Raw genomic sequence first — 57,671 nt, 5'->3', positions numbered from 1 at the left:
CGAACGGCAGCCCGAGCGCCGCCGCGAGCTGCGCGGAAAAGAGGCTCGAGCCGAGCAGCCAGAGCGGCACGTCGAGCCCCGCGCCCGGCACCGCGCGCACGCGCTGGCCGGGCGCGGGGGCGGCGAAGTAGCGCTGCAGCTCGACGACGTCGTCGGGAAACGACTCCGCGCTGCTCGCGAGGTCGCGCCGCAGCGCGCGGGCGGTCGTCTGGTCGGTGCCGGGCGCGCGGCCGAGCCCCAGGTCGATGCGGCCCGGGTAGAGCGAGGCGAGCGTGCCGAACTGCTCGGCGATCACGAGCGGCGCGTGGTTCGGCAGCATGATGCCGCCCGAGCCGACGCGGATGGTCTGGGTGCCGCCGGCCACGTGGCCGATCACGACGGCGGTCGCCGCGCTCGCGATGCCGGGCATGTTGTGGTGCTCGGCGAGCCAGTAGCGCCGGTAGCCCCAGCGCTCGGCGTGCTGAGCGAGATCGAGCGTGTTCGCGAGCGCCTGCGCCGCGGTCGCGCCGGCGGCGATCGGGGAGAGGTCCAGGACGGAAAAGGGAATCATGTGGCGTGCTCCGAGGTCGGGGCTCGATTGTGCCAAAGCGCCGCCTGCGCTGCTGGCGGGCGCGTCAAGCCCCTGTGCGCCGCAGGGATGCTGGCGCGGTGCAGGCTGCGGCGGTCGAATTCGGGTCGGATTGTTTGCGCGAGAGGCGGCAATGTCCGCCGGCGAATTCATCCGTTTTGAATCCGTGAACAACCCAGTTTCGGCATCTGAAATGCCGGAAATTGTCAAGACAAAATTAAAGCGGTGTAAAAGCGCAACGACTCGCCGAATGAGGCTTTTTCACCCGCAAAAGCCTGCCGGACGCCCGTTGCGGCGCGCCTCGCGCGTTGTGGCAATTAATGCGCAAACGGTTTGGCCCCCAACGAGGAAAGACTGTTTCAGAAGTTTGCAGAGCGGCGCTCAGCGTTTTTACGGATGTCCTGCTAAAATTCCACGATTCCAAAAACCAACTTGCGGTTTCCGTTCAGTCGAAACCGGGCGTGGGGCCAGGTCCGCGCTCGTTCACGAACTCATTGCATTCGCAGCCTTGCCCCGCATCAACAGAGCAGAAAGCACCGCGCGACTGGCTGGCCCATCGGTTTCCCGTGAGGGCCGGCTCGTCCGGCGCAAGCTTTCGCGTTCTGTCGCGTCGCGCTCGCTGCGCCCGCACCGCAACGCCGGAATCCGGCTGTGTAGCGTGGCAAAGCCGCGCCGGCAAATGCCGTGGCGCCGCGGCGGCACGCAAAACGAAGGAGCAGCGAACGTGTCATTTCACAATTTGAAGAGTCTGGTTCCCGCAACGGCGGCGGCCGCGTGTGGCATGCGCGCCGCGGGAGGCGCTCAATGACGGTGGTCTCCTTGTCGGACTGGGTGCTGGTCCTGCTGTGCAGCGTGGCGGCGATCTATGTGGCGGTGGCGGCCGCGGCGCTGTCCGCCGGTCCGTCGGCGGCCGAGCGCGCGAGGCGCCGCGGCCGCGGCGCCTTGGCCGCGCTGCCGGTTTCCGTGCTCAAGCCCTTGTGCGGCGCCGAGCCGCGCCTCTACGAGAATCTCGCGACGTTCTGCGAGCAGAACCATCCGCGCTTCCAATTGCTGTTCGGCGTATCTTCGCCGGCCGATCCGGCCATCGCCGTAGTGCGGCGGCTGCAGGCGGCGTATCCGTCGCTCGATATCGAGCTGGTCGTCGATTCGCGCGTGCACGGCCAGAACCTGAAGGTGAGCAACCTCATCAACATGGCTGAGCGCGCCAAGCACGAGGTCATCATCGTGGCCGACAGCGACATCGCCGTCGAGCCGGACTACCTCGAAACCGTCACGGCGCCGCTCGCGAACCGTGAGGTCGGCATCGTGACCTGCCTCTATCACGCGGTCAGCGTGGGCGGCTTCTGGCCGCGCGTCGGCGCGCTGTTCATCAACGAGTGGTTTGCGCCGTCGGTGCGCGTCGCGCACGCGGGCGGCTCGACCGACTTCGGCTTCGGCGCGACGCTCGCGCTGCGCGCCGAGACGCTCGAGCAAATCGGCGGCTTCTGGGCGCTCAAGGACGATCTCGCCGACGACTACTGGCTCGCCGAGCACGTGCGCCGGCTCGGCCTCTCCACGGTGCTCTCGGAAGTGACTGTCGCCACCGACGTCATCGAGCCCGATCTCTCCACGCTCTGGCTGCGCGAGACGCGCTGGCTGCGCACCATCCGCTCGATCAATCCGCTCGGCTTCGCGTTCCTGTTCATCACGTTCACGACGCCTTGGCTCGTCGCCGGCGTACTGCTCGCGCACGGCTTCGAAGGCTTCACCGGCTCGCTGCGCGACTGGGTGCTGGCGGCCAGCACCGGCGCGGGCGTGCTCGCGCGCATCGCGCTTCATGCGCGCAGCGCGCGGCAGGCCCCGGAGGGCACGTTCTGGCGCGACCTGCCGCTCGTGCCGCTGCGCGATGTGCTGCTCGCGCTGCAATGGCTCGTCGCGGCGTTCGGCTCGTACGTGGTCTGGCGCGGCGCGCGCGTGACCGTGGTGACCGCGCCGCGAGCCTCGGTGGTCGAAGGATCGGAAGGTTCTTAAGACACATTAGACAAATTAGGAAGAGCGGTCGGCGGAATCGGCCGCTCGCGCGTTAAGGTGCCTTATGGCCATACGGGCCGTGGGGCTGTGATCCCCGAAGCGCCTCGTTCAAGTTTTTAATCATTCAAGTGAAAAGCCCCATGCAAGTTGCCGGAGCACCCATGAAAACGCTGTTTTTGCAGGCCCCGTCCTATGACGGCTTCGATGGCGGAGCCGGTTCGCGTTACCAGGCGAAGCGCGAGATCCGCTCGTTCTGGTACCCGACATGGCTCGCGCAGCCTGCCGCCATGGTGCCGGGCAGCCGTGTGATCGATGCGCCCGCCGACGGCATGTCGGTCGAGGAAACGCTCAAGATCGCCGAGGAGTACGACCTCGTCTTCATCCACACGAGCACGCCGTCGTTCCCGACGGACGCGTTGTTCGCCCAGGACCTGAAAAAGCACAAGCCGTCGATCCTGGTCGGCATGGTCGGCGCGAAGGTGATGGTCGATCCGCACAACTCGCTCACGGCGACCGAAGCGATCGATTTCGTCTGCCGCGAAGAATTCGACTTCACCTGCAAGGAAATCGCCGAAGGCAAGCCGTTCCCGGAGATCAAGGGCCTGAGCTGGCGCGCGAAAGACGGCTCGATCGAGCACAACGAAGCGCGCCCGATCCTGGAAAACATGGACGAGCTGCCGTTCGTCGCGCCCGTCTACAAGCGCGATCTCAAGATCGACAACTACTTCATCGGCTACCTGAACTACCCGTACGTTTCGATCTACACGGGCCGCGGCTGCAAGTCGCGCTGCACCTTCTGCCTGTGGCCGCAGACGGTGAGCGGCCACCGCTACCGCACGCGTTCGGTCGAGAACGTGATCGAGGAAGTGAAGTGGATTCGCGACAACATGCCGGAAGTGAAGGAGGTCATGTTCGACGACGACACCTTCACCGACGACGCGCCGCGCGCCGAAGCGATCGCGCGCGGGCTCGGCAAGCTCGGCGTGACGTGGTCGTGCAACGCCAAGGCCAACGTGCCGTATGCGACGCTCAAGGTCATGAAGGAAAACGGCCTGCGCCTCTTGCTCGTGGGCTTCGAATCCGGTGACGACCAGATCCTCGTGAACATCAAGAAGGGCGTGCGCACGGACTTCGCGCGCCGCTTCAGCGCGGACTGCAAGAAGCTCGGCATCAAGATTCACGGCACCTTCATCCTCGGCCTGCCGGGCGAGACGCAGGAAACGATCAAGAAGACGATCGAGTACGCGAAGGAAATCAATCCGCACACGATCCAGGTGTCGCTTGCCGCTCCGTATCCGGGCACGACGCTCTACAAGCAGGCTGTCGACAACGGCTGGCTCGAAGAGAACAAGGTCATCAACCTCGTCAGCAAGGAAGGCGTACAGCTTGCGGCGATCGGCTATCCGCACCTGTCGCGCGAAGACATCTATCACCACCTCGAGCAGTTCTATCGCGAGTTCTACTTCCGTCCCTCGAAGATCTGGGAAATCGTCCGCGAAATGCTGACGAGCTGGGACATGATGAAGCGGCGCCTGCGCGAAGGCGTCGAGTTCTTCCGCTTCCTGCGCGCGCACGAGGCGTAAAGCGGGATGTCTTCGACGGGGCCGGCGCCCGCGATTCCCGCACCGGCTGAACGCGCGCTGATTTTCACGGCCGATGACTTCGGCCTGCATGAGCGCGTCAATGCGGCGGTCGAGCGCGCGCATCGCGAGGGCGTGTTGACCGCGGCGAGCCTGATGGTGAGCGCGCCGGCCGCGCGTGACGCAGTGGAGCGCGCGCGAGCGCTGCCGAGCCTGCGCGTCGGCCTGCATCTCGTGCTCGCCGACGGCCCGGCGGCTTTGCCGCCTGCCGAGATTCCGGCGCTCGTCGGCCCCGATGGGCGCTTCGGCGACAACATGGTGCGCGACGGTTTCCGTTTCTTCTTCCTTCCTGCCGTGCGCGCGCAACTCGCCCGCGAGATCCGCGCCCAGTTCGAAGCGTTTGCCGCAACCGGGCTGCCGCTCGACCACGTCAACACGCACAAGCATTTCCACCTGCATCCGACCGTGCTCTCGCTGATCCTCTCGATCGGCCGCGACTACGGGCTCGCCGCGGTGCGGCTGCCGGCCGAGGCGAACGAGCCGTGGTGGCTCAAGCCCTGGATCGCGCTCGTGCGCTCGCGGCTCGAGCGCGCGGGGATCGCGCACAACGATTACGTCGTCGGCATCGCCAACACGGGCGGCATGGACGAAGCCGTGCTGCTCGATGCGATCGCGCGCCTGCCGCGCGGCGTCGGCGAGATCTACTGTCATCCGGCGGAGGCGGGGGATGCGCCGCTGACTGCCTCGATGCACGCATACCGGCATGCCGATGAGCTCGACGCGCTGCTTTCGCCGCGCGTCGCGGCCGCGCTTGCCGCGGCCGGCGTCGGCCCGGCGGCGCGCGGCGGTTTTGCCGACGTGTTCGGCAAGGGGCGCCGCGCGAGCGTGCCGGGGGCGCCGACGTCATGATGGTGTGGGTGAAGCGCGCCGGCTGGCCGGCCGGCATCGCGATCCTGATCGCGCTCGTGCTGAAAGAAGGCGTCGGCGACGTGATGCACGTGATCGGCGAGGCTGGCCCCGTGCTGCTCTGGCTCGTGCCGTTCCATGCGCTGCCGCTTCTGCTCGATGCGTACGCGTGGCATCTGCTGCTCGGCAAGCGTGCCTCGCTCGCCTTCCTCTGGTGGATCGCGACCGTGCGCGAAGCGGTCTCGCGGCTGCTGCCGTCTGCGGGCATCGGCGGCGAGCTCGTCGGCATTCGCCTCGCGCGCTGGCGCGTGCGCGACGCGAGCGCCGTCACCGCGTCGGTAGTCGTCGAGGTGCTCGTGACGATCGCCGTCCAATACGCGTTCTCCGCGCTCGGGCTCGTACTGATTCTTGCATCGACGCATAACGGCGGCGGCAAGACGATTGGCCTCGCGCTTCTGCTCTCGCTGCCGCTGCCGGTGCTCGCGGTCCTGCTGCTGCGGCGCGGCGGTGTGTTCCATGCGATCGAGCGCTTCGCGGCGCGCGTGCTCGGCAGCGAGCATCGCCTGCTGCAAGGCATCGACGGCCAGCGTCTCGACGCCGAGATCGACGCCTTGATGTGCCGCACCGGCCTCATGTTCCGCTCGTTCCTCTGGCAGCTTTCCGGCTATGTGATCGGCGCGCTCGAGACCTACTGGGCGCTACGGATGCTGGGCCATCCGGTGTCGCTCGGCGGCGCGGTCGCGATCGAGGCGCTGACACAGGCCGTGCGCCACGCCGCTTTCATGGTGCCGGCGGGGCTCGGCATCCAGGAGGTGGCGGTGGTCTTGCTCGCGCAGATGTTCGGCGTCAATCACGACGTGGCGCTTTCGCTCGCGCTCGTGAAGCGCATGCGCGAAGTGCTGTTCGGCTGCCTCGCGCTCGGCTCGTGGCAGCTTGCCGAGATTTACCGCGCGCGCCGCCATGCGCTCGCCCAGGCCGACGAGCATGCGCGGATGGCGCCTGCGGCCGTTCCGGCGCGCAGCGTCGAGCGTGACGCGGAGCCCGCAGCGGAATCGCCTCGCTGAGGCTTGCGCGACCGCACAGGCCGAGGCGGAAAACCTTACCCGATTGATCAGCGGATTCGGTGTAAACACTCTCTGGTTGTGTCGCGTCGATGCGTCTAGATTGAGTGCACTGGACACGATATCGCATAAAGGCCAGACGGTCGCGAGCAGCGGTAGATCCGAGGGGAGTGCGTTCAGGCGGGAGCGTTTGCATCCGGCCGCGCACGCGGAAGGCGCTGCGAAATTCTTGACGCCGATCGGCCCTGTGTTCAGCATAATTTGCCGACGTATTGTTTGCGTCGCGCTTCAAACGTTTACCGGCCGCCTACGTCATGTGACGGCCGGTTTCGTTTTCCTGCTCCGTGTTCTTCCCTCCGCGCCGGTTATCCTATGGGCCTCGACGCGCCCTGACTCTTCCCCTGATGCCCACCGACGCCACCTCGCGTAACCGGCTCTTCGCTGTCGCCGCCCTGTGTGCGTGCTTGGCGCTCACCGCGTGCAACGACCGACAAAGCGAGCTCGCCGTGCAAAAACTCAAAGACTGGTTCAACTCGATCAAGCCGGAATCGATGCTGTTGCGAGGCCTGACGCGGGGCGTCTCGACCGAAGCCCAGATCCGCGACCAGATGGGGCGTCCCGAGACCGAGCGCGATTATCCGGACGGCCGCAAGCGGCTCGAATATCCGCGCGGCCCGGCGGGCCTGCACACGTTCATGGTGGACATCGGCCCGGACGGCCGGCTGAAGGCGATCACGCAGGTGCTGACAGCCGCCAACTTCGCGAAGATCCACGCGGGCATGAGCGAAGACGAGGTGCGTGAGCTGCTCGGCAAGCCGACCGGGATCGCTGTCTACCCGCTCAAGCCCGAGACAGTCTGGAGCTGGCACTGGTTCGAGGGCGGCGTGAACCAGGATGCGTATTTCAACGTCCATTTCGCGCCTGACGGGCTCGTCTACACGACCTCGCGCTCGGACGTGATCCGGGGGCACTGAGCCTTTCGCTGAATATCGAAAAAGCGACCCAAAACTTGCAAAAACGCGGCGCGGCCTGCGCCGCAATCCTGCCCGCCGTCCTGCCCGAAAAGAGCGGTTTTGCCGCCACCACAAGCGTTTGCCGCCCACAGTCGCGGTGGTGCGCCTCATGTTGCGTCGCAGCATGCTCATGCCTTTCAGTTTGAGCAATTTAATTTCGCTTGCGAGTATCCGCGCCACACCCAACCCCAATCAGACGGAGGCGCGCGTGGTTCTCTACGGCTTTGGTCCGGTGCTCATGGCCGGCACGATACAGACGATCAAGCTGTCGGCGCTGTCGCTGGCAGTGGCGGTACTACTCGGCCTCGCCGGCGCGGTGGCGAAGCTCTCGCACAACCGCGTGCTGCGCTCGACGGCGACCGCCTATACGACGCTGATCCGCTCGGTGCCCGATCTCGTCCTGATGCTGCTGCTCTTCTACAGCATCCAGATCGCTGTGAACCAGATGACCGATGCGCTCGGCTGGGACCAGATCGACATCGACCCGTTCCTCGCGGGCGTGCTGACGCTCGGCTTCATCTACGGCGCGTACTTCACCGAGACCTTCCGCGGCGCGTTTCTCTCGGTGCCGCGCGGCCAGCTCGAGGCGGGCAGCGCCTACGGCATGAGCGGCATGCGCGTGTTCGTGCGGATCATGTTCCCGCAGATGATGCGCTTCGCGCTGCCGGGCATCGGCAACAACTGGCAGGTGCTCGTGAAGGCGACGGCGCTGGTGTCGATCATCGGGCTTGCCGACGTCGTCAAGGCCGCGCAGGACGCCGGCAAGAGCACCTTCAACATGTTCTTTTTCATCCTGGTTGCGGCGCTCATCTACCTCGCGATCACGACCGTCTCGAACGTCGTGCTCCTGTGGCTCGAGAAGCGCTACTCCATCGGCGTGAGGCACGCGGAACTATGATCGAGATCCTTTCGCAATTCGGCCAGGCGTTCCTCTATTGGGACGGCCAGCGCTTCTCGGGCCTCGCCGTGACGGCGTGGCTCCTGGCGGCCTCGATCAGCATCGGCTTCGTGATGGCGGTGCCGCTCGCCGTGGCGCGCGTCTCGAAGAAGCGCTGGCTCTCCACGCCCGTGCGCCTCTACACCTACGTGTTCCGCGGCACGCCGCTCTACGTGCAGCTTTTGCTCATCTATACGGGCGTCTACAGCCTCGAAGTCGTGCGCTCGCACGAGCTGCTCGATGCGTTTTTCCGCAGTGGCTTTCACTGCGCGATCCTTGCGTTCGCGCTGAACACCGGGGCCTACACGACCGAGATCTTCGCGGGTGCGATCAAGGCGACCAGCTACGGCGAGATCGAGGCGGCGCGCGCCTACGGGATGGGCTGGTTCACGATGTACCGGCGCATCGTCGTGCCGTCGGCCTTGCGCCGGGCGCTGCCGTTGTACAGTAACGAAGTGATCCTGATGCTGCACGCGACCACCGTCGCTTTCACGGCGACCGTGCCCGACATCCTGAAGGTCGCGCGCGACGCCAATTCGGCCACGTACATGTCGTTCCAGGCGTTCGGCATCGCCGCGCTGATCTATCTTGCGGTATCGTTCGCACTCGTCGCGGCGTTCAGGCGGGCCGAAAAGCACTGGCTCGCGTATCTGGCCGTCGGCCGCCACTAGCGCTTTGCATGGGACCGGAGTAAGCGCTAAAGCGCCAACTCCGGATCGACAGATTGACCAGGGAGAGCAAGGTGCTCCAGACCACTACATCCACCCCCGCCAAGCTCGCGGCGCTCGACATCCACAAGCGCTACGGCGACAACGAAGTGCTGAAGGGCGTGACGCTCGAGGCGAAAGCCGGCGACGTCATCAGCATCATCGGCGCGTCAGGCTCGGGCAAGAGCACGTTCCTGCGTTGCATCAACTTCCTGGAGCGGCCGAACGCGGGGCAGATCATCGTCGACGGCGAGACGGTGAAGACCAAGGCCGATCGCTCCGGCAATCTCGAAGTCGCGGACCACAAGCAGCTGCAGCGCATGCGCACCAAGCTCTCGATGGTGTTCCAGCACTTCAACCTGTGGGCGCACATGAACGTGCTCGAGAACGTGATCGAGGCGCCGATCCACGTGCTCGGCGTGCCGCGCCGCGAGGCCGAGGAGCGCGCCCGGCAGTATCTGGAGAAGGTGGGGCTCGCGCCGCGCGTCGAGAAGCAGTATCCGTCGCATCTGTCGGGCGGGCAGCAGCAGCGCGTGGCGATCGCCCGCGCGCTCGCGATGAACCCCGACGTGATGCTGTTCGACGAGCCGACCTCGGCGCTCGACCCGGAACTGGTCGGCGAAGTGCTGAAAGTGATGCAGAAGCTCGCCGAGGAAGGCCGCACGATGATCGTCGTGACGCACGAGATGGGGTTCGCGCGCAACGTGTCGAACCACGTGATGTTCCTGCATCAAGGGCGCACCGAGGAACAAGGCGATCCGAAGATCGTGCTGACGCAGCCAAACAGCGAGCGCCTGAAGCAGTTCCTCTCGGGCAGCCTCAAGTAAGCCGCGTGCGCCTTCGCATGCACTCAGCCGTTTTGTTGCGGTCTCGCCGATGGTCCGGCAAGTAAATCCCGCACGCGCGACCCAGGTGGCGATCGTCGCGTTGCCGCCCGTGTCGATGTCGGGCGTCGGGCCGATCGTCGACGCGCTCTCGCTCGCCAACGAGATCGACGGACGCCTCTTGTACCGCTGGCAAGTCTGCTCGTGGGACGGGCGTCCCGTGCCGCTTTCGGGCGGCGCGCAATGGCCCGCCGACACCGCGTTCAACGACGCCATTTCGTGCGACTGGCTGATCCTCGTCTCCGAGCGCTTCCAGCAGTTCGCCGACTACCGCCTTTTTCTCGCGAGCCTCGCGCGCGTCGGACAGCGCACGCCGCTCGTCACCGGCATTCATCACGGGGTCTGGTGGCTCGCGATGGCGGGGCAGCTCTCCGGTTATCGCGTGAGCGTGAACTGGGAGACCTACCAGCAGTTCGCCGAGCAGTTCGAGCGCTCGATCGTCACCCAGCAGATCTTCGAAATCGACCGCGACCGCGCGACCTGCGCGGGCGGCCAGGCCACTGTCGACTTCATGCTCGCGATGATCGGCCGCGATCACGGCCCCGAACTTGCAGAGCGGATCGCCGACGCGATGGGCGTCGGCCAGTTGCGCGCGGGCGAAGAGCGTCAGCGCATTCCGTTCGTCACCGCGCCGGGCGAGCGGCATCCGCGCCTGAACGACGCGCTGCTCCTGATGGAAGCGAACATCGAAGACCCGCTGACCACCGATGAAATCGCGGGCCTGGTCGGCGTGTCGCGCCGCCAGCTCGAGCGCCTGTTTCGCCAATATCTCGGCTCGATGCCGTCGAAGTACTACCTCGGCCTGCGTCTTCTGAAAGCGCGCACGCAATTGCAGCGCACGAGCAAATCGGTCGTGCAGGTGAGCCTCGCGTGCGGATTCTCGTCGGCGGCGCACTTTTCGAACGCGTATCGCGAGCGCTTCGGCGTGACGCCGCGCGAGGATCGCCGCAACTGGATCGAGAAGCAGCACGGCGGCTCAGTGGAAGGCGGCGCCAAGGCGCATGCCGGCGAGCCGCGCGCGGGCGCCCTGATCGAGCGGCCGGACGAGCGGTGAGTCACGATTTGCCCGGCTCGAAGCCCGATAATTCGCGTCGCGTATGCGCAAGACGCTGCGCGTTTCGTTTCCTAAACTATTGCCATTAGCCCAACGAGGATTTGCCATGAACGACCTGACTGTGAACCGCCAGACCTTCGACGAAGTCATGGTGCCGGTGTTCTCGCCCGCCCCCTTCGTGCCGGATCGCGGCGAGGGCTCGCGCGTGTGGGATACGCAGGGCCGCGACTATATCGACTTCACCGGCGGCATCGCGGTGACGGCGCTTGGGCACTCGCATCCGGAGTTGCTGCGCGTGCTGCGCGAGCAGGGCGAAAAAATCTGGCATGTCAGTAATGCGTACACCAACGAGCCGGTGCTGCGCCTCGCCAAGCGCCTCGAAGCGCTGACCTTCGCGGATCGCGCATTCTTCGCCAACTCCGGCGCTGAAGCGAACGAAGCGGCGCTCAAGCTCGCGCGCCGCGTCGCGGTCGAGCGCCACGGCGAGGACAAGTACGAGATCGTGTCGTTCACGCAATCGTTCCATGGGCGCACCTTCTTCACCGTGAGCGTCGGCGGCCAGCCGAAATACGCCGAAGGCTTCGGCCCGCAGCCGGCAGGCATCATCCACCTGCCGTACAACGATATCGAAGCGGCCAAAGCAGCGATCGGGCCGAAGACGTGCGCGGTGATCGTCGAGCCGGTGCAGGGCGAGGGGGGCGTGATTCCGGCCGATCCGGCGTTCCTGCGCGCGCTGCGCGAGGCGTGCGATGCGCACGGCGCGCTCCTGATTTTCGATGAAGTGCAAACGGGTGTCGGCCGCACCGGACACTTCTACGCCTACATGGATACGGGCGTCACGCCGGACATCCTGACCACGGCCAAGTCGCTCGGCAACGGTTTCCCGATCGGCGCGATGCTGACGACGAAAGAGATCGCCGCGCACTTCAAGGTCGGCGTGCACGGCACGACCTACGGCGGCAATCCGCTTGGCGCGGCGATCGCGGACAAGGTCGTCGAGCTCGTCGGCGAACCGGCGCTGCTCGAAGGCGTGAAGGCGCGCGGCGAGGCGATCAAGGCGAAGCTCGCCGAGCTCAACGCGCGCTTCAACCTCTTCACGGACGTGCGCGGCAAGGGTCTCCTGATCGGCGCGGAGCTGACGAGCGCGTACGAAGGCCGCGCGAAGGATTTCGTGAACGCCGCGGCCAAGCACGGCGCGATGCTCTTGATCGCGGGCCCGAACGTGCTGCGTTTTGCGCCGTCGCTGATCATCCCGCAGGCCGATATCGACGAAGGCTTCGCGCGTCTTTCGAAGGCGATCGAGGAAGTGGTCGGCGCGACGAGCGAAGCGCACGCGAAGTAATACGCACGTGACGCCCTCGATGCCGCGACTCACTCAAACACTGGAACGATGATGCTCTACGTACGCCCGGGAAGATTGTCCGATCTCGATGCGCTCGAACACATGGCGCGCACCGCGCAGCCCGTGCTGCACTCGCTGCCGCACGATCGCAAGGCGCTGGAGGCGCGTGTCGCGCTTTCCGAGGATTCGTTTCGCGCGGAAGTCGATTTTCCGGGCGAGGAGTTCTATCTGTTCGTGCTCGAAGATGCGGCGAGCGGCAAGCTGCTCGGCACGGCGAGCATCGTCGCCGCGGCGGGCTACTCGGAGCCGTTCTACGCGTTTCGCAACGACGCGCTGATCCACGCGTCGCGCGAGCTGCACGTGAACCGCAAGATCCACGCGCTGACGATGTCGCACGAGCTCACCGGCAAGAGCCGTCTGGCCGGCTTCTATATCGATCCGTCGCTGCGCGGCGATGCGGCCGCGCATCTGATGTCGCGTGCGCGGATGATGTATATCGCCGCGAACCGCAAGCGCTTTACGCCGGAAGTTTTTTCGCTGCTGCTCGGCGTGAGCGACGAGAACGGCGTGTCGCCGTTCTGGGAGGCGGTCGGGCGCAAGTTCTTCGGCCGCGACTTCGCGGATGTCGATGTCGCCTCGGGCGGCCGCAGCCGGACCTTCATCGCCGAAGTGATGCCGAGCTATCCGCTCTACGTGCCGCTGTTGCCGGAGGCGGCGCAGCGCGTGCTCGGCGAGCCCGACGAGCATGCCTTGCTCGCCTACGACATTCAGCTCGAAGAAGGCTTCGAGCCCGATCGCTACGTCGATATCTTCGATGCGGGGCCGGTGCTGACGGCGCAGGTCGATCGCAGCGCGTGCGTCGCGCGCAACGAATCGCGCGTCGTGCGCGAGAGCGCGGCGAGCACCGATGCAACCGCCGCGTACCTCGTCGCCAGCAACCGCGCGGGCGACTTCCGCTGCGTGCTGGCCGAGCTGCCGCACGAGCGCGCGGCGGGCGCGGCGCTTTCGGGCGCTGCGCGCACGGCGCTCGACGTGCAGGACGGCGACACGGTGCGCTGCGTGCCGCTGCATCAGCGCGGATCCGGTGGCGATATCGATGACAGCGCGGACAACCCCCAAGGAGTCGGACAATGATCGTCGTTCGCGTCGTCAAGCCGAGCGATGTGGACGCGCTCGTCTCGCTCGCCCAGGAGACGGGCCCCGGCCTCACCACCTTCAAGCCCGATCGCGACGCGCTCGCCGCGCGCATCGCCCGCTCGCAGAAAACGATGGACGGGCGCGCCGCACCGCACGAGGCGGGCTATTTCTTCGTGATGGAAGACACGGCGACGGGCGACGTCGCGGGCGTCTGCGGGATCGAGACGCAAGTCGGTCTCGAGCAGCCGTTCTACAACTATCGCGTGAGCACGGTCGTGCATGCGAGCCAGGATCTCGGCGTGTGGACGAAGATGTCGGCGCTCAATATTTCGCACGACCTCACGGGCTACGCCGAAGTGTGCTCGCTGTTCCTGAGCCCGCGCTATCGGACGGGCGGCGTCGGCGGCCTCTTGTCGCGCTCGCGCTTCATGTTCATCGCGCAGTTCCGCGACCGCTTTCCGGAGCGCATCTGCGCCGAGCTGCGCGGCCATTTCGACGACGACGGCACGTCGCCGTTCTGGCGCTCGGTCGGCTCGCATTTCTACCAGATCGATTTCAACGCCGCCGACTACCTGAGCGCGCATGGCCGCAAGTCGTTTCTCGCCGAGCTGATGCCGCGCTATCCGGTGTATGTCGACCTGCTGCCGCAAGAGGCGCAGGACTGCGTCGGCGTCACGCATCGCGATACGGCGCCGGCGCGCAAGATGCTCGAGGCCGAGGGCCTGCGCTATCAGAACCACGTCGACATCTTCGATGCCGGCCCCGTGCTCGAATGCCATATCGCGGACTTGCGCACGGTGCGCGAGAGCGTCGTGGTGCCGGTGGAGATCGGCGCGGCCGGCGTAGGTGCTGCGCCGGTTGGTAACGACGTGCCGCGCTCGCTCGTGTCCAACACGTCGCTGAGCGATTTTCGTGTCGGCGTCGCGGCCGGGTTGGTCGACGGCGGTGTGTTCCGCCTGAGCGCCGAAGAGGCCGCCGCACTGAACGTCAAAGCAGGCGACCCCGTGCGCGTGTTGCCGCTCAAACCAAAACAGCAGGGATGAATATGACCCAAGAACTCTTTATCGACGGCGAATGGGCTGCCGCAAGCGGCCCCGTCTTTGCGTCGCGCAATCCGGGCACGGGCGCGACCGTGTGGGAAGGCAAGAGCGCCTCGGCGGACGACGTCGAGCGCGCCGTGAAGAGCGCGCGCCGGGCGTTCGCGACGTGGTCGGCGGTGAGCTTCGAGGAACGCTGCGCGATCGCGCGCCGCTTCGCGGCCTTGCTGACCGAGCGCAAGGAAGCGATCGCGCATGCGATCGGCCGTGAAACGGGCAAGCCGCTCTGGGAAGCGCGCACCGAGGTCGCGTCGATGGCCGCGAAAGTCGAGATCTCGATCACGTCGTACCAGGAGCGCACCGGCGAGAAGCGCGCGCCGATGGCCGACGGCGTCGCCGTGCTGCGGCACCGTCCGCATGGCGTCGTCGCCGTGTTCGGGCCGTACAACTTCCCGGGCCACTTGCCGAACGGGCACATCGTCCCCGCGCTGATCGCGGGCAATGCGGTCGTGTTCAAACCATCCGAGCTCGCGCCGGACGTTGCGCGCGCAACCGTCGAGGTGTGGCGCGACGCCGGGCTGCCCGCGGGCGTGCTCAATCTCGTGCAGGGCGAGAAGGACACGGGCATCGCGCTCGCCAATCATCGGCAGATCGACGGCCTGTTCTTCACGGGCAGCTCCGATACCGGCACGCTGCTGCACAAGCAGTTCGGCGGACGCCCCGAGATCGTCCTTGCGCTCGAGATGGGCGGCAACAATCCGCTCGTCGTCGCGGAGGTCGAGGATATCGATGCAGCCGTGCATCACACGATCCAGTCGGCGTTTCTGTCGGCGGGGCAGCGCTGCACTTGCGCACGCCGCGTCTTCGTGCCGCGCAATGCGTTTGGCGAGAAGTTCCTCGCACGCTTCGCCGAAGTGAGCTCGCGCATCACGTATGGCCTTTACGACGCTGATCCGCAGCCGTTCATGGGCGCGGTCGTGTCGGCACGCGCGGCATCGAAGCTCGTGCAGGCGCAAGGCCGTTTGCTGGAGAGTGGGGCACAAGCGCTTCTGACGATGGAGCAGCGCGATCCCGAACTCGGCTTCGTGAGCCCCGCGATTCTCGACGTGACCGCCGTTCGCGATCTGCCCGACGAGGAGCATTTCGGCCCGCTCGCGCAGATCGTTCGCTATGCGACTCTCGATGAAGCGATCGAGCGCGCGAACGACACCGTCTACGGCCTGTCGGCGGGTCTGCTCGCCGACGACGAAGCCACCTGGACGCATTTCCAGCGCACGATCCGCGCCGGCATCGTCAACTGGAACCGGCCGACCAACGGGGCGTCGTCGGCGGCGCCGTTCGGCGGCACCGGGCGCTCGGGCAATCACCGCCCGAGTGCGTACTACGCAGCCGATTACTGCGCCTACCCGATGGCATCGGTCGAAAGCGCGCAACTGCAAATGCCCGCGAGCGTCTCGCCGGGCCTTCACTTCTAAGGACTGGCGATGGAAGCACGGGAAGCCAATTTCGACGGACTCGTAGGTCCGACGCACAACTACGCAGGGCTCTCGTTCGGCAACGTGGCCTCGCAGAACAATGAGAAGTCGGTCGCCAATCCGAAGGCGGCGGCCAAGCAGGGCGTGCGCAAGATGAAGCAGCTCGCCGACCTCGGTTTCCTGCAAGGCGTGCTGCCGCCGCAGGAGCGGCCGTCGCTGCGCCTGTTGCGCGAGCTCGGCTTCTCCGGCAACGAAACGCGCGTGATCGAGCGTGCGGCGAAGGAAGCGCCGGAGCTGCTGGCCGCGGCGAGCTCGGCCTCGGCGATGTGGACCGCCAACGCGGCGACGGTGAGCCCGTCGGCCGATACGCATGACGGCCGCGTGCACTTCACGCCCGCGAACCTGACGAGCAAGCTGCATCGCGCGATCGAGCACGAGGCGACGCGCCGCACGCTGCGTGCGATCTTCGCGGATGAAGCGCATTTTGCGGTGCATGAAGCGCTGCCGGGCACGCCGGCGCTTGGCGACGAGGGCGCGGCGAACCACACGCGCTTTTGCTCCGAGTATGTCAAGCGCGGCGTCGAGTTCTTCGTCTACGGACGCAGCGAGTACCGGCGCGGGCCGGAACCGAAACGTTATCCGGCGCGCCAGACGTTCGAGGCGAGCCGCGCGGTCGCGCAGCGTCACGGGCTCGATGAAGACGCAACCGTCTATGCGCAGCAGAGCCCCGACATGATCGACGCGGGCGTCTTTCACAATGACGTGATCGCGGTCGGCAATCGCGAGACGCTGTTCTGTCACGAGCGCGCGTTCGTCGACCAAGGCACTGTCTACGATCAGTTGCGCACGCAACTGTCGAGGCAGGGCGCGGGGTTCAATGTGATCGAGGTGCCGGACGCGCAGGTGAGCGTCGCCGACGCGGTCTCGTCCTATCTGTTCAACAGCCAGCTGCTGACGCGCCCGGACGGCAGGCAAACGCTCGTCGTGCCGCAGGAGTGCCGCGAGAATCCGCGCGTGGCCGAGTACCTTGACCGCCTCGTGAGCGGCGCGGGCCCGATCGACGACGTGCTCGTCTTCGACCTGCGCGAGAGCATGAAGAACGGCGGCGGCCCGGCATGTCTGCGCCTGCGCGTGGTGCTCGACGATGAGGAGCGCGTAGCGGTGAAGCCGGGCGTGTGGATCGGCGACACGCTGTTCGGCCGGCTCGACGCCTGGATCGAGAAGCACTATCGCGACCGGCTGGCGCCGACCGATCTGGCCGATCCGAGCCTGCTCGTCGAATCGCGCACGGCGCTCGACGAGCTGACGCAAATCCTCGGCCTGGGCTCGCTCTATGACTTCCAGCGCTGAGCACGGCGCGATGGCGTTCGCGAGCGACTTCCTGGCTTTCACGCTGGCGGGCGGGCGGCCCTTGGCGGGGCGCGAGACGCAGGTGTGCGCGAACGGCGTGCGCGCGACGTGGCTCGACGACGGCATCGTGCAGCTGGAGCCTGCGGCCATCGGCGGCAAGACGCGCAGCGTGCTCGTATCGGCGGGCATTCACGGCGACGAGACGGCGCCGATCGAGCTGCTGTCGTTCATCGTGGGCGATATCGCGAGCGGGGCGCTGCCGCTCGCGTGCCGCTTGCTCGTCGTGCTGGGCAATATCGAGGCGATGCGAACCTCGTGCCGCTATGTCGATGACGACTTGAACCGCTTGTTCAGCGGCAAGCATGCGCAGTTGCCGGAGAGCCGGGAGGCGCCGCGTGCGGCGCGGCTCGAGAGAGCGGCTGCGGATTTCTTTGCGCATGCGCCTGCGCAAGCCGATGCGCGCTGGCATATCGACATGCACACGGCCATTCGCGCGTCGGTGTTCGAGCAGTTTGCGCTGCTGCCGCATACGGGTGCGCCGCTGTCGCGGGCGATGTTCGAGTGGTTGCGGGATGCGCGGATTGCGGCGGTGTTGCTGCACACGGCCAAGGGCAACACGTATTCGCATTTCACGGCACAGACCTGTGGCGCGAGGGCTTGCACGCTGGAATTGGGCAAGGTGCGGCCGTTCGGCCAGAACGATTTGACGCGGTTTGCCGGCGCGGACCGGGCCGTGCGGCAGATGGTGGCTGGGGGCGCAGGCGATGTGGCCGCGCCGATGCCGCGTGTGTTTACCGTGATCGATCAGATCACCAAGGTCAGCGACCAGCTCGAGTTGTATCTGGCGGCCGATGTGCCGAATTTCACGCCGTTTCGCAAAGGGATGCTGCTTGCGCGCGATGGCGACTATCAGTACATCGTGAAGCACGATGAGGAGCGGATCGTGTTTCCCAATCCGGCTGTCAAGGTTGGATTGCGGGCGGGGCTCTTAGTCGTTGAGACTACGCAGGCTACGCTTGCTGCTCTGGTTGAGTGAGTTTTTTGCCTGCGGCGGTTGGTTTCTTTCGCTAAGGTTTTCTTTTAAAAGTTCATGTCGCGACGGTGAGCATGCGTTGCCCCTCCCCGGGGCGTGGGTCACTTTTGTCTTGCCAAAAGTAACCAAAAGCGCGTCCTGGGCGGACGGCCTTGGCCCGTTAGCACTCAGTCCTGTTTGCGATAGCGGTCTGAGGGCTACCGTTATCGCTCGCCGTACGGCCCGTTAGCACGCGGCACGGGGTTGCGCAGATTCGAATCAAATCAATCTTGATGGTCATGCAAGGCCTGAAGAGGCTTGTTTTGCGATGCATGCGCCACGCGCGGGAGCTCGCTCCCAATCGTAGCAACATGGGGCGTGGCCAAACCACCGCCTTCAATTTGTATCGTCGCAGGGCAATTCCGTGCCGCGTGCTAACGGGACGTACGGCGAGCGATAACGGTAGCCCTCAGACCGCTATCGCAAACAGGACTGAGTGCTAACGGGCAAGGCCGTCCGCCCAGGACGCGCTTTTGGTTACTTTTGGCAAGACAAAAGTGACCCACGCCCCGGGGAGGGGCAACGCATGCTCACCGCCGCGACATGAACTTTTAAAAGAAAACCTTAGCGAAAAAAACCAAACACGGTAGGCAAAAAAAAGCAAATTGCCCAATAGCGACATCAACTTGAGCATTAGCTGAAGCCAAAATCCCGCGCCGACCAGGCGCCTAAGCTTGTAGTATTACCGCCCGGCACCTGTTGCGCCGCATCACAAAATCCAGATGGATTTGAATCGCAATTGAGTTATTGCGACGATGCACGCCAGTGCCCAAGCCGAAACCTAAAACAAATCGATTCCAGGATCACAAGAGAATGAAATTGAATTTCCGCAAGACTGCCGCATTCGCGGCACTGACAACAACGGCCGCGCTGATCGCAGGAAGCGCCCTGGCCGCAGACATCAAGGAAGTCCGCTTCGGCCTGGAGGCTTCCTACGCCCCCTTCGAATCCAAATCTGCCACGGGTGAACTGCAAGGCTTCGACGTCGACGTCGGCAACGCCGTCTGCGCCAAGCTGAAAGCCAAATGCGTCTGGGTCGAAAACTCCTTCGACGGTTTGATCCCCGCACTGCAAGCGCGCAAGTTCAACACCATCAACTCGGACATGACGATCACCGAGCAGCGCAAGCAAGCCATCGATTTCACCGACCCGATCTACTCGATCCCGAACCAGCTCATCGCGAAGAAAGGCAGCGGTCTGCAGCCGACGGTCGCGTCGCTCAAGGGCAAGCGCGTCGGCGTCCTGCAAGGCACGATCCAGGAAACCTACGCCAAGGCGCGCTGGGCGACGGCGGGCGTCGGCGTCGAGTCATACCAGACGCAGGACCAGGTCTACGCGGACCTCGCCTCGGGCCGCCTCGACGCGTCGTTCCAGGATTCGGAAGCGGCATCGAAGGGCTTCCTCTCGCGAGCGCAAGGCGCGGGCTTCGCGTTCGCGGGTCCGGCCGTCGTCGACGACAAGCTGCTCGGCTCGGGCGTCGGCTACGGCGTGCGCAAGGGCGACCATGCGTTGAAGGATGCCCTCAACCAGGCCCTCAAGGAGCTCAAGGCCGATGGCACGATCGACAAAATCGCCGCCAAGTACTTCGACGTCAAAGTCGTGCTGAAGTAATCCACGCGCGCCAGCAGAGTCAAACAGGCAGGTCCGGTTTTTCGCCGGCCTGCTTTTTTTTGCATCCGGGCATTTCTGCAAGTAAATGTCTGCCCCACGACCGCCAGCGTATAATCCCGCACAAATTCGAGACGGAATCCGTTCAGGATTCTGATAAAAAACGCCGTAATACAAGGCATCAAGCGCATGTGTGAGGGGAATTGGAGATGGAAACCAGGGACGGGCCCACGCTAGGCTCCGACAGCGGTCTGGCTGGGGTGGACGCTCCATCCGGCGTTCCCGAACGCCTTGCGCACCTGGGCCGGCAGCCGTTGCTCGACCGCGACGGGATGCTCCGCGGCTTCGAGCTGTTGTTTCGCGGCGACGTGGAAAACGAGGCGGACATCGAGGACGCCGACGCCGCCACCGCCCAGGTCATCATCCGCACGATCGGCGAGTTCGGCGTGCGCGCCGCGCTCGGCGGCCACAAGGGCTATCTGAATGCGAGCCGCGCCATGCTGCTCGCCGACGCCATCACGCTGATCCGTCCCGATCGCTTCGTTTTCGAGCTGCCTCCCGATATCGAGGTGGACGCGGCGCTGCTCGGGCGGATCGTCCAGTTGCACGCGAAGCGCTATCGCTTCGTGCTCGACGAGGTGGTGCTGCCCGATGCGACCTTCGCCAAGCTCTTGCCCTACGTCGAATCCGTCAAGGTCGATTTCAGCCGCTGCTCGCCCGAGCTGCTGCCGAAGCTCGCGAAGGTGCTCAAGTCGGCGGGCAAGCTCCTGATCGCGATGAAGATCGAGTCGAAGGAAGCATTCGAAGAGGCCAAGGAGCTCGGCTTCGATCTGTTCCAGGGGTATTTCTTCGCGCGGCCGCAGATGCTGACCGCGCGCCGGGCGAGCGCGCCGCGTCAGGCGCTGCTCAACCTGCTGCAGCTGCTCTCGTCGGACCCGAGCGTCGCGCAGCTCGAAGCGGAGCTGAAGCTGAGCCCGGTGCTCGTCATGCATCTGATGCGGCTCGCGAATTCGGGCGAGAACAGCATCGGCCGCAAGGCGGTGACGCTGCGCGACGCGATCGTCGCGACCGGCACGAACCGCATCACGCGCTGGACGCAGATGCTGCTCTACGCGGACGGCCGCAAGGTGCCGCTCGAGGACGATCCGCTGCTGCAGCTCGCGGCCACGCGCGCCCGTTTCATGGAGCTTGCCGTCCGGCGCTTGCCGAATGCGAACCGGCAGGTGACGGACGCGGCGTTCCTGACAGGCGTGTTCTCGCTCGTCGATGCGGTGTTCGGCGATTCGCTCGAGCGCACGCTCGAGGACCTGACGCTGTCGCGCCACATTCGCTCGGCGATCCTGCATCGCGAGGGCTCGCTCGGTATGCTGCTTTCCGCCGTCGAGGCGCTGGAGCACGGCGATTGGGCTGCGCTCGACCGCGCCTGCGAGACGCTCGCGCCGCTTACCGCGGCCGAGCTTGCCGAGCTCGCGCTCAAGGCGGCGGCCTGGGCGAGCTCGTCCGATCACACCGAGGACAGCGCCGGGCTGGAGCGCCTGGAAGACCACGAGTAGCCCGTGAAGGCGGGGCAGGGCGGCGGCATGCCGTCCTGTGGATTGGGATGGCGCCGGTCATCTGCGCAGCCGCCCGCGAACCCTGGCGCGCCTATCAGCGCATCAAAGCGTTTCCACCTCGCGCGTCGGCGCGTGCGTGAAGAAGCGGCCCAGCTCGCGCGCCAGCTCGTTGAGCGCGCTCATCTCGCGCTGCGAGATCTTGCGCGGCTCCTGCTCGCGCGACCAGTCGCCGTATATCAGCGCCACCGTCGAATGATTGGCGACCACCGGCAAGAGGACGAAGGAGCGCGCGTCGTCGAAGGCTTGCTTGAACCAGTCCGGCAGGCGCGCGACCATTTTCGGGTCGTGCGCGTTCTCGATGAAGATGCCGACCGAATTGGCGATCGCGAGATGGAACACGTCGGGCTCGAAGGCCTCCGGAAACTGCAGCGATGGCAACAGCGTGTCGATGTCTCGCCCGAAGCCGAGCCGCGCCTTGAAGACACCGGGCGCTTGCCGCACGAACACGGCCGTGCGGCGGAAATTGAGCCCCGCCAGCACCGTCTCCGACGCGAGCGCGAGCACCGGCCCGAGCGCGTTCTCGGACGGCAGCGCGCGCAGGTCCTCGAGGCCTTCGCCGATGCGCGCCTCGGGCGTGACCGCGGCGCGGGCGATGGCGTCCGCGTTCGCGCGCAGCTCGACGATCTCGCGCATCACGCCGTCGTCGGTCTCTTCGCGCGCGAGCGTAACGCTCATCTGCACGAGCGTGTCGGCGTCGGTGGACAGCGCGCGGCTGTAGCGGTGCGCCACATCCGCGATGCGCGCGTCGCGCACGTGCTCGGGGCCGTCGACCGCGGTCAGCGCGTCGGCGACCTCGGTCGAAAAGTTGGTGATCGCGCGCAGCCACTGCACCTGGCGCGACTCGTTGACGTCGGCCTCGTACGTGCCCATGCCCGCGCGGATCGTGTCGGGCAGCCGCCAGCGCGTCGCCGCCTCGTGCCCGATCTCCTCGAAGTTCACGCCGAGCACGGCGGCGCAGGCGTCGGCTTCGGGGATGCCTTCGGCTTCGGCCTTGCGGCGGATCTGATCCCACTCGGCTTCGAGGTAGAACACGACGAGCAGCTTGCCGATCTGGCGCATCAGCGTGCAGACCACGGCTTCTTCGCTCGCGCGCAGGTCGCCCCACTCGGTGAGCTTGCGCGCGACGCAGCCCGACAGCAGCGTACGATTGAGCTCGAGCTTGGCGTCGATGCGCCGCGGCGCGCTGTGGTGGAAGTGATCGACGAGCTTGAGCCCGACCACGAGGTGCCCGACGGCGTCCATGCCGAGCACCATCAGCGCCCGCGTGACGGTCGTGATGTTGCCGCCGAAGGCCATATACATCGCCGAATTCGCGAGGCGCAGCACCTTCTGCGTCAGCGCGAAATCCGACAGCACGACTTGCACGAGCGCCGTGAAGTCGAGGTCGTCGTTATTCATCGCCGCCATCGTGGTGCGCAGCGATTGCGAAAGCATCGGAAAGTCGCCGCGCTCGCTCATGCGCGCCCACAGCTTGTCGAGCAGCGCCGCCTTTACCATGTGAATTCCGTAAAAACCATACCTGTTTCAGTATTTGCCATGCCGCCGGCCGCCCCGGTGAGCGCCTCAGGCATCGCTTTCCTCGTGCAGCACCAGCGCCTTCGTTTCGAAGCGGCGCGCCAGCTCCTCGGACGGCAGCGCCTTGCAGACGAGCCACCCCTGGATGTGGTCGCAGCCCATTTCGGTGAGCAGCGCGCGCTGCGCCTCGGTTTCGACGCCTTCGGCCACGAGCTCGAGATCGAGCGTCTGTGCGAGCCCGACCACCGCGGAAACGATTGCCTGATCGTTGCGCGAGGTTAGCAGGTTCTCGACGAAGCTGCGGTCGATTTTCAATTTCGCTAGCGGGAAGCGCTGCAAGTACGCGAGGCTCGAATAGCCGGTGCCGAAGTCGTCAACGGCGAAGCGGATGCCGATGCCCGTCAGCTCTTCGAGCAGCACCTTTGCGTGCGCGGGGTCGTGCATCAGCAGGCTTTCGGTGATCTCGAAGACGACCCGGCGCGGGTCGAGCCCGGTCAGCTCGATGGCGTCGCGCACGCTTTGCGTGAAACGCGGATCCCGGAACTGCTGGGCCGAGACGTTGACCGCCACGTATTGTAGCGGGATGCCCTGGGCGTCCCATTGGACGAGCTGCATGCAGGCGATCTTCAGTACCCAGTTGCCGAGGTAGTTGATGAGCCCGATCGATTCCGCAAGCGGAATGAAAGTCGACGGCGGCACGAGCCCGTGAACGGGGTGGTGCCAGCGGATCAGCGCCTCCACGCCGACGACGCCGCGCGTCGTGCTGCTCGTGATCGGCTGGAAATGCAGCGAGAACTCGCCGTTGCGCACGCCGTCGTAGAGGTCGGCTTCGAGCTTCAGGCGCTCGGCGTCGGCCGGGTCGGACTCCGGTGCGTGGAAGGTCAGCATGTTGCCGCCCGCGGCCTTCGCCTGCGCGAGCGCGTGGTCGGCGCAGCGGAGCATCTGGCCGTAGTGCGCGTGCTCGGTGCCGTGGCCGTGATGGGGCTCGTCCGGATAGAGCGCGATGCCGATGCTCGCCGACAGGTGCACCGGCTGGCCGTGGAACGTGTAGGGCTGCTGGACCGCGGTCATCAGGCGGCGGCCGAGCGCCTCGGCCGTGGCGATGGCGTCGGCCCTGGACGGCGCGGCGAGCAGGATCGCGAACTCGTCGCTGGCGATGCGCGCGAGCGTCTCGCCTTGCGTCGCCATCGCCTGCAGGCGCCGGGCGGTTTCGCGCAGCATGTCGTCGCCGGCGTCGTAGCCGAGCGCGCGGTTCACGCGCTGATAGTCGTCGAGGTCGAGCAGCAGCAGGGCGGCGCAGGTGCCTTGCCGGTCCGCGGTTTCCTGCGTGCGCCGCAGCGCCGTGACGAGCCCGGCGATGTTGGCGAGGCCCGTCATGCGGTCGTGGTGCAGCTCGTAGGTGAGCCGCTCCTCGGTCGCGCGCCAGGCGGACACGTCGAAGCCCGCGATCGCGTAGCCCGTCACGCCGGCGTGACTGCTCTTCACGACGCGCAGCTCGACGGCGATCGGGTAGGTCAGCGACTTCACCAGGTGCAGCGTCGCCTTCTCGACGCCGCCGGAGAGCTCGGCGCGGGCAAGCAGCGCGTCGAGCACGGCGGTCTCGCTGGCCGGCACGAGATCGTGCAGCGCGATGGTCTGCAGGTACTCGCGGCGGTAGCCGATGAAGCGCAGGCTGGCGTCGGAAACGTAGAGAAAGCGCTGGCTCAGGTCGATGTGGGCCAGGAAATCGACGGCGCCTACAGTCTCCTCCAGCCGCGCCTGCGCGGCTGCGCCCGCCGGGTCCGGAGCGGGGCCTTCGGCCTCGCCCGGACGGCTGCGCAACTTGTCGATTGCGGCGCGCCAGGAAGGCCGGCGGGGCGCATTGATCCTATTCGCTTCCATGTTTCTTGTTGGCGACTGTCGTGTCTTTGCGGCCGGCCTCTCTCGGGGGGAGGCCGGCGGGTTAGCGGGAGGCGCGGCGGGCTGGCCCTGTCGGCGGTCCGTTATGCCTCTCGTCAGATCAAGTTATCGGCGTTGCCCCGGATTTCTTTAGCGCGGCCCAACCATGCGGTATGGACTGGTCTGCAGAACCGGGAAATTTTGAGACAATACCAGGAAGCGCATCAGCGCCGAAGGCGGGATCTGTATTTTGCTTACCGATCCTTACTCGTGGCTTTATTCGAATTCATCCAGGTTTGATTCATGGTCGAAAACCCGTCCATACGCACGACGCCGGAATCCGAATGCGTGTACCTGGGGCGCCAGCCGATTATCGAGCGCAATGGGGCGCTCAATGCATACGAGCTGCTGTTTCGTTCGAGCAGCCAGAATTTCGCCCTCGTCAATGACGACGCGCAGGCGACCGCGCAGGTCGTCGCGCGCACGATCGGCGGCATCGGCATCTCGGCCGCGCTCGGCTCGCATCGCGGCTATGTGAACATCAACCGCGAGCTGCTGCTCGACGACATCATCCACCTGATGTCGCCCGAGCGCTTCGTGCTCGAGGTGCTCGAGACCGTGTCGTTCGACGCGACGCTGATCGCGCGGATCGGCAAGCTGCGCCGCGCGGGCTACGCGGTGGCGCTCGACGACGTCTGCGAGCTCACGGACGGCTTGCTCTCGATCATCACCCATGTCGACATCATCAAGATCGACTTCCTGCAGACGCCGCGCGCGCGGCTTGCCGAACTCGCCGAAGCGGTGCGCGCGCGCGGCAAGACGATGATCGCCGAGAAGGTCGAGACGCGCGAGGACTTCGCGCTCGCGCGGCAGCTCGGCTTCGACATGTTCCAGGGCTACTACTTCGCGCGCCCGCAGGTGCTTACCGCGCGCCGCACCGACCCCTCGCGGCGCTCGCTCTTGCGCATGCTCGCGCTGCTCGCCGGCGACGCGCAGCTCACCGAGCTCGAGGCGGAGCTGAAGCTCAATCCGGAAGTCGTCGTGCAACTGCTGCGGCTCGTCAATTCGAGCGCCTATGGGCTCGGACGCCGCATCGCGTCGCTGCGCGAGGCGATCATCGCGGCCGGCACGCGCCAGATCGCGCGCTGGGCGCAGCTATTGCTCTATGCCGGCAGCGGCGACCTGCCGTGGCGCGTCGACCCGCTCGTGCAGCTCGCGGGGGCGCGCTCGCGCTTCATGGAGCTCGCGGCGAGCCGCGTGCGTCCCGACGACGAGCGTTTCGTCGACGCCGCGTTCATGACCGGCATCTTCTCGCTCGTGCACGTGGTGCTCGGCGTGGCGACGCCGGCGGAGGCGCTCGACAAGCTCGGGCTTGTCTCGGAGATCCGCGATGCGATCGTCTACGGGGTCGGTCCGCTCGGCGCGCTGCTTGCGATTGCCCAGGCGGCCGAGGAGGGCGGCATCGAGTTGCCCGCGCAGCAGCCGTTCGAGGCGCTCACGCCTGAGGTGCTTGCCGAGCTGAATCTGGCGGCGGCCACGTGGTTCGGCGAGCACGCGGCGGATTGATGGCGCAGCGCCGCCGGACGCGATTTTCCGCAGCGTGGTCCAATGGGAGCTTGTGCGGCGCGCTCGCCGTGCAAGCCGTTCAACGTTACGAGGAAACTCAATGAATCTGAAGCGAAAAGCAGGGTTGATGGCGGGAGCGGTGGCGTTGAGCTTGGGCTTGTCGTTCTCGCTGCCGGCGCTGGCGGTGCTCAAGCCCGGCGACAAGGCGCCGGATTTCAGCACGCAGGCCTCGCTCGGCGGCAAGACCTTCGACTACACGCTTGCCGATGCGCTCAAGCGCGGGCCGGTGGTGCTGTATTTCTACCCGGCGGCGTTCACCACGGGCTGCACGATCGAGGCGCATCTCTTTGCCGAGGCCGTCGACGAGTACAAGCAATATGGCGCGACGGTGATCGGCGTGTCGCACGACGATGTCGACACGCTCACCAAGTTTTCGGTGAGCGAGTGCCGCAGCAAGTTTCCGGTCGCCGCCGACACGGACGGCCACATCATCGATGTCTACGACGCGGCCCTGCCGATCGTGAAGAGGGCGAACCGCGTCTCGTACGTGATCGCGCCGGACGGCAAGATCATTTACGAATACACGAGCATGTCGCCCGACAAGCACGTCGAGAACACGATGCAGGCCGTGAAGGCGTGGGCGGCCGCGCACAAGGCGCAGCAGTAGCGCGCAGTGAAGCCGCGGCGGCGGTCTGGCCGCATCGAATCGGCGCCGAAAACGATTCAATTGGCTTATTCAGTGAAGCGCTCGAGATATTGGATCTCGGTAAAGCATGCTTGCTGTGAGAATTAATACTGACCGCTCCATATATCGGAGTCGGCAGTCATATTCATTGATCGGCATGAGGCGTTTGAAGATACAGCTAATTAATTTATTTGCCTAATTCGTGCGATTAACTAAGCTGCTTTGGCTGTGCAGGAGTTTTGTTGGGCATGGCGAATTCGCATCGAGATGGATTTCTCACTTTTCTTTCGATAAGGAGCTCCAATGAGAATTTTCGAAAGCGGCCGCTCGGCGTTCAAGACGCTGCTTGTCTCGTCATTTCTGCTGCTGGGTCTGGCGGGATTCGCCACGCAAGCCAGTGCCCAGGCGGTGGTTTGCTCGGGAACGGAAACGGGGACATTCAACCCGCCATTGACCAATACGCAGCAGAATTTGCAAATCACGGTCAGCGCCAGCTATAGTCCGTGCCTCGTGACGGGGGTCTCCGGCATTACCTCCGCATCGGTGAACAATCAATTCGTGCGCGACTACGCGTGCCAGACGCTGCTTGGAGGCGGGCCGGGCACGCGGGTCTTCATCTGGTCGAACGGGCAATCGAGCACGTTCAGCTATACCGCGACGACCAACTCGGTCGGCGGCAACGTCGTCTCTACGCTCACCGGAAACATTTCCGCGGGACTGTTTCAGGGCCAGTCCGCAGTGGTCGTCGTCACGCTCACCAGCATCAGCCAAGCCGACTTTCTCACGGCCTGCGCCGGCAGCGGCATCACGAGCGTAAGCGGCCCGACCGAGCTGACGATATTGCCTCCGCTCTGAGCGCCTTCACGCTGCACCGTTTGACAAGCACCTCGGCACCCGATGCCGCGATCGCGGTCCCGCTCCCGCGGTTGGCGCTCCGAACCGAGAACGGCAGAGATAAAAAAAGCGCCGCGTTTTGCGCGGCGCTCGATGATCGCCAACTGGCCGGTCAATACCCCGGGGGCGGCGGCGGGACGTAATACGCACCCGGAGGCGGGGGCGGCGGCATGTAGTAGTACCTGGCCGGAGGCGGCACGCTCGTCACCGTCCGGTTGTAGACCGGCACCTTGTCGCCCGATGCGTACATGCACTGCACGTACGCCTGGTCGTAGCGGCGCTGCGAGCCATAGCCGGAGGCCTGCGCATTGCCCGCGCCGACCAGGCTGCCGGCGAGCAGGCCCACGCCCGCGCCGACCGCAGCGCCCTGGCCGCCGTTGAACGCGGCGCCGGCCGCCGCGCCGAGCGCCGTGCCGACGACCGCGCTGCCCACGGCAGCATTCGTCGCCGCCTCGTTGGCCGTGACGCCGCCCACTTGCTGAAGCGCGAAGTTGCGGCACGAGGCGTCATCGGCGCGGAACTGATCCATGGTCTTGCCCGTGCCGGGCAGCGCCATCACGCTGGGTCCGGTGGGCATCACGGTGCAGGCGCCGAGGCCGGCAACGGCGGCGAGCGCGAGCCATTTTGCGTTTGTCATGACAGCACCCTTCATGTCATTGATTCGGCGCGGGCGGAGTCGCCGGCACCGTGCGCCAGCCGCCGGCGCATTGCTTGACGTACGGGTAGTAGGCCTTTGCCGCGTCGCAGTAGTACCACGTGCCGGCAGCCTGCTGCGGGGCACCATCGGCGGCTGCTTGCCCTTGCTCGACGTAGGTCGGCGGATCGTCGGCCGGAACCGCGACCACCGGCGCAGGGTAGTAATACGGGTACGGATACGGGTAATAGGGATAGGCCGGCACCCCGATGCCGACGCCGACGAATACGCGTGCCTCGGCTGTGCCGCTGACGGCGATCGCCGCCAGTGCGCAGACAGCGACGGAAGCTTTCATCCACTTCACGATCGACTCCTGATTCGAATAGTTTGTGTAAATGCGTTTGCAGTACGCGATTGAAGGCTAGGGCATACACTGGCCCAATACAATCACAGCAAGTCTCACACTTGTTTCATTCGCTTACAGGTGGAAAGATCCACTCGAAAATGCCATGACGTGCACGCCTTTCTGCTGAAGGATAGGCGTAAAAAAGGCGGCAAGATTGGTAGTCCGATTCAAATTACCGGCGGGCGCGTTTTGATTACGGGAGGTTACGCTGCGGGCGGTTCGCGGGTCGTTCGGCTTCAGGGGGAATAAGGGGCGGACGATTTTTGGTCGCGCACTTTATACGAACCGTAACAACGCAAAAATCGCGGCAAGGCGGCCTGCGCAAACGGATCGGCATATGCTGCGCCGCCTCGGATGATGTGACGACGTAACGACTTGAAACAAGCCTGTAGCGAAACGGTCTTCTCAGCCGGTTAGGATGTTTGGGGTGATCGGATAGCGACTCACGTCTGATGGAGAAGCGAATGCTCAGTCCCCACGAAATATCCACCTTGCTGCTGGTGCAGCGCGCCCCGTACCAAGTCGACGTCCAGCGCCACGATCTGTTGACGCTGCAGCGCCGCTTGCTGGTCGAGATCGAGCGGCGCGCGAGCGGGGCGAAGGTGGCCAGATTGACGGCGCGCGGCTCGGAGCTGCTGCGCAAGCTTGGCGGTCTCGACGAGGATCGCGAAGCTTGAGATTCGACGAGACCGGCGCGACGGGCCAACCCGCGTGCCGGCAGTATCAGGGCATCAATCACTCAGGCCCTCAAGCCTGTCCCCCCGGCGCCAGCCGCCGCCCCTTGCGGTTCTCCCACCGCACGCGAATGCGGTCCATGTAGAGGTACACGACCGGCGTCGTATAGAGCGTGAGCAGCTGGCTCACGATCAGCCCGCCGACGATCGAAATCCCCAGCGGCGCGCGCAGCTCCGCGCCCTCGCCGTTGCCGAACGCGAGCGGCACTGCGCCGAGGAGGGCGGCGGCGGTCGTCATCATGATCGGACGGAAGCGCAGCAGGCACGCCTGGCGAATCGCGTCGAACGACGACATCCCTTGCCGCGACGCCTCGATCGCGAAGTCGATCATCATGATCGCGTTCTTCTTCACGATCCCGATCAGGAGGATTACGCCGATCAGCGAAATGATGCTGAACTCGGTCTTGAAGAGCAGCAGCGCGAGCAGCGCGCCGACGCCTGCCGACGGCAGCGTCGAGAGGATCGTGATCGGGTGGATGTAGCTCTCGTAGAGAATCCCGAGCACGATGTAGACGGCCGCGAGCGCCGCGAGAATCAGGAGCGGCTGGTTCGACATCGATTGCTGGAATGCCTGCGCGGTGCCCGAGAAGCTGCCGTGAATCGTCTCAGGCATGCCGATTTTCACCATCGTCTCGTAGATCGCCTGCGTCGCGTCCGACAGCGACACGCCCGGCGGCAGGTTGAACGAGATCGTCGAGGCGACGAACTGGCCTTGGTGGTTCACCGACAGCGGCGTATTGCCGGGGCCGAACGACGCGATCGCCGAGAGCGGAATCATCGGCTCCTTCGAGGTGGACACCGAGGCGCCTGTCGACGCGCTCGACTTGCCGCTTGCCGCGATCGAGTTGTTCGCGAGGTTGCGCGCGCTGTCGGCCGCGACGCTCGCGGCGCTCGACGACGAACTCGAGCTGCTGCTCTTCGACGAGCTGGTGACGGTGCCCGCCACCGCGTTCGTGGTCTGCGAGCCGCTCGCCGAGCCGCCCGTCGTGCTGACGTAGATCTGCTTGAGCATGTCGGGGCTCTGCCAGTAGCGCGGCGCGACCTCCATCACGACGTGGTACTGGTTCAGCGGGTTGTAGATCGTCGACACCTGCCGCTGGCCGAACGCGTCGTAGAGCGTGTTGTCGATCTGCGAGGGCGTGATGCCGAGGCGCGAAGCCGTCGCGCGGTCGAACGTCACCATCGATTCGAGCCCGCCCTGCTGCTGGTCCGAGTTCACGTCGGCAAGCTCGGGACGCAGCTTGAGCGCATCGGTGAGCTTCGGTCCCCACTTGTAGAGGTCGGACGTCGAATCGGCGAGCAGCGTGAACTGGTATTGCGCGTTCGACTGCCGGCCGCCGACGCGGATGTCCTGCACGGCCTGCAGGAAGGTCTGCGCGCCTGCGACATGCGAGAGCGGCTCGCGCAACTGCGCGATCACCTGGTCGGCGGAGAGCTTGCGCTCGCTCTTCGGCTTGAGCGACACGAACATGAAGCCCGAGTTGGTCTGCCGGCCGCCGGTGAAGCCCGCGACGCTGTCGACGGCCGGGTTGCTCCGGACGATGCGCATCATCTCCGCGAACTTGACCTTCATTGCCTGGAACGAGGTGCTCTGGTCGGCCATGATGCCGCCCACGAGCCGCCCGGTGTCCTGCTGCGGGAAGAAGCCCTTCGGGATGACGACGTAGAGGTACACGTTCAGCCCGACGGTTGAGATCAGGATCAGGAGGATCAGGAGCGGGCGGGCGAGCGCCCAGCGCAGTGTGCGCTCGTAGCCGCGCTGCATCGCCACGAAGCCGCGTTCGAGCCAAAGCGCAAAGCGGCCCTCTTGCTCCTGGTCGTGCGTCTCGCGCAACAGGCGCGAGCACATCATCGGCGTGACCGTCAGCGAGACCAGCAGCGACACGCCGATCGCGAGCGAGAGCGTCAGCGCGAACTCGCGGAACAGCCGCCCGACGATGCCGCCCATCAGCAGGATCGGCAGGAACACGGCGACGAGCGAGATGCTGATCGACATCACCGTGAAGCCGACTTCGCGCGCGCCGAGGTAGGCCGCGCGCATGCGCGGCACGCCGGCCTCGATATGCCGCGAGATGTTCTCGAGCACGACGATCGCATCGTCGACGACGAAGCCCGTCGCGACGATGAGCGCCATCAGCGAGAGGTTGTCGATCGAGAAGCCCAGCAGGTACATCGCCGCGAACGTGCCGATGATCGAGATCGGCACCGCGACGCTCGGGATCAGCGTCGCGCGCCAGTTGCGCAGGAACAGGAACACCACCATCACGACGAGCGCGACCGCGATCAGCAGGGTGTGCTCGGTGTCCTTCAGCGACGCGCGGATCGTGGTCGAGCGGTCGACGGTCGGGACCACCTCGACGTCGGCGGGCAGCGACGCCTTCAGCTGCGGAATCATCGCCTTCACGCGGTCGACGGTCTCGATGATGTTCGCGCCCGGCTGCCGGTAGAGGATCACGAGCACCGAGCGCTTGCCGTTCATGAGGCCGAGGTTGCGCAGGTCCTCGACCGAGTCGACCACCTGGGCGACGTCCGAGAGCTTCACCGCCGCGCCGTTGCGGTAGGCGATCACGAGGTCCTTGTACTGCACGGCCTTGCTCGCCTGGTCGTTGGTGTAGAGCTGGATGTGGTTCGGCCCGAACTCGATCGCGCCCTTCGGGCTGTTCGCGTTCGCGGAGGCGAGCGCGGCGCGCACGTCCTCGAGGCCGATGCCGTAGTGAAAGAGCGCCTGTGGCTCGAGCTCGACGCGCACGGCCGGGTTGGCCGAGCCGCTCACGTCGACTTCGCCGACGCCGTCGACCTGCGAGAGCGACTGCTGCAGCACGGTCGCCGCGGAATCGTAGAGCTGGCCGGGCGGCAGTGTCGGCGAGGTGAGGCCGAGGATCAGGATCGGCGCGTCGGCGGGGTTGACCTTGTGGTAGGCCGGGTTGCTTCTCAGGCTCGCGGGCAGGTCGGCGCGGGCCGCGTTGATGGCGGCCTGCACGTCGCGCGCGGCGCCGTCGATGTCGCGGCCGAGGCCGAACTGCAGTGTGATGCGCGTCGTGCCGACCGAGCTTTGCGAGGTCATCTCGGTGACGTCGGCGATCGTGCCGAGATGGCGTTCGAGCGGGCTCGCGACGCTGGTCGCAACGGTCTCCGGGCTCGCGCCGGGCAGCTGCGCCTGCACCGAGATGGTCGGGAAATCGACCTGCGGCAAGGGAGCTACCGGCAGCCTCACGAACGCGAAGCAGCCGGCGAGCGCGACGCCGATCGCGAGCAGCGTCGTCGCGACGGGACGGGCGATGAAGGGGCGCGACAAATTCATCGCATCATGCTCCCGCGTCCGTGGCTGGTTGAGACCCGCCCTGGAAGCGCTCGCGAATGCGCCGCGCCAGCGAATCGAAGCCGAGATAGATCACGGGCGTCGTGAACAGCGTGAGCAGCTGGCTCACGATAAGGCCGCCCGCGATCGCAATACCGAGCGGCTGGCGCAGCTCCGAGCCCGAGCCGGTGCCGAGCATCAGCGGCAAGGCGCCCAGGAGCGCCGCCATCGTCGTCATCAGGATCGGCCTGAAGCGCAGCAGGCACGCCTGGTAGATCGCCTCGCGCGGCGGCTTGCCTTCCACGCGCTCGGCATCGAGCGCGAAGTCGATCATCATGATCGCGTTCTTCTTCACGATGCCGATCAAGAGCACGATGCCGATGATCCCGATGATGTCGAGATCGTGGCCGGAGATCATCAGCGCGAGCAGCGCGCCGACGCCCGCCGAAGGCAGCGTCGAAAGGATCGTGATCGGATGGATGAAGCTCTCGTAGAGCACGCCGAGCACGATGTACATCGTGACGATCGCCGCCAGGATCAGGAACAGCTCGTTGGCGAGCGAGGCCTGGAACGCGAGCGCCGCGCCCTGGAAGCGCGTCTGGAACGAGGCGGGCAGGCCGATGTCCTTCTCGGCCTGGTCGATCGCCTTGACGGCCGCGCCGAGGGAGGCGCCGGGCGCGAGGTTGAACGAGACCGTGGTGGCCGGGAACTGGCTCAGGTGCGTGACGAGCAGCGGGGCGGGGCGCTCGATGAACTTCGCGATCGACGAGAGCGGCACCTGTCCGCCCGACGCAGTCGACGACGGCAGGTAGATCGATTTCAGCGACTCGACGTAGTGCTGCTGCGTCGGCTCGGCTTCGAGGATCACGCGGTACTGGTTCGACTGCGTGAAGATCGTCGAGACGATGCGCTGGCCGAACGCGTCGTAGAGCGCGTTGTCGACCGTGGCCGGCGTGATGCCGAAGCGCGCCGCGGTCGCGCGGTCGATCTCCACGTAGACCGACTGGCCGTTTTCTTGCAGATCGGTGGCGACGTCGGCGAGCTCGGGGGCCTCTTTCAAGCGCTCGACGAGCTTCGGCACCCAGGTCGCGAACTCGGCGGCGTTCGGGTCGGTCAGCATGAACTGGTACTGCGTCGGGCTCACCGTGGAATCGATCGTCAGGTCCTGCACCGGCTGCATGTAGAGCGACGCGCCCGGAACGTGCGCGACATCGGCCTGGATGTCGCGGATGATCGCGCTCGCGGTCTTCTTGCGGTCGTCGCGCGGCTTCAGGTTGATCAGCATGCGGCCGCTGTTCAACGTGATGTTGCTGCCGTCGACGCCGATGAACGAGGTGAGGCTCTCGACGTCCGGGTTCTTCATGATCACTGAAGCGAGCGCCTGCTGGCGCTCGGCCATCGACCCGTACGAGACCGATTGCGGCGCCTGCGTGATCGCCTGGATCACGCCCGTGTCCTGCACGGGGAAGAAGCCCTTCGGAATCACCGCGTAGAGCACGCCGGTCAGCACGAGCGTGAGGACCGCGACGACGAGCGTCGAGCGATGGTGGTCCAGCACCCAGCGCAGCGCCACCGCGTAGCGACCGATCACGTAGTCGATGAACGCATGCACTTTCGCCTCGAAGCTGCCGCTTCCCTTCGGCGGCGTATGGCGCAGCAGCTTCGCGCACATCATCGGCACGAGCGTGAGGGAGACCACGGCCGAGATCACGATCGTCACCGCGAGCGTGATCGCGAACTCGTGGAACAGGCGCCCGACCACGTCGCCCATGAAGAGCAGCGGAATCAGCACCGCGATCAGCGACACCGTCAGCGAGATGATCGTGAAGCCGATCTGCTTGGAGCCCTTCAGCGCCGCTTCGAGCGCCGTGTCGCCTTCCTCGACGTAGCGCGCGATGTTCTCGATCATCACGATCGCGTCGTCGACCACGAAGCCGGTCGCGATCGTGAGCGCCATCAGCGAGAGGTTATCCAGCGAGAAGCCGTACAGGTACATCACCGCGAGCGTACCGATCAGCGAGAGCGGCACCGACAGGCTCGGGATGATCGTCGCGTAGATGTTGGCGAGGAACAGGTACATCACGAGCACGACGAGCACGACCGACATCGCCAGCTCGAACTGCACGTCGCGCACCGAGGCGCGGATCGTGGTGGTGCGGTCGGTGACCACCTTCACGTCGAGCGACGCCGGCAGCGACGCCTGCAATTGCGGCAGGAGCGCCTTGATGCTGTCGACGACCTGGATCACGTTCGCGCCCGGCTGGCGCTGCACGTTCAGGATGATCGCGGGCTCGACCGACGGTTTGGCCGACGCTTCGCCGGCCGCCGGACCGCCGGCGTTCCGCATGCCGACCCAGGCGCCGAGCTTGGTGTTCTCCGCGCCGTCGACGATCTTCGCGACGTCGGTCAGCATCACCGGCCGGCCGTTCTTGTAGGCGATCACGGCGCTCTGATAGGCGCTTGCGTCGGTCAGCTGGTCGTTGGCGTTGATCGTGTAGGCGCGCGTCGGGCCGTCGAAGTTGCCCTTCGGCGTATTGACGTTGAGGTTCGAGATCGTCGTGCGCAGGTCGTCGAGGTTCAGGCCGTACGAGGCGAGCGCGAGCGGGTTGGCCTGAATGCGCACGGCGGGCCGCTGCCCGCCGCTGATGGAGACGAGGCCCACGCCCGCCACCTGCGAGATCTTCTGCGCGAGACGGGTATCTGCGAGATCCTGGATCTCGGTGAGCGGCGTCGTGTTCGAGGTGATCGCGAGCGTGAGGATCGGCGCGTCGGCCGGATTCACCTTCGCATAGATCGGCGGCGCGGGCAGGTCCGACGGCAGCAGGTTGCCGGCCGCGTTGATGGCGGCCTGCACTTCCTGCTCGGCGATGTCGAGCGGCAGGTCGAGGCTGAACTGCAGCGTGATGACCGACGAGCCCGCCGAGCTTTGCGACGACATCTGGTTGAGCGACGGCATCTGCCCGAACTGCCGCTCGAGCGGCGCGGTGACCGACGAGGTCATCACGTCGGGGCTCGCGCCCGGGTAGAAGGTCTGGACCTGGATCGTGGGGTAGTCGACCTCGGGCAGCGCGGAGATCGGCAGGAAGCGCAGGGCGACGAGCCCGACCAGCATGATGGCCGCCATCAGAAGGGCGGTGCCGACCGGGCGCAGGATGAAGGCGCGGGATGGATTCATGCGGTATCAGCGTGTTCGGCGTTGCGTTATTGGCTGGCGCCGCTTGCTTGCGCGGGCTTGCGGCGGCCGTGAAGCGCGCCCGAGGCCGCCGCCGCACCCGAGGCGCCGCGCGCGTGCGCACCGGACGCACCGGACGCAACCTGAGGACGCTGGCCGTCCCCGCTTGCGCGTGGGATCGTGACCTTCGCGCCTTCCTTCAGGCGGTCCGAGCCGTCAGTGACCACGCGCTCGCCCGGCGCGAGACCCGAGGCGACGCTCGTGCGCTCGCCGTCGACGGGGCCGGTCTTGATCTGCCGCACGGTGACGGTGTTGTCGGGCTTCACCACATAGACGAACGGCCCGCTCGAGCCGTTGAGCACCGCCGAGGTCGGCACGATCACCGCGTCGTGGATCGTGTCGACGAGCAGGCGCGCATTGACGAACTGATTCGGGAACAGCATCAGGTCGTCGTTCTCGAACAGCGCGCGCAGCTTGACGGTGCCCGTGGCCGTGTCGATCTGGTTGTCGAAGGTGTCGAGATGGCCGGTTTCGAGCGGCTTGGCGTTGTTGCGGTCGTAGGCGGTGGTCGAGAGCTTCGCGCCGCCCCTCGTCTGCTTCATGATCGCGGGCAGGTTGTCTTCCGAGGTCGTGAAGATCACGCTGATCGGCTGCAGCTGGGTGATGACGACGATGCCGCTGGTGTCGCCCGGCGTCACGTAGTTGCCCGGATCGACCTGGCGCAGGCCGACGCGCCCCGACACCGGCGCCGTGATGCGCGCATAGGTCAGGTCGAGCTTGTAGGTGTCGATGTTCGCCTGGTCGGACTTCACCTGGCCTTCGTACTGCTTGACGAGCGAGGCCTGCGTGTCGACCTGCTGGCTCGCGATCGAGTCCTGCGCGAGCAGCGTCTGGTAGCGCTTCAGGTCGATGCGCGCCGTCTGCAGGAGCGCTTGGTCCTTGGTGAGCGTCCCTTCGGCGTTGGCGAGCGAGATCTGATAGGGGCGCGGGTCGATCTGCGCGAGCACGTCGCCCTTCCTGACCATCTGGCCTTCCTGGAACTCGACTGTCTGGAGCGTGCCCGAGAGCTGCGTCTTGACCGTCACCGTGGCGAGCGGCGTAACGGTGCCGAGCGCGTTGAGCACGATCGGCATGTCGCCTTGCGTGACGGCCGCCGCTTGCACCGGCTGCGGCTGGTTCGGGAAGCCGCCGGGCCCGCCGCGGCCGGCATGCGGCGCGCCCGGGGGGCCACCCGCGCCGTCGGGACTCGTGCTGCTCCACGGATGCCACCAGGCGATCACGCCCGCCGCGATCAGCACGGCGACGACGAGCGAGGCGAGCCTGCGGCGCGGCGAGCGGCCCCGGGCCACGGCCGGTTCGACGCCGGGCGGGGTCTTCACGGGCGTCAGGGAGCGTTGCGTTTCGGTGACGTTTTCTTGTTCGTCCATCGGTTCGATGAGTAGCGTGTGTGGAGGCGTCGAAACCCGCGCGATGCGGAACGCGCCTGTCGAGGGCGCATCGCGGGCGGCCTGTGCGCAGGACACACAGGCTGGCTGAATTCGCGATGCCAGGCGAGGAACATGAACAGACGCTAAAAGTGCGATGTTCGCCTGAGGTGCGACGGCGCTGGCGGTGCGCCTCGTGCGCGAGGCGTGCGGGGCGGTGTTTCGGCGGAGCAAAGAGCGGCGGTGCGCGGTGCCATGTCGTGGCTGCCGCGCGGAAAGCATGATCGTACGATGGGGCCTCGGGTCCAGTCCAGAGCGGTATTTTTCAAGCAGTTACGAGCGTTACAGAGTGCGTCGGCGCCGGTGCGCCCCGGGCTCAGTTGTCGAGCCGGTAGCCCGGCGAGCCGCCGATCTCGCGCATGATCTTCCCGACGCATTCGAGGAGCGCGGGCACCGCGTGCTCGATCAGCCATTCGCGCGGGCACATGTGCGCGGCGCCGCCGCAGTTCACCGAGTAGCGCGTGCCGGTCGGCCCGACGAAGCCGGCAGCGACCGCGTTGAGACCTTCGTACCACTCGCTCGTCGCGATCGCGAAGCCGTTCGCGCGCGTTTCCTGGAGTGTTTTCGTGATGCGGGCATGGATGTGGGGCCAGTCGTCGCCCGACGCCGTCTGCAGACCCGTCAGCAGCGCGTCGAGGTCGGCGGGCGGGAGTGCCGCCATGTAGGCACGGCCGACGGCGGTGCGCGTCAAGTCCATCCGCGAGCCGACTTCGAGGCGCGAGACCAGGATCGCCGAGCGCGGCCGGATCGAGTCGATGACGACCATGTCGAGCCGGTCGCGCACCGCCAGGTGCACGGACAGCGAGGTCTTCTCCGCCAGCTCGATCAGGAACGGCCGCGAGCGCGAGCGGATGTCGAAATTGCGCAGGAATCCGTTGGAGAGCTCGAGCACCGACGCCGTCAGCACGAAGCGCTCGCTATCCGGGAGCTGGAACAGGAAGCCCGCGTTGACGAGCGTCGCCGTGATGCGCGAGACCGTGGGCTTGGGGATGCCAGTGAGCTCGGTCAGCTCGCGGTTGCTGACCGGCGCGTCGGCTGCGGCGATTCGGCGCAAAACGGTGAGGCCGCGGGCCAGTGCGGTGACTTCGTCGCCGGAGCCTTCTTTGTCGCGGGGTTCGTTGGCGGCGCCCGGTTTGCGAGAGGGGGTGGACATGGTGAGCATGCGGTCATCTTTTCTGAAACTTTATTTCATTTTTGGACTCGCATGCGCGTTACGGTCGCATTTATTGCATTTCGTGCTCAAGCGTACAAGCTAAGCCAAATTTCAGTTTCTCATTATGAAATTTCGAGGCAAAGTGACGCGCGGGCTGAACAAATTGCCTGAGAATTTGCTTGACTTGGTCAGCGTAACCGGAAAAAATGGAACCCGATTTCGGATTGAGGTCTCAGAAGGGGCGCGCGGCGTGTTTGCAGTCTGCTTCGCAGGGCCTTCGCTGCGCGAGTTCGCGGCGACATTCGAATCACGTCTCTCAGGTTCTAGCACGGCCCTCGGAATGGCTAGAACTTTTTGATGGCGCCACTTAACCGTGGCGCCATTTTTTTTGCCCCGGGCGAGTTTCCCTTAGTCGCGTGTCAGATAACGCCTTTCAGCGCGTCCTCGGCACGCCATCCGTGCAGCCAGTGCAGCGCGTCGTAGAACTGCTCCTGCGTGCGGCCTGTCCACAGAGAATTGCGCACGAGACGCTCGACACCCTTCGCATGATAGATCCGGCCCATCTCCCGAGCCGAATACAGCACGCGCGCCGTACGCGGAATGCGGGCTCGTTCGTACAGCGCGAACGCGGCGGCGAAGTCGCCGCCGGCGGCTTCGATGGCCGCCCCGAGCGTGACTGCATCCTCGAGCGCCTGACAGGCGCCTTGCGCGAGGTACTGCGTCATGGGATGCGCCGCGTCGCCGAGCAACGTGACACGGCCGATGCTCCAGCGCTCGACGGGCTCGCGGTCGGCCGTCGCCCAGCGCTTCCACGAAGTCGGGCGGTCCAGCATCTGATGCGGCAGCGGGTGGATCCCGTCGAAATACGAAAGCACTTCTTCCTTGCTGCCGTCGGTGACGCCCCATTGCTCTTGTTGCCGGCTGTGGAACGTCACGACGAGGTTGTACTGCTGGCCGCCGCGCAACGGGTAGTGCACCAGGTGGCAATGCGGTCCGGCCCATACCACCGGCGCATTGATGCGGAGATCGGCCGGCATGTTCGCCACGTCGACCACGGCGCGATAGACGACGTGCCCGGTCACATGATGCTCGTCGCCGATCATCGCGGCGCGCACGACGGATTTGACGCCATCGCAGCCGATGACCGCATCGGCCCGGTACCGGGTGCCGCGTTGATCGATGACGGTCGCGCCGCTTTCGTCCTGCTCGATCGCTTGCACTTGCGTGTTGGTGCGAAACCGGATCAGCGGACTCGATCGAACCGCTTCGAGGATCGACAGATGGATATCCGCGCGATGGATCACGGCATAGGGGTTGCCGAAGCGCTGACGGTACGGCGCGCCTACGTCGATTCGCACGACCTCGCTGGCGTCGACAGCGTCCATCAGCTTCAGATAGTCGGTAAACACCGCGCGACGGCGCGTCGCCTCGCCCACGCCGAGCGCGTCGAGCGCGTTGAAGGCGTTCGCCGCGAGCTGGATGCCAGCGCCGATCTCGCCGATCTCGGGCGCCTGTTCCAGCAGTTCGACGCCGATGTTCTGCCGGGCCAGCGCAAGCGCCGCGGCGAGGCCGCCGATGCCGCCGCCGACCACGATCACGCGGCGCGTGCTTTTGGTTGTCTCGCTCATGCTTGTCTCCTCAACTTAGGCATCAAGCCTTGTAATCCGGCTGGCGCGCCGGCCGTGCAAGCTCGAACGCGGGGTGTTCGATCGCGTGCCGGTAAACCGCCAAACTGCGCGGGTAGGCGGAGAGATCGCAGCCCATCCGCTGCGCGTTCCCGATTTGCGGCACGAGGCAGCAATCGGCCAGCGTCGGTTGTGCGCCGAAGCACCACGGTCCGAAGCCATATCGCGCGAGCAAGCGTTCCACTCCCGCCATGCCTTGCTCGATCCAGTGCCGGTACCACGCATCCTTCTGATCCGGCGTCATGCCGAGCACGTCCTGCAGGTAGCGCAGCACGCGCAGGTTGTTGACCGGATGGATGTCGCACGCGATCAGATACGAGAGTTCGAGCACCCGCACCCGTGCGTCGAGCTCCGGCGGAATCAGCCGGGGCTCGGGATAGCGCGCGTCCAGCCATTCGATGATGGCGAGCGACTGTCCAAGGTGAAAGCCGTCTTCGACGAGCGCGGGCACCGCTGCCGACGGATTGACATGGTCGACATAGTCCGGCGCGCGATGCGCGCCCGCACGGATGTCGACCGGCAGATAGTCGTATGAGAGCCCCTTGAGCGCGAGCGCGATCCGCACGCGCCAGGAGGTCGAGCTGTTGAAAAAGCTATGAAGCTGCACGATAGCGTCCGCTTGGTTGGGTTTAGACGACTCGCACCGTCAGTTCGCCGAGGCGCTCGACGCCGACGGCCATCACATCCCCGCGCTTCACTGCGCCGACGCCTTCAGGCGTGCCGGTGAAGATCACGTCGCCCGCCTCGAGCCGGAAGAACCTGGACAGATCGGCGACCGTCTCGGCCACCGACCAGATCAGATGCGATACGTCGCTTTTCTGCTTCGTCTCGCCGTTGACCGTCAGCCACAAGCCGCCCTGCTCGAAATGGCCGGCCGCGCTGGCCGGGTGAATGGGGCCGATCGGCGCGGAACGGTCGAACGCCTTGCCGATTTCCCACGGACGGCCCATTTCGCGCATCTTCATCTGCAGGTCGCGCCGCGTCATGTCGAGACCGACTGCATAACCCCAGACGTGCTCGAGCGCCTGATTCAGCGGAATGTCCGATCCGCCCTTGCCGATGACCGCGACCAGCTCCGCTTCGTAGTGGTAGTTCTGCGTCTCGCCCGGATAGGCGAGCTCGAGCGTCTCGCCGTACGCGACCGGCACCACGGCATCGGCGGGCTTGCAGAAGAAGAACGGGGGCTCGCGGTCCGGATCGAAACCCATCTCGCGCGCATGAGCCGCATAGTTGCGGCCGACGCAGTAGACCCGGCGCACCGCGAACAGGTCGTCGCTGCCGGCGACGGGAATACCGACGGGAGCGGCGGGGGGGAAGACGAATGCCATGATGATCGACTCGCTAATAAGAGGAAGCCAAGGGGGAGGGGACGCGCCGTTCAGAGGCGCTCCTCGCGCAGCAGGTTCAGCGCGGCGAGCACGGGCCGGTCGGAGTAGCTGAACAGCACGCTTTCGCCAACCGCGGAGAAGCGCACCGGCTGCCACGCCGGTACGACGAACACGTCGTGCGCCGCGAATGAAAACGCGTCGCCGCCGATGTAAGCCGTGCCGTGTCCTTCGACGACGCAATAGACGGTGGCGTCGGTGCTGCGCCGGGCCCGGCCTTCGAAGCCTGCCGGCAGGTACTGCATGAACGTCGCCATCGTCGGCATCGGCCAGCCGCCCGTCGTGGGATTCACGTAGCGCAGCTTCACGCCGTCCCAGGCGTCGAGCTCGCCGTGGCGATAGAGCGTGTCGAGCGCCTCGCGGCTGCGTTCGTACGGATAGCTGAAGATGGGCGAGGTGGGGTGCGGCGCGAGCTCTCGCACTGGCGCCATGTTGTGGCCGAAGCGCGCAAAGCTGTAGCCCTCGGGGCGCGTGACCGGCTGCGTCGCTTCCGGGTAGCTCTCGGCAAAGCCGGCGTCGAGACTGGCGACGAGCGGAATGTCGAGCCCGTCGAGCCAGATCACCGGTTCGCCGCCTTCATCGACGGACGGGTTGCCGTGGTCGTGCCACGTCCATGACGGCGTGATGATGAAGTCGCCGGGACGCATGGTCGTGCGTTCGCCGTCGACCGCGGTCCATGCCCCGCGGCCTTCGACGATGAATCGCAGCGCCGATTGCGTATGGCGATGACTCGGCGCGATCTCGCCCGGCAGGATCAATTGAAGTCCGGCGTAAAGGCTCGGCGTGATGCTCGACTTGCCCGGCAGCCCCGGATTCTCCAGCACCAGCACCCGGCGCACCGCTTCCTGAGCGCTGATGAGCGCGCCCGCCTGCATCACCAGGTCGCGGATCTGCGCGTACCGCCATATCGCGGCCTTCGCGCGCGGCTTCGGTTGAGGGGGCACGAGGTTGTGGAGCGATTCCCAGAGCGGCGACAGCTGGCGCTGGGCAATCAGTTCGTAGTAGGCCGCGCGTTGTTCCCGCGCTGGGGTGGCGGTTGGCATCGATGTCTCCTCAAAGCTCGATCGTCTGCGTGATTTATACGTCTGCGAGATATGCCTCGTAAAATGAAGAATTGCTCTAATCCATGTGGTTTTGGATATACCTAAGAAGGGGTGGCTCGATGGACTGGACTTATCGATTGCGTCTGAGGCATCTGCAGGTACTGGTGAGCCTCGCCGAGACCGGCAACCTCAGCCAGTCCGCGGCAGCCCTCAATACGACGCAGCCCGCGCTCTCCAAGTGGCTCAAGGAGCTTGAGGCGGATGTCGGACTGCCGCTGTTCGAGCGGCACGCGCGGGGTCTGCGGCCGACGGCCTACGGCGAATCGCTGATCGAGCACGCCCGGCGCATCGAGGCGCATCTCGACGGCGCGCGCGACGACATGCAGGCTTTGCTCGACGGCGGCAGCGGGCTCGTGACGATCGGCACGTCGGGCGTCGCGTCCGGCGATACGGTGCCGCTCGCCGTGGCGGGGCTGTTGCAGCGTCTGCCGCGCGCGCAGGTGCGGCTCGTCGAAAGCACGATGAACCTGCTGATTCCGCAGCTCGTGCGCGGCGAGCTGGACATCGTCGTCGGCCGTTCGGCCCCGGACAATGCGGACCCGCAGATCGAAGCCGAAATCCTGTACATGGAGCCGATTCATTTCGTGTGCCGGCCGCAGCATCCCTTGGGGGAGAAGGGCACCGTCGATTGGGAAGATTTGCTCGCGTACCCGTGGATCGTCTGGCCTCGCGGCACGCCCGTGCGCACCGCTTTCGAGACCGCTCTCGCAGCCGCCGGACAGACGATGCCGAGCCGTTGCGTGGAATCGAATTCGTCGCTGCTCAACATCACGCTTCTCAATCACACCGATCTCCTGGGCATCGCGTCGCATCGGGGCGCGCTGCGTTTCGAGCGGATGAACGCGGTGAGGATCCTGCCCGTGCAGCTTGCCGGCTTCGGCTCGGTGTCGATGTACTGGCGCCCCGACAGCCTTAGCCGCACCGCGGTTTCTGCCGCGCTCGACTGCTTGAGAGCCTGTGCGGCCGCCGATGCGGAGCCGTGATTTCCCAATGACCCTTGACAATGCATTATACACAATAGGATCATGCTATATAGAATGAAACGACGGCGATCGACCCGGTCTCGTGGCTCGAATGGCCATGCCGTCGCTCACGCTTCGCTTGGTTCAACCTAGAGAGGAGATGCAATGGGAAATCACAAGCTCCAGCTTTCGATCGCCGTCGGCAACTATGACCGCATACGGCCGTTGGTCGATGGCGATGTCCAGATCGACGGCGTGGATCCCGTTTTCATGCTGCAGGATCCCGAGGAGATTTTCTTTCGGGCCTTCCGGCACGCGGACTACGATATCTGCGAGCTATCGCTCAGCAGCTATTCGGTGAAGACCGCCGCGGGGACGTCGCCGTATATCGCCATCCCCGTTTTTCCGTCGCGTGCGTTCCGGCATACGTCGATCTACGTGCGCGCGGATCGCGGGATCGACAAGCCCGAAGACCTGAAGGGCAAGCGCATCGGCGTGCCCGAGTATCAGCTCACCGCCAATGTCTGGGTTCGTCTGTTCCTCGAGGAGGAGTACGGCGTGACGGCGTCGGATGTGACCTGGGTGCGCGGCGGCTATGAAGACCCAGCCAGGGTCGAGAAAATCGCGCTGAAGCTGCCCGGCGATATCAAGCTCGAGGACGCGCCTGAAGGCGAGACGATCTCCAGCCTGTTGGCCGCCGGGAAGATCGACGCCGTCATCGGGCCGCGCGCGCCTTCATGCTTCGATCAAGGGCATCCCCAGGTCCGGTACCTCTTCGACGATCCGCACAAGAGCGCAGCCGATTGGTATGCGCGAACGAAGCTGTTTCCGATCATGCACACGCTTGGGATCAGGAAGACGCTCGCGGACCGCCATCCGTGGCTGCCGGGCGCGCTCATGAAGGCGTTCGAGAAATCGAAGGCCCTCGCGCTCGCGCGCCTGAGCGATACGGCGGCGACCAAGGTGACTTTGCCGTTCGTCGAGGATCATTTGCGGGCGGCGCGGAAGTTGATGGGGTTCGACTTCTGGCCGTACGGCTTTGCACAGAACGAGCACGTCGTCGATCGTTTTCTTGCGCGGCATCATGCGGAGGGGCTTTCCAGCCGCCGGCTGGAAGCGCGCGAGCTGTTCCATCCGGCGAGCCTTGAAAGCTTCAAGATCTGATCGGGGGTTGCGTGTCCTCCGGCGCACTGAACCGTAGGGCTCCTTTTTTGGGGCATTCTGGTGGCGAGGTCCCCGTGACTGGGTGCTCACCTCTTCAACGCAAGAGGCTTCACGCGAGAAAATTTGCGTCGCTAGTGAAAAGCGCTCGCCCATCGCTGTTTGCCTCAAACGCGTGAAAGACGTCTGTGTACGCCAGTGTCGTACCAGCGACGCGTTGCGTTGGATGCTACCGTGCATCGTATTCCGCTCGTGCTGTGCGGACCTGCTTCCAGTTCTGAGCCACCCAGTCCACCAATCCTTGCATGGCCTCCGCTAGGCTTCGGCTAAGCGCTGTCAGCTCGTATTCGACGCGCGGAGGAACTTCCGCGAACACCTCTCGTGCAATCAACCCGTCTCGCTCCAAATGCGTCAATGTCAATGTCAGCATCCGTTGCGATATTCCTGGTATTGCGCGATCAAGTTGAGAAAATCGAGCGCGACCGCCAAGCTTCGCTAAGGACAATATAAGAAATATGCTCCATTTGTCGCCGACTCGAGTGAGTAATTCGCGAACCGCGATTGGATCCTCGTGGCCGCAGACCAGTGCCGAATCCAGCGGCTGTTTAGCTTTTCCCATGCTCACATCCATGTAAGTTACTAACCTCGATGTGCCGTATTGGTGGCAATTGATCTCGCTGTTAGAGTTTATCGATCGAGACGCGATCGTTCTCTTCTACCAGTGAGAAACCATGATGCAGATACTCATCGTTGAATCCAGTCCTCGGGGAGCTGATTCCGCTAGCCGTCGATTGACCGATAGCTTGCGCCAGAGACTGGAGGGGCAATACCCTTTGGCCAATGTGATTGTGCGCGATCTCGCGAAGGCGCCACCGCTCTACCTGGACGCCACCACGCTCAGAGCCATCTCCAGCAAAGATCCAATGGAGGTCATGACGCTCAAGGGTGCCGCGGATCTGTCCGATCGGCTTGTGGACGAAGTCATGACGTCGGACATCCTGATCATCTCCTCTCCAATGTGGAACTTCGGGATCCCGGCGTCCTTGAAGGCCTGGATCGATCATGTTGTGCGAGCCGGCAAGACCTTCGACTACGCGGGTGCTGGCGTGGAGGGGCTGGCGACGGGCAAGCGGGCGTTCCTGCTGCTTGCGTCAGGCGGCGTCTTCAGCGAGGGCCCCTGGAAGCCGTGGGATTTTGCAGAGCCGTACCTTCGCCAAATTCTTGGCTTCATTGGGATCTCGGATGTCCAGACTGTTCGTGCGGAAGGCATGAATATTCCGATGCTCGCTCCAGATGCTGTCGCGAACGGCGAGCGAGCCATCGAAGCACTTGCACTGTGAGGGGGAAGGTATGCTTGATCACATGATCCTGACCGTCAGCGATATCGAGCGCTCGCTGGCTTTCTACGAAGCTGCCTTGAAGCCTATCGGGATTAGGTTTTTCCTGCCGTACAAAGGGGAGAATGGGCATCCTGACCTGTGGGGTTTCGGCGATGGCGAGAAGGCCTTCTTCTGGCTGAAGCAGGGGAATCCGAATCCCGAAGCTGTTCACTGGGGCTTTGTGGCGTATAGCAACGCCAAGGTCGACGAATTCCACGACGCCGCAATCACCGCTGGTGCACGGGAGAACATCCCGCCTCGCGCACGGCTTGAATACTATCCCGGGTACTACGCGGCCGATGTATTCGATCCGGACGGGTATTCGTTTGAAGTCGTACACAAGAGCTAGCGTATTGGTGCTTGGCGAATTTCGAGTCGCCAAGCCAGCCCGATCTTGTTCCAAGGCTGAGGACCTCCAGCGAGCGCGTGTGCAGTGTGCCGGCCGTCGACCCGACAACGCGTGAGATCGCGACCGGCATCATTCAGATCGACTGCGGTATCGCCGACATGGACCAGGCCATGCAGCAAAGTACGGCGCTGATCCAGTAGTGGATTGGAATCTTCGTCGACGCTCGACGAAGAGAGTGCTACTTGGTCACGAGAGAATCTCCAACTACGATCGAACTCTCCACAGACTGCCGAACAACGTCCGCGACGATATCCGCTGTAACTGCCGACAGCGTCCAACCCAAGTGTCCGTGCCCGGTGTTATAGAACACGTTGGTCGCATGACCGCGTCCGACGCGTGGCATCATGTTCGGCATCATAGGACGCAAACCTGCCCACGGGACTACGCTGCGCGTGCTGACACCCGGGAAGCACTGGTGAACCCAGTCGACCAGCGGCTGAATGCGATCGGCACGGATGTCCCGATCGATGCCATTGAACTCCGCGGTGCCGGCCACGCGGAAGCGGTCGATGCCCAGGCGACTCGTAACCAGCTTGGTTTCATCGTCGAGCAGGCTAACCGTCGGCGCCGATGCCTGGCTTTCTTTATCAAGCAGATTGACGGTGATTGAATAGCCCTTCACGGGATAAATATTCACACGGTCACCAAGCTGGCTTGCCAAGTGTCGGCTTGCCACTCCGGCACATACGACGACGCTGTCGAACTCATGCGTCGAGCACTGGCCATCAGCATCGGCTGTGACCGTCACGGAGCGGCCGTCTGTCGATACAGATTTCACGTCCTGGTTGTACAGCGTATGTACGCCAAGTCGCTGCACGGCAGACGCCAGTCCCAACGTGAATTTATGGATGTCGCCCGTCGCATCGCTCTCCGTGTAGTACCCACCGTAATAGTTTCCGGCCAGCGTTGGTTCGATTGCGCGCATTTCTTCCGGCGTCACGGCGTGACGCGCTAGTCCTCCTTTGGAAAGCAACTGCGACACGCGACCGGCATGATCAAAGCCTGCCCTATCTCGATAGATATGAAGGATGCCCTGCTTCTCGAGGTCGAAATCGATACCTTCCGCCTCGGCCCATGCAAACAGGTGTTGGCGTGCCGCAATTGCCAGCCGAGCCGTCTCTATCGTATTGCGGTGGTACTGCGGAATCGATGCGATAAATTCGACGAACCAACTTAGCTTGTGCCATGTCGGACGAGGGTTCACGAGCAAGGGCGCATCGTTGCGCAACATCCACTTGATGCCTTTTGCAAGCGTGGACCAATGCGTCCACACCTCGGCGTTCGACGCAGAAAGTTGTCCGCCATTTGCGAACGATGTCTCCATGGCCGGGTAGCGATGCCGTTCGAACAGCGTCACCGAGAAACCGCGTTTAGCCAGGGCGTACGCTGTCGTGACGCCGGTGATCCCGCCGCCAATTACTGCAATGGATGTCATGAGAAGGTCTTCCAGGACGTCATAGGGGAGGGCAGCCCGATGCACACCATGTGCTAGTCGGACGCCCCCTCTGTCCTTGACCTGAGAGATTCACCACGCGTGGCATTCGCGCAGCTTGCTCCTTCGGTACCGTCGGCGGACGTATGCGCCGAGGTTCTTCAGAGTGTAAAAGCGATACCGGTCCTTTAGCCTGAGAGTTTCCGGGGCGGTTGCTCCTTCGGCGCTTTGCCTGCCGCGGCAGGTCGAGACTCTCCCGATATCAATCGCATACAGCGGTGGCAACTATGCCACACAATTTCATGGCTGTGCTACAGGTTTAACACGACGGCGCCCTGCGGCCTCTGCCGCTTGGCGAGAAGATGTTATTGGTCTTTAGACACACAGGCCTGCACGACCTCGACGAAACGTTGCAATGCTGGCGAACTATTGTCCGAGCGCCAAACCAAATCCAGTGGCAACTTGATATCAAGGTCTTTGACCTCCAGGAAGACCACGCTCTCAGGCGCATTTATGCTGGCCGTAGCGGGCAGGATCGTGCAGCCCAGTCCCGCGGCCACCAGACTCAGGAGCGCGCTGTTGTCCTCTCCCTCCTGTGTGACGCGAGGGGTGAAGCCTGCCTTCCGAAAGCAGTGAATCAACTGATCGTGATAATCGGGGGACGCCTTTCGTGGGAACCAAAGGAAATCCGCTTCGCACAGCTCCCGTAGCCGCTCAGGAGGTTTCGCAGCCCAGTCCGAGTCGCGGGGTACCGCGAGCGCAAGTGGCTCCCGGTGGATCGTGAAACCGGTAAGCGCCTCGTCGCCTGCGGGCCGGAAGAATAGAAAACCAGCATCAAGCCTCCCCGAGCGGATTTCCTCGAGTTGCGGGCCGGACAGCAGTTGCCGCAGGGAAATCGACACGCCAGGCACACTCTTGCGAAACGCCCGCATGATCTGCGAAAAAATGGGAAGGAGAGCATGGAGTACGGTAATCGCAATTGACAGCGAGCCAATCTGACCGTTGCTTACGCGCCGTGCACGCTCTTTAGCCAAAGCCACCTCATTCAGAATCCGCGTAGCGTCGGTCAAGAATTGCTGCCCCGCTGGGGTCAGTTGAATCCCACGCGAGCGTCTTTCAAATAACGTCAGCCCCAGCTCCTCCTCCAAGTCGCGGATCTGCTTCGTGAGGGCAGGTTGCGCGATATGTACGCCACGCGCTGCCTGACTGATGCTCCCGTGCTCAGTGACCGCTACAAAATATCTCAGGTGGCGTAGTTCCATGGCCATACATAGAAGTGATGGATGGCATCGGAAAGTAGTATTTATTCCCCTGTTCGTCAATGCGCAAGAATGCGATCAGACGCATGGTCGGCCCTGCCGGACCTGCGACTCTTCGTGCGGCGCGCTTATCGCTCGTCGCCAGGAGAGTCTCTCTACAGACAATGACGAACTATGTCCCCGACAAAACAGATCTTGGAAGAGATGGAGGCGTTGCGTGCGATTCGACGCGACCTACACGCACATCCCGAACTCGGCTTTGAGGAACACCGCACGGCAAGCCTCATTGCGGAGGAACTCTCGAGGTTGGAGATTCCCCATCACGTCGGCATAGGTCGTACTGGTGTAGTCGGTGTGATCGAGGGCCGCAGCAATTCCCTCGGGCGCTCCGTAGGGCTGCGTGCGGACATGGACGCGCTGCCGCTGCAGGAACTTACCGGACTTGCGCACCAATCACGTTGTAGCGGCCGCATGCATGCTTGCGGGCACGACGGCCATGTCACCATGCTGCTTGCCGCAGCACGCTATCTGCAACAGACACGCGAATTCGATGGCACGGTTTATCTGATCTTTCAACCTGGCGAAGAGGGCTGTGGCGGTGGGCGCGCAATGGTTGAGGACGGGCTGTTCGAGCGCTTTCCAGCAGATCGTGTCTATGCGCTCCATAACTGGCCAGGTTTGCCGTTGGGCGCCGTGTCCATTCCGAGTGGACCGGCAATGGCCGCAACGGACCGGATCCGCATACGGATTCGTGGGCACGGCGGGCACGGTGGAGTAGCTCCACATCGCACAGTAGACCCGGTGTTGGTGGCTGGGCATCTGATTGTGGCCGCTCACAGCATCGTCAGCCGCAATATCGATCCGCTGGAAGCCGCTGCGATCAGCCTTTGTGCGATTCAAGGCGGTGATCTGGAGCGCGGCTTCGCGGTGATTCCCGAGGAGGTTGTGATTGTCGGCACTGCCCGTTCACTTCGCCCCGAAGTTCGGGACCTCATAGAGCGGCGTCTGCACGCGGTCGTGCAGAGCATCGCGGAAAGCTTTGGCGCTACCGCCACGCTTGAGTACGAACGCGTGTTTCCGGCAACGATCAATTCGACAGAGGAAGCGCGATTCGCCAATTCGGTCGCGGCAGAACTCTTCGGCGCAGACAAGATCATCGCCCACCCTCGCCCCAGCCTCGGTGGCGAAGATTTCGCCTACATGCTGCAACAGCGTCCGGGGGCGTACATCCATCTGGGAAGCGGTAGCGATGTTGGCTTGCACAACCCGCACTTCGATTTCAACGACGAACTCATCCCGATCGGAGGTGCTCTATTGGCGCGGCTAGCCGAGCGGGCACTTCCGTCGAGCTAGGCCTACTGCAGTCACTCGACGTTCCCAGCCTACGGCCCCGATAGCACAAGAGGGCCGAATCCTATTCTAGGAGACTACGATGCAAAACTCACAGCGCTCGCAAGCTGGCGCACCCCGTGCGCGCCAGGTAATCGCAGCGATCATCGGCAACGCTTTGGAGTGGTACGACTTCATCGTCTACGGATTTCTGACCGTTGTCATCTCGAAGCTATTCTTTCCGACAGACAGCGAATATGGTTCCTTGCTACTTACCACCGCGACGTTCGGTGTTGGCTTCTTCATGCGCCCCGTAGGGGGAATACTGATAGGCATGTACGCGGATAGGAAGGGACGCAAGGCCGCGCTGCAATTGATCATCGGTCTGATGACTGTGTCGATTGCGATGATTGCGTTTGCGCCGACCTATGCGGCAATTGGAATCGGTGGCCCACTGATCATCGTGCTGGCCAGAATGCTGCAGGGCTTCGCTACAGGCGGAGAGTTCGCCAGCTCAACTGCGTTTCTGGTCGAGTCAGCTCCCTCCGACCGCCGCGGGCTGTATGGTTCCTGGCAGATGTTTGGTCAGGGCTTGGCGGTTCTTGGCGGTGCGTTGGTGGGAGCCTTGGTCACGAAGGGGCTGTCTCCCGAGGCGGTCGAGGCTTGGGGCTGGCGCATCCCATTTTTGGGTGGACTCCTGATTGGCCCTGTAGGTTTGTGGATTCGCCGACATTTGGAGGAAACCGAAGCCTTCATCGAGACGCAGAAAGATGCAAAGAGCCAACAAACGCTGCGCTCCGTGTTTAGCGAGCATCGACGTGGTGTCCTGGTAAGCATGTGCCTGACCGTCTGCGCGACAGTGTCCTTCTATGTCGTGCTGGTGTACATGCCGACCTTTGCGAACAGGCAATTGCATTTGCCGCTTGATGCCGCATTCCTGGCGCAAGTGATCGGCGTCTCATGTCTCACCCTGATGGTGCCGCTGTTCGGTGCCGCATCCGACCGTATCGGCCGCAAGCCGATCCTGGCAGGTTCGATGGCGCTCTACCTGGTGCTGCTGTATCCGCTGTTCCACTGGGTCAACGCCAATCCTGGCCTTTCCAACCTGATCGTAATGCAGGTCATGCTTTGCAGCCTGCTTGGTGCGTTCTTTGGCCCTTTTTCGTCGGCCCTGGCGGAACAATTTCCCCCCGGAGTTCGCTCGACCGGAATGGCGGTCGCGTACAACATCGCGGTGATGGTGTTCGGAGGCTTCGCGCAACTCATTGTCACCTGGCTTATTCACACGACTGGATCGCCCATCGCGCCGGTGTTCTATGTAATCTTCGGTGCGGTGCTTGGCTTGCTAGGGAACGTGTTCCTGATCGACCCAGTCTTGGCCCCGCACAGCGCCGCGAGCACCGGGGCCAACATGAAGCAGCCGTCCATTTGACGTCGTACGGAGCCGGCGGGTCGGACTAGCCTCGCCTAGCAAGCTGCGCGTATTTGCACGCGACGCATCCGGGCGGTCCTTCGGAGGCGCAGGGCCGAAAGCCGCAGCCAACGTCGCCGGCGCCTGCTGGATTTGGGGCGCCGGCCAACGAGGTGTCAGCGCATGCCGCCGGCGGCGAGCAGATGCTCGCCGGTCAGCCAGCGCGCGTCGTCAGACGCGAGGAATACGGCGATGTCGGCGATGTCGTTCGGCTGGCCGGCGCGGCCGAGCGGCGTTTTAGCGACGAAGCTCGCCTCCATGTCCGAGCCCGATATGCCGGCGCTATGTGTGCCCTCGGTCTCCACATAGCCCGGATTAATGGCGTTGACACGGATCTTGCGCGGAGCCAGCTCAAGCGCGAGTACGCCAGTAATCGCATCGACGGCGCCTTTCGTGCCCGTGTAGATCGCACTAGCAGGCGGCGTAATTCGCGTTACACCAGAACTGATGTTGATGATGCTGGCCCCTTCGCCGAGGTGCTTGACTGCCGCTTGTGTCACCAGCAGTACGCCAAGAACGTTGGTGTTGAACTGATGATGGAACTGCTGTTCCGTGATCTCTTCGAGCGTCGAGAATGCGTAGACGCCTGAATTATTCACCAAGATATCGAGGCGGCCGAATTGATCGATTGCGGCTTGCACGAGTCTTGCGGCATCTGCCGCGTTCGACACATCCCCGCCCGCCGTCGCGGCCCTGCCGCCTGCTTCCTTGATCGCCTCGACCACCGCTTCCGCGCCAGATTTGCTGCTTGCGTACGTGACGACCACCGCGGCTCCCTGCGCGGCGAGCGCTTTGGCGATTGCGGCGCCAATACCTTTGGATGCGCCCGTGACGAGCGCGACTTTTCCCTCAAGCTTAGCCATGAGTTCCTCGCAAGTTGTTTCGTCGACGCGGGTATCCGATCCAGGTGAACACCCGGGACGAACTTCAAGGTAGTCGCGGCGAGCTCGATGAAAAAGTGTCGCCAGCCGAATGGACTTGCCGCATTAGACGAACAATGGTTGCCGGATAGCGCCGTTTTCCCGCTCAAGCAAGCCGCACTTTCTGCGTAGAAGAAGGCGAGGGCGCCGGTTGTCGGCCGAGGACCTGCGCTCGCCCTTTTTCCGCAAGGGCCATCGCGGCCAGATATCCGAACGTCAGTGCGGGGCCGAGCGTGATTCCCGCGCCGATATAGTGTCCGCCCACGGGCGAGTTCATGTCGTTGCCGCACGCGTACAGCCGTGGAATCGGGCGGTCTTCCTGGTCCAGGACTTCGCCGAGCGCGCTCGTCACGAGCCCCCGGCTGGTTCCGAAGTCGCCGGGCATCAGCTTGACGGCGTAGAACGGTCCGCGCTCGATGGGTCCGATGCAGGCATTCGGCGAATGCGCAGGGTCGCCCTTGTAGACGTTGTATGCGGAGGATCCCTTGCCGAAATCCTCGTCGACGCCACTCACCGCAAACTGGTTGTTGCGCTCGACGCTGCGTTCCAGCCCGCTCGTGTCGACGCCGATCTTTTGGGCGAGCTCGGCCAGCGTCCGGCCGCTGAAGAGATAGCCCGCCTTCTCATAGCGAGCGAGCGGCCAGCTGCCGGGCAGGATGACGCCGATTCCATACTTCTTCACAGCCGCTGCGTCCGCGATCAGAAAGGCCGGAATCGCGCCCGCCTCGAACATGCCGAGGGTGAACGCATGGTACGAAGCCGCCTCGTTGGTGAACCGCTTCCCGTCCTTGCCGACCGCGATGAAGCCGGGCTTGGGGCGATCGAGCATGAAGTGCCCCCACTGCGTCGTGCGGCCTGCTTCGTCCGTGTAGACCGACATCGGCACGTAGTACCCCGTGTCGCTTCCGTTGTGGTCGAGCCGTCCGCCCGCCGACAAGCCGAGGCGGATGCCTTCGCCCACGTTGCTCGTCAACCCGAGCGTGAGGTCGACCGTCGGCTGGCGGGAGTGCTCGCGGCGCATGTCCGGGTTGCCGGGGTAGCCGCCGGTCGCGATCACCACGCCGCGGCGGGCGCGCACGCGGACGGTGTGGCCGTCTCGAACCACTTCCGCGCCCACGACTTCGCCGCGCTCGATGACCAGCTTGGTCGCGGATGCACGCAGCCAGACTTCGACGTTCCGGTCGAGCAAGGTCTTGTACAGGCGCGCGATGAGCGCGTTCCCGCCGACGAGCCGGGTGCCGCGGTGATGGCTCAGCCGATCGATGCCGTAGCGGGCAAAGCGTTTCAGCACGTGAAAGAACGACCGCATGGACCGCGTGACGGACAGAAAGTGGAGCAGGTCGGGAAGGTCGAGCATCATGCCGCCGAACGGCGCAAACGCCGGAAGCGGGGCGCGCAGGTCTTTGAAATGCGGGCCGAGCTTGCGGCCGTCGAATTCGAGCGGAGCATGGGCGCGGCCGAACATGCCGCCGGGCAGCTCGGGGCTGTAGTCCGGATAGTCGACTGCCATTACCTCGAGTTCCGAATGCCGCAGCAGATAGTCGAGCGCGGCGCGGCCCTGGACGATGTAAGCCTCCTGCAACGAGCGCTCGACACTTGAGCCGACCGTCGCGGCAAAATACTGCCGCGCCGTCTCGAACGAATCCTTGAAGCCGGCGGCTTGCATGGGCGTGCTGTCGACGAACCACATCATGCCCACGGACCACGCGCTGGTGCCGCCGACCTGATCGGTCTTCTCGAGGACGAGCGGCTCGAGTCCTTCGTTCTTCGACACGATCGCGGCCGTCATGCCGGCCGCGCCCGCGCCCATGATGACGACATCGACTTCGCGGTCCCAGTTTTCCGTCGCAGCGGTACTCATGGCATGTGTCCTGTTGTCGGGTTGGCGCTTAAGAGCGATGCGCCGGTTTCGCTGTCGAGCTAGTCAAGGTCAAACCAGCAACGTGCCGAGATTGACGCTTCCGGTGCGCTCTCTCGATGCGATGACTTTCTCGGCCCCATCCTTTCGCACCCGCAACTCGATTCTCGAGGACGGCGCGGTGAGGCCGGAGAATCGGAAGTCGCCGAAATGGTCGGTCTTGGTCGTGCGTTCGCCTTCGGCAGCGGAGTCGTACAGGACGACTTCAACCCCCTCCAGGTTGCACAGCCGGCCATCGCCCAGGTCTTCGCAGACGTTGCCTGCCACCAGGTGGCTCAGCGCGTCGTCCAGATTTCTGTAGAACACGCGCGGCCTGGTGCCGAACTCAGGGTGGATGACCGATAGGTGCTCCTTTTCGACCATGTCCCGCAGCGCTTCCGGCTCCGCTTTCAGCGCGCGTATCGCTTTGGTCGGGCAGGCCTGCGCGCAGCGCGGTTCTTTCCAGCCGGCGTCGAGCAGGTGGGCATCGAAGTTCCAGTTCTGCGGCACCTGCTCCTGTTCGTTCCATTCGATCATTCCGTATGGGCACGACTTGACCAGATCGCGCCGGCCGCGCGACTTGACCGGGTCGATCATGACGACCCCGTCCGGGCGCTTGTAGATGGCCCCGTCCGGCGCTGCCTTGACGCAAGGCGCGTTGTCGCAGTGATTGCACGCTTGCGGGATATAGGTGACGTCGACGAGCGAACCTTCGCCGCGAATGTGGCGTTCGACCCGGATCGTCTCGAGGCCCTCCGGAGGATGAGGCGCCGAATAGCCCGGGAATGCGTTGCCGGTGTACTCGTCCTTGGTCGCGATGACGCAGTTTCTGCAATTGATGCAGAGCGAGACGTCGATGATCAATGCCCAGCCGCTCATGCTGCTTTCTCCATTGGCGCGTCCCATTTCTCCACCTCCACCCAGCAACTGTTCGGCATGATTCCGTCTGCGGTCGGGCTCATCTTTCGCCCGGGAGTGAGGAGGTTGAGGCAGCCTCCTCGATCGACCACGCCAACCGAAGTCTGGATCAGGTCGAGTTCCGCACACGACTCGTTGCCGCGCGCGACGCCTGCCTTGACGAGCTGAGAGACGTCCACGGCGCAGATCACCGACGCCTGCGCGTTGTAGACCCGCACGAGATCGCCGCGCCGCACGCCTCGCGCCTCAGCATCCTTGGAACTCATGCGCAGAACCCAGTACCGATATCCGCCGACGTTCATCCGGTGCTCGTCGATCGTGTTGACGTGGCTGTTCTTTCCGTCGGCCTGGGTATGGAAGCTGTAGACCGGATGATTGGTCACGAGCTGCAGCGGAAACGGCTGCTTCACGGCGCTGTCGCCGTTGATGTACCGATTGACCGCCGGCCGCGCGGGATCGATTGTCTCGATGCGGCGCAGACTCGACGGCACGAACTCGAACTTGCCGGACTGCGTGGGAAGCCCCTCTCCGAACGCGGTCGAGTACACGCCCGGTAGTGGGTTCGCCTCGGGCAGATCCTTGGGGCGGCCTTCGGCGAACCAGCGCATGTCGACTGGCGGCTTGTCGTCGTCGGCGGGCGGCGGCACGACGTGATAGCCCTTTTTCAGAAACTTCTTCCAGGTGGTCTGCTTCGGCAGATCCGTGGAGTTGAACATCCGTTCGCACCAGGTCAGTTCCGAGCCGCCGCCTTCCGAGTACATGCCGCCGTATCCGAGCCGCAAAAGGATCTCCAGGAAGATCTGATAGTCCGATTTCGATTCGCCGAGCGGCTCGATGCATTTGTGCTGCATGATCATCATCCGATGGTTGATCTGGCTCTGCGCGTGCTGGATGTAGCCGCCGCAGTTGGCCCATTCGGAGATGTCGTCGCGTTCGAGCGCCGTGCAGGCCGGCAGGATGATGTCGGCGAACTGCGCTTCGTTCTCCATCCAGATCGACTGGTTGACGACGAATTCGAGCGATGCATGGCGATACGCATCGACGAGCCGGTTCGATCCCGGGACCGTGCCGAACGACGAGGAGCCGTAGCGGTACAGCATGTGGACCTTGGAATAGCCCGGCCGGGGGTACGCGTAGTGGGCGAATTGTCCTTCTATCGAGAAGCCCTCCCACAGATAGCCTTCCGCGGCGCCCTGCGTGATGGCCTCGGCAAACCGCTGGCGGGGAATGGACTGCTTCACGGGATTGATCGTGATGATGTGAGGCATGCGGCAGTAGTTGTGCGCTGCGCTCGCCGTGTAGTTCAGGTCGCCGGAGATGCCGCCCTCGGCGTAGCCGGGGAAGTAGAAGTTCAGGTCCTGCGGCGCGCCGATCTGCAGGTTGCCGAAATTGACGCCTGGCTTCCCCCAGCCCTGCATCGCCATCATCATCACGACATTGCGCGCCCACTGCGCGCCGGTTTCCGTGCGGCACGCGCCGCCGAAGCCCGCGCCCAGGCCGCCCGCCGCGAGGTAGGTCTTCTTCGAGGCCCACAGCCGGGCAAGGCTGCGGACGTCCTTCGCCGGAATGCCCGTTTCGGCTTCCTGCC

47 protein-coding genes and 1 riboswitch (2 of these 48 cut by a window edge) are annotated in these 57,671 nt (G+C 64.7%); of the genes, 27 read left to right on the top strand and 20 right to left on the bottom strand.

The window, feature by feature from the left end; translation table 11 throughout:
* Nucleotides 1-550 carry the 5' portion of an LLM class flavin-dependent oxidoreductase gene (locus FAZ69_RS19240; protein ID WP_136896681.1) on the bottom strand. The gene continues 473 nt to the left of window position 1, outside the view, so only the first 550 of its 1,023 coding nucleotides appear in the window; its start codon is at nt 548-550; the stop codon falls past the left edge of the window.
* An 822-nt stretch (nt 551-1,372) separates the two neighbouring features.
* On the opposite strand from FAZ69_RS19240, the gene hpnI reads away from it, so the two are divergent.
* The 17 genes from hpnI (at nt 1,373) to FAZ69_RS19155 (ending at nt 21,294) form a co-directional block, all read left to right on the top strand.
* A complete protein-coding gene (gene hpnI, locus FAZ69_RS19235) occupies nt 1,373-2,578 on the top strand; it encodes a bacteriohopanetetrol glucosamine biosynthesis glycosyltransferase HpnI (protein WP_136896680.1) in 1,206 nt (401 codons plus the stop codon).
* A gap of 161 nt (nt 2,579-2,739) precedes the next feature.
* On the top strand, nt 2,740-4,161 hold the full coding sequence (hpnJ, locus tag FAZ69_RS19230) for a hopanoid biosynthesis associated radical SAM protein HpnJ (RefSeq protein WP_136896679.1): 1,422 nt from the start codon (nt 2,740-2,742) through the stop codon (nt 4,159-4,161).
* Nucleotides 4,162-4,167: 6 nt separating this feature from the next.
* Nucleotides 4,168-5,067: a hopanoid biosynthesis-associated protein HpnK gene (gene hpnK / locus FAZ69_RS19225; protein WP_136896678.1), complete on the top strand. Its 900-nt coding sequence runs from the start codon at nt 4,168-4,170 to the stop codon at nt 5,065-5,067.
* Nucleotides 5,064-6,128, top strand: coding sequence for a lysylphosphatidylglycerol synthase domain-containing protein (locus tag FAZ69_RS19220; protein WP_136896677.1), 1,065 nt, complete (start codon nt 5,064-5,066; stop codon nt 6,126-6,128). The genes hpnK and FAZ69_RS19220 overlap by 4 nt, the downstream gene beginning before the upstream one ends.
* A 401-nt stretch (nt 6,129-6,529) precedes the next feature.
* The gene (locus FAZ69_RS19215) at nt 6,530-7,099 is read left to right on the top strand and encodes an outer membrane protein assembly factor BamE (protein WP_136896676.1); all 570 of its coding nucleotides are present in this window, start codon (nt 6,530-6,532) and stop codon (nt 7,097-7,099) included.
* Between the two features lie 247 nt (nt 7,100-7,346).
* Nucleotides 7,347-8,036 (top strand): ABC transporter permease, encoded by a 690-nt coding sequence (locus FAZ69_RS19210; protein ID WP_136896675.1) that lies wholly within the window; start codon nt 7,347-7,349, stop codon nt 8,034-8,036.
* Nucleotides 8,033-8,746, top strand: coding sequence for an ABC transporter permease (locus FAZ69_RS19205; RefSeq protein WP_136896674.1), 714 nt, complete (start codon nt 8,033-8,035; stop codon nt 8,744-8,746). Before FAZ69_RS19210 ends, FAZ69_RS19205 begins: the two co-directional genes overlap by 4 nt.
* 71 nt (nt 8,747-8,817) lie before the next feature.
* Nucleotides 8,818-9,609, top strand: coding sequence for an ABC transporter ATP-binding protein (locus tag FAZ69_RS19200; protein ID WP_136896673.1), 792 nt, complete (start codon nt 8,818-8,820; stop codon nt 9,607-9,609).
* Between the two features lie 49 nt (nt 9,610-9,658).
* Nucleotides 9,659-10,720 carry a GlxA family transcriptional regulator gene (locus FAZ69_RS19195; protein WP_136896672.1) on the top strand — a complete coding sequence of 354 codons (1,062 nt, stop codon included), beginning with the start codon at nt 9,659-9,661 and terminating at the stop codon, nt 10,718-10,720.
* A gap of 106 nt (nt 10,721-10,826) precedes the next feature.
* Complete coding sequence (locus FAZ69_RS19190; RefSeq protein WP_136896671.1) at nt 10,827-12,062, top strand: aspartate aminotransferase family protein; 1,236 nt, start codon at nt 10,827-10,829, stop codon at nt 12,060-12,062.
* A gap of 51 nt (nt 12,063-12,113) precedes the next feature.
* Complete coding sequence (aruF, locus tag FAZ69_RS19185) at nt 12,114-13,196, top strand: arginine/ornithine succinyltransferase subunit alpha (RefSeq protein ID WP_136896670.1); 1,083 nt, start codon at nt 12,114-12,116, stop codon at nt 13,194-13,196.
* Nucleotides 13,193-14,242: an arginine N-succinyltransferase gene (gene astA, locus FAZ69_RS19180; RefSeq protein WP_136896669.1), complete on the top strand. Its 1,050-nt coding sequence runs from the start codon at nt 13,193-13,195 to the stop codon at nt 14,240-14,242. The genes aruF and astA overlap by 4 nt, the downstream gene beginning before the upstream one ends.
* 2 nt (nt 14,243-14,244) lie before the next feature.
* On the top strand, nt 14,245-15,711 hold the full coding sequence (gene astD, locus FAZ69_RS19175; RefSeq protein WP_136896668.1) for a succinylglutamate-semialdehyde dehydrogenase: 1,467 nt from the start codon (nt 14,245-14,247) through the stop codon (nt 15,709-15,711).
* Nucleotides 15,712-15,720: 9 nt separating this feature from the next.
* Nucleotides 15,721-17,061 (top strand): N-succinylarginine dihydrolase, encoded by a 1,341-nt coding sequence (gene astB / locus FAZ69_RS19170; RefSeq protein ID WP_136896667.1) that lies wholly within the window; start codon nt 15,721-15,723, stop codon nt 17,059-17,061.
* Nucleotides 17,045-18,097, top strand: coding sequence for a succinylglutamate desuccinylase (astE, locus tag FAZ69_RS19165; protein ID WP_136896666.1), 1,053 nt, complete (start codon nt 17,045-17,047; stop codon nt 18,095-18,097). The genes astB and astE overlap by 17 nt, the downstream gene beginning before the upstream one ends.
* An 849-nt stretch (nt 18,098-18,946) precedes the next feature.
* A complete protein-coding gene (locus FAZ69_RS19160) occupies nt 18,947-19,744 on the top strand; it encodes an ABC transporter substrate-binding protein (protein ID WP_136896665.1) in 798 nt (265 codons plus the stop codon).
* A gap of 329 nt (nt 19,745-20,073) precedes the next feature.
* Nucleotides 20,074-21,294: an EAL and HDOD domain-containing protein gene (locus FAZ69_RS19155; RefSeq protein WP_240702362.1), complete on the top strand. Its 1,221-nt coding sequence runs from the start codon at nt 20,074-20,076 to the stop codon at nt 21,292-21,294.
* A 102-nt stretch (nt 21,295-21,396) separates the two neighbouring features.
* Here FAZ69_RS19155 and FAZ69_RS19150 read toward each other — a convergent pair whose 3' ends face one another.
* Nucleotides 21,397-22,851, bottom strand: a complete 1,455-nt coding sequence (locus tag FAZ69_RS19150) for an HDOD domain-containing protein (RefSeq protein WP_136896663.1) — start codon at nt 22,849-22,851, stop codon at nt 21,397-21,399.
* Between the two features lie 66 nt (nt 22,852-22,917).
* Nucleotides 22,918-24,750 (bottom strand): putative bifunctional diguanylate cyclase/phosphodiesterase, encoded by a 1,833-nt coding sequence (locus FAZ69_RS19145; protein ID WP_136896662.1) that lies wholly within the window; start codon nt 24,748-24,750, stop codon nt 22,918-22,920.
* A 300-nt stretch (nt 24,751-25,050) separates the two neighbouring features.
* On the opposite strand from FAZ69_RS19145, the gene FAZ69_RS19140 reads away from it, so the two are divergent.
* The 3 genes from FAZ69_RS19140 to FAZ69_RS19130 all read left to right on the top strand — a co-directional run bounded on the left by FAZ69_RS19140 (nt 25,051) and on the right by FAZ69_RS19130 (nt 27,853).
* Nucleotides 25,051-26,313 carry an EAL and HDOD domain-containing protein gene (locus FAZ69_RS19140; RefSeq protein WP_136896661.1) on the top strand — a complete coding sequence of 421 codons (1,263 nt, stop codon included), beginning with the start codon at nt 25,051-25,053 and terminating at the stop codon, nt 26,311-26,313.
* Between the two features lie 100 nt (nt 26,314-26,413).
* Complete coding sequence (locus FAZ69_RS19135) at nt 26,414-26,980, top strand: peroxiredoxin (protein WP_439654780.1); 567 nt, start codon at nt 26,414-26,416, stop codon at nt 26,978-26,980.
* A 321-nt stretch (nt 26,981-27,301) separates the two neighbouring features.
* Entirely contained in the window at nt 27,302-27,853 is a 552-nt protein-coding gene (locus FAZ69_RS19130; protein ID WP_136896660.1) for a hypothetical protein, read from the top strand.
* A gap of 151 nt (nt 27,854-28,004) precedes the next feature.
* Here the strand turns inward: FAZ69_RS19130 and FAZ69_RS19125 are convergent, their stop codons facing one another.
* Both FAZ69_RS19125 and FAZ69_RS19120 read right to left on the bottom strand, forming a co-directional pair.
* Nucleotides 28,005-28,529 carry a YMGG-like glycine zipper-containing protein gene (locus tag FAZ69_RS19125; protein ID WP_240702332.1) on the bottom strand — a complete coding sequence of 175 codons (525 nt, stop codon included), beginning with the start codon at nt 28,527-28,529 and terminating at the stop codon, nt 28,005-28,007.
* Between the two features lie 16 nt (nt 28,530-28,545).
* Complete coding sequence (locus FAZ69_RS19120; protein WP_439654782.1) at nt 28,546-28,881, bottom strand: hypothetical protein; 336 nt, start codon at nt 28,879-28,881, stop codon at nt 28,546-28,548.
* 515 nt (nt 28,882-29,396) lie between these two features.
* Between FAZ69_RS19120 and FAZ69_RS19115 the strand changes: the two genes are divergently transcribed.
* On the top strand, nt 29,397-29,609 hold the full coding sequence (locus FAZ69_RS19115) for a hypothetical protein (protein WP_136896657.1): 213 nt from the start codon (nt 29,397-29,399) through the stop codon (nt 29,607-29,609).
* 70 nt (nt 29,610-29,679) lie between these two features.
* Here FAZ69_RS19115 and FAZ69_RS19110 read toward each other — a convergent pair whose 3' ends face one another.
* From FAZ69_RS19110 to gtdA, 8 genes are all read right to left on the bottom strand, one after another.
* Nucleotides 29,680-32,967: an efflux RND transporter permease subunit gene (locus tag FAZ69_RS19110; protein ID WP_136896656.1), complete on the bottom strand. Its 3,288-nt coding sequence runs from the start codon at nt 32,965-32,967 to the stop codon at nt 29,680-29,682.
* A 4-nt stretch (nt 32,968-32,971) separates the two neighbouring features.
* Nucleotides 32,972-36,139 carry an MdtB/MuxB family multidrug efflux RND transporter permease subunit gene (locus FAZ69_RS19105; RefSeq protein WP_136896655.1) on the bottom strand — a complete coding sequence of 1,056 codons (3,168 nt, stop codon included), beginning with the start codon at nt 36,137-36,139 and terminating at the stop codon, nt 32,972-32,974.
* Between the two features lie 26 nt (nt 36,140-36,165).
* Entirely contained in the window at nt 36,166-37,563 is a 1,398-nt protein-coding gene (locus tag FAZ69_RS19100; RefSeq protein ID WP_136896654.1) for an MdtA/MuxA family multidrug efflux RND transporter periplasmic adaptor subunit, read from the bottom strand.
* A 373-nt stretch (nt 37,564-37,936) separates the two neighbouring features.
* Nucleotides 37,937-38,773: an IclR family transcriptional regulator gene (locus tag FAZ69_RS19095; RefSeq protein ID WP_136896653.1), complete on the bottom strand. Its 837-nt coding sequence runs from the start codon at nt 38,771-38,773 to the stop codon at nt 37,937-37,939.
* Between the two features lie 419 nt (nt 38,774-39,192).
* Nucleotides 39,193-40,401 (bottom strand): 3-hydroxybenzoate 6-monooxygenase, encoded by a 1,209-nt coding sequence (locus FAZ69_RS19090; RefSeq protein WP_136896652.1) that lies wholly within the window; start codon nt 40,399-40,401, stop codon nt 39,193-39,195.
* Nucleotides 40,402-40,423: 22 nt separating this feature from the next.
* Nucleotides 40,424-41,065, bottom strand: coding sequence for a maleylacetoacetate isomerase (gene maiA, locus FAZ69_RS19085; protein WP_136896651.1), 642 nt, complete (start codon nt 41,063-41,065; stop codon nt 40,424-40,426).
* Nucleotides 41,066-41,087: 22 nt separating this feature from the next.
* Nucleotides 41,088-41,786: a fumarylacetoacetate hydrolase family protein gene (locus FAZ69_RS19080; protein WP_136896650.1), complete on the bottom strand. Its 699-nt coding sequence runs from the start codon at nt 41,784-41,786 to the stop codon at nt 41,088-41,090.
* 50 nt (nt 41,787-41,836) lie between these two features.
* Nucleotides 41,837-42,886 (bottom strand): gentisate 1,2-dioxygenase, encoded by a 1,050-nt coding sequence (gene gtdA / locus FAZ69_RS19075; protein ID WP_136896649.1) that lies wholly within the window; start codon nt 42,884-42,886, stop codon nt 41,837-41,839.
* Nucleotides 42,887-43,005: 119 nt separating this feature from the next.
* On the opposite strand from gtdA, the gene FAZ69_RS19070 reads away from it, so the two are divergent.
* Both FAZ69_RS19070 and FAZ69_RS19065 read left to right on the top strand, forming a co-directional pair.
* Nucleotides 43,006-43,929, top strand: coding sequence for a LysR substrate-binding domain-containing protein (locus tag FAZ69_RS19070; RefSeq protein ID WP_136896648.1), 924 nt, complete (start codon nt 43,006-43,008; stop codon nt 43,927-43,929).
* A 144-nt stretch (nt 43,930-44,073) separates the two neighbouring features.
* The gene (locus FAZ69_RS19065; protein WP_136896647.1) at nt 44,074-45,072 is read left to right on the top strand and encodes an ABC transporter substrate-binding protein; all 999 of its coding nucleotides are present in this window, start codon (nt 44,074-44,076) and stop codon (nt 45,070-45,072) included.
* Between the two features lie 226 nt (nt 45,073-45,298).
* Here the strand turns inward: FAZ69_RS19065 and FAZ69_RS19060 are convergent, their stop codons facing one another.
* The gene (locus tag FAZ69_RS19060; protein WP_136896646.1) at nt 45,299-45,688 is read right to left on the bottom strand and encodes a winged helix-turn-helix transcriptional regulator; all 390 of its coding nucleotides are present in this window, start codon (nt 45,686-45,688) and stop codon (nt 45,299-45,301) included.
* Nucleotides 45,689-45,800: 112 nt separating this feature from the next.
* Between FAZ69_RS19060 and FAZ69_RS19055 the strand changes: the two genes are divergently transcribed.
* Nucleotides 45,801-46,409: an FMN-dependent NADH-azoreductase gene (locus FAZ69_RS19055; RefSeq protein WP_136896645.1), complete on the top strand. Its 609-nt coding sequence runs from the start codon at nt 45,801-45,803 to the stop codon at nt 46,407-46,409.
* Between the two features lie 22 nt (nt 46,410-46,431).
* Nucleotides 46,432-46,797: a VOC family protein gene (locus FAZ69_RS19050; protein WP_240702331.1), complete on the top strand. Its 366-nt coding sequence runs from the start codon at nt 46,432-46,434 to the stop codon at nt 46,795-46,797.
* A gap of 238 nt (nt 46,798-47,035) precedes the next feature.
* Here the strand turns inward: FAZ69_RS19050 and FAZ69_RS19045 are convergent, their stop codons facing one another.
* Both FAZ69_RS19045 and FAZ69_RS19040 read right to left on the bottom strand, forming a co-directional pair.
* Nucleotides 47,036-48,292 (bottom strand): D-amino acid dehydrogenase, encoded by a 1,257-nt coding sequence (locus FAZ69_RS19045; RefSeq protein WP_136896643.1) that lies wholly within the window; start codon nt 48,290-48,292, stop codon nt 47,036-47,038.
* A 168-nt stretch (nt 48,293-48,460) separates the two neighbouring features.
* Nucleotides 48,461-48,558: riboswitch (glycine riboswitch) on the bottom strand.
* A gap of 96 nt (nt 48,559-48,654) precedes the next feature.
* Nucleotides 48,655-49,551, bottom strand: coding sequence for a LysR family transcriptional regulator (locus FAZ69_RS19040; protein ID WP_169708695.1), 897 nt, complete (start codon nt 49,549-49,551; stop codon nt 48,655-48,657).
* A 171-nt stretch (nt 49,552-49,722) separates the two neighbouring features.
* Between FAZ69_RS19040 and FAZ69_RS19035 the strand changes: the two genes are divergently transcribed.
* Both FAZ69_RS19035 and FAZ69_RS19030 read left to right on the top strand, forming a co-directional pair.
* A complete protein-coding gene (locus FAZ69_RS19035) occupies nt 49,723-50,901 on the top strand; it encodes a M20 aminoacylase family protein (RefSeq protein WP_136896641.1) in 1,179 nt (392 codons plus the stop codon).
* A 79-nt stretch (nt 50,902-50,980) separates the two neighbouring features.
* A complete protein-coding gene (locus FAZ69_RS19030; protein ID WP_136896640.1) occupies nt 50,981-52,309 on the top strand; it encodes a citrate-proton symporter in 1,329 nt (442 codons plus the stop codon).
* A gap of 155 nt (nt 52,310-52,464) precedes the next feature.
* Here the strand turns inward: FAZ69_RS19030 and FAZ69_RS19025 are convergent, their stop codons facing one another.
* The 4 genes from FAZ69_RS19025 to FAZ69_RS19010 all read right to left on the bottom strand — a co-directional run.
* Complete coding sequence (locus tag FAZ69_RS19025; protein WP_136896639.1) at nt 52,465-53,211, bottom strand: glucose 1-dehydrogenase; 747 nt, start codon at nt 53,209-53,211, stop codon at nt 52,465-52,467.
* A gap of 163 nt (nt 53,212-53,374) precedes the next feature.
* Nucleotides 53,375-55,129 carry an FAD-binding protein gene (locus FAZ69_RS19020; protein WP_136896638.1) on the bottom strand — a complete coding sequence of 585 codons (1,755 nt, stop codon included), beginning with the start codon at nt 55,127-55,129 and terminating at the stop codon, nt 53,375-53,377.
* 69 nt (nt 55,130-55,198) lie between these two features.
* Nucleotides 55,199-56,044: a 4Fe-4S dicluster domain-containing protein gene (locus tag FAZ69_RS19015; protein ID WP_240702330.1), complete on the bottom strand. Its 846-nt coding sequence runs from the start codon at nt 56,042-56,044 to the stop codon at nt 55,199-55,201.
* A protein-coding gene (locus FAZ69_RS19010) for a molybdopterin-dependent oxidoreductase (RefSeq protein ID WP_136896636.1) crosses the window boundary here: on the bottom strand, nt 56,041-57,671 show its 3' portion. Its footprint extends 1,327 nt past the window's final position; 1,631 of the gene's 2,958 nt are visible here — the last part of the coding sequence; the start codon falls outside the window, past its right edge — the gene reads right to left on this strand; the stop codon is at nt 56,041-56,043. The genes FAZ69_RS19015 and FAZ69_RS19010 overlap by 4 nt, the downstream gene beginning before the upstream one ends.

It is taken from the genome of Trinickia terrae (genome assembly GCF_005144415.1).
Lineage (GTDB): Bacteria > Pseudomonadota > Gammaproteobacteria > Burkholderiales > Burkholderiaceae > Trinickia_A > Trinickia_A terrae.
The sequence above is the reverse complement of the archived record's forward strand: the minus strand, read 5'-3'. Positions and strand labels throughout refer to the sequence as shown.

Coding starts and splice junctions, on each gene's coding strand:
- hpnI (WP_136896680.1), top strand. CDS start 1,373: ATGACGGTGGTCTCCTTGTCGGACTGGGTGCTGGTCCTGCTGTGCAGC.
- hpnJ (WP_136896679.1), top strand. CDS start 2,740: ATGAAAACGCTGTTTTTGCAGGCCCCGTCCTATGACGGCTTCGATGGC.
- hpnK (WP_136896678.1), top strand. CDS start 4,168: ATGTCTTCGACGGGGCCGGCGCCCGCGATTCCCGCACCGGCTGAACGC.
- FAZ69_RS19220 (WP_136896677.1), top strand. CDS start 5,064: ATGATGGTGTGGGTGAAGCGCGCCGGCTGGCCGGCCGGCATCGCGATC.
- FAZ69_RS19215 (WP_136896676.1), top strand. CDS start 6,530: ATGCCCACCGACGCCACCTCGCGTAACCGGCTCTTCGCTGTCGCCGCC.
- FAZ69_RS19205 (WP_136896674.1), top strand. CDS start 8,033: ATGATCGAGATCCTTTCGCAATTCGGCCAGGCGTTCCTCTATTGGGAC.
- FAZ69_RS19195 (WP_136896672.1), top strand. CDS start 9,659: ATGGTCCGGCAAGTAAATCCCGCACGCGCGACCCAGGTGGCGATCGTC.
- FAZ69_RS19190 (WP_136896671.1), top strand. CDS start 10,827: ATGAACGACCTGACTGTGAACCGCCAGACCTTCGACGAAGTCATGGTG.
- aruF (WP_136896670.1), top strand. CDS start 12,114: ATGCTCTACGTACGCCCGGGAAGATTGTCCGATCTCGATGCGCTCGAA.
- astA (WP_136896669.1), top strand. CDS start 13,193: ATGATCGTCGTTCGCGTCGTCAAGCCGAGCGATGTGGACGCGCTCGTC.
- astD (WP_136896668.1), top strand. CDS start 14,245: ATGACCCAAGAACTCTTTATCGACGGCGAATGGGCTGCCGCAAGCGGC.
- astB (WP_136896667.1), top strand. CDS start 15,721: ATGGAAGCACGGGAAGCCAATTTCGACGGACTCGTAGGTCCGACGCAC.
- astE (WP_136896666.1), top strand. CDS start 17,045: ATGACTTCCAGCGCTGAGCACGGCGCGATGGCGTTCGCGAGCGACTTC.
- FAZ69_RS19160 (WP_136896665.1), top strand. CDS start 18,947: ATGAAATTGAATTTCCGCAAGACTGCCGCATTCGCGGCACTGACAACA.
- FAZ69_RS19155 (WP_240702362.1), top strand. CDS start 20,074: ATGCTCCGCGGCTTCGAGCTGTTGTTTCGCGGCGACGTGGAAAACGAG.
- FAZ69_RS19150 (WP_136896663.1), bottom strand. CDS start 22,851: ATGGTAAAGGCGGCGCTGCTCGACAAGCTGTGGGCGCGCATGAGCGAG.
- FAZ69_RS19145 (WP_136896662.1), bottom strand. CDS start 24,750: ATGGAAGCGAATAGGATCAATGCGCCCCGCCGGCCTTCCTGGCGCGCC.
- FAZ69_RS19140 (WP_136896661.1), top strand. CDS start 25,051: ATGGTCGAAAACCCGTCCATACGCACGACGCCGGAATCCGAATGCGTG.
- FAZ69_RS19135 (WP_439654780.1), top strand. CDS start 26,414: ATGAATCTGAAGCGAAAAGCAGGGTTGATGGCGGGAGCGGTGGCGTTG.
- FAZ69_RS19130 (WP_136896660.1), top strand. CDS start 27,302: ATGAGAATTTTCGAAAGCGGCCGCTCGGCGTTCAAGACGCTGCTTGTC.
- FAZ69_RS19125 (WP_240702332.1), bottom strand. CDS start 28,529: ATGACAAACGCAAAATGGCTCGCGCTCGCCGCCGTTGCCGGCCTCGGC.
- FAZ69_RS19120 (WP_439654782.1), bottom strand. CDS start 28,881: ATGAAAGCTTCCGTCGCTGTCTGCGCACTGGCGGCGATCGCCGTCAGC.
- FAZ69_RS19115 (WP_136896657.1), top strand. CDS start 29,397: ATGCTCAGTCCCCACGAAATATCCACCTTGCTGCTGGTGCAGCGCGCC.
- FAZ69_RS19110 (WP_136896656.1), bottom strand. CDS start 32,967: ATGAATTTGTCGCGCCCCTTCATCGCCCGTCCCGTCGCGACGACGCTG.
- FAZ69_RS19105 (WP_136896655.1), bottom strand. CDS start 36,139: ATGAATCCATCCCGCGCCTTCATCCTGCGCCCGGTCGGCACCGCCCTT.
- FAZ69_RS19100 (WP_136896654.1), bottom strand. CDS start 37,563: ATGGACGAACAAGAAAACGTCACCGAAACGCAACGCTCCCTGACGCCC.
- FAZ69_RS19095 (WP_136896653.1), bottom strand. CDS start 38,773: ATGTCCACCCCCTCTCGCAAACCGGGCGCCGCCAACGAACCCCGCGAC.
- FAZ69_RS19090 (WP_136896652.1), bottom strand. CDS start 40,401: ATGAGCGAGACAACCAAAAGCACGCGCCGCGTGATCGTGGTCGGCGGC.
- FAZ69_RS19080 (WP_136896650.1), bottom strand. CDS start 41,786: ATGGCATTCGTCTTCCCCCCCGCCGCTCCCGTCGGTATTCCCGTCGCC.
- gtdA (WP_136896649.1), bottom strand. CDS start 42,886: ATGCCAACCGCCACCCCAGCGCGGGAACAACGCGCGGCCTACTACGAA.
- FAZ69_RS19070 (WP_136896648.1), top strand. CDS start 43,006: ATGGACTGGACTTATCGATTGCGTCTGAGGCATCTGCAGGTACTGGTG.
- FAZ69_RS19065 (WP_136896647.1), top strand. CDS start 44,074: ATGGGAAATCACAAGCTCCAGCTTTCGATCGCCGTCGGCAACTATGAC.
- FAZ69_RS19060 (WP_136896646.1), bottom strand. CDS start 45,688: ATGGGAAAAGCTAAACAGCCGCTGGATTCGGCACTGGTCTGCGGCCAC.
- FAZ69_RS19055 (WP_136896645.1), top strand. CDS start 45,801: ATGATGCAGATACTCATCGTTGAATCCAGTCCTCGGGGAGCTGATTCC.
- FAZ69_RS19050 (WP_240702331.1), top strand. CDS start 46,432: ATGATCCTGACCGTCAGCGATATCGAGCGCTCGCTGGCTTTCTACGAA.
- FAZ69_RS19045 (WP_136896643.1), bottom strand. CDS start 48,292: ATGACATCCATTGCAGTAATTGGCGGCGGGATCACCGGCGTCACGACA.
- FAZ69_RS19040 (WP_169708695.1), bottom strand. CDS start 49,551: ATGGAACTACGCCACCTGAGATATTTTGTAGCGGTCACTGAGCACGGG.
- FAZ69_RS19035 (WP_136896641.1), top strand. CDS start 49,723: ATGTCCCCGACAAAACAGATCTTGGAAGAGATGGAGGCGTTGCGTGCG.
- FAZ69_RS19030 (WP_136896640.1), top strand. CDS start 50,981: ATGCAAAACTCACAGCGCTCGCAAGCTGGCGCACCCCGTGCGCGCCAG.
- FAZ69_RS19025 (WP_136896639.1), bottom strand. CDS start 53,211: ATGGCTAAGCTTGAGGGAAAAGTCGCGCTCGTCACGGGCGCATCCAAA.
- FAZ69_RS19020 (WP_136896638.1), bottom strand. CDS start 55,129: ATGAGTACCGCTGCGACGGAAAACTGGGACCGCGAAGTCGATGTCGTC.
- FAZ69_RS19015 (WP_240702330.1), bottom strand. CDS start 56,044: ATGAGCGGCTGGGCATTGATCATCGACGTCTCGCTCTGCATCAATTGC.